The 57,671-nt window shown below is 53.9% G+C and carries 54 protein-coding genes, 1 tRNA gene, 1 other RNA gene and 1 riboswitch (1 of these 57 running past the window's edge); of the genes, 27 read left to right on the top strand and 29 right to left on the bottom strand.

The features are described 5' to 3' along the window. Together HED22_RS03800 and ffs are read right to left on the bottom strand one after the other, a co-directional pair. Nucleotides 1–881, bottom strand: the 5' portion of a protein-coding gene (locus tag HED22_RS03800; RefSeq protein WP_167719217.1) for a DNA polymerase III subunit gamma/tau. It extends 1,018 nt beyond the left edge of the window; 881 of the gene's 1,899 nt are visible here — the first part of the coding sequence; its start codon is at nt 879–881; its stop codon lies beyond the left edge, outside the window. 157 nt (nt 882–1,038) lie between these two features. Continuing rightward, nucleotides 1,039–1,133, bottom strand: an RNA gene (gene ffs, locus HED22_RS03795) — signal recognition particle sRNA small type. Between the two features lie 190 nt (nt 1,134–1,323). Between ffs and nudC the strand changes: the two genes are divergently transcribed. Continuing rightward, nucleotides 1,324–2,250 (top strand): NAD(+) diphosphatase, encoded by a 927-nt coding sequence (nudC, locus tag HED22_RS03790; RefSeq protein WP_167719214.1) that lies wholly within the window; start codon nt 1,324–1,326, stop codon nt 2,248–2,250. Nucleotides 2,251–2,295: 45 nt separating this feature from the next. Further along, nucleotides 2,296–3,129 carry a hypothetical protein gene (locus HED22_RS03785; RefSeq protein WP_167719212.1) on the top strand — a complete coding sequence of 278 codons (834 nt, stop codon included), beginning with the start codon at nt 2,296–2,298 and terminating at the stop codon, nt 3,127–3,129. 13 nt (nt 3,130–3,142) lie between these two features. Here the strand turns inward: HED22_RS03785 and HED22_RS03780 are convergent, their stop codons facing one another. Further along, entirely contained in the window at nt 3,143–3,538 is a 396-nt protein-coding gene (locus tag HED22_RS03780; protein WP_167719208.1) for a DUF1636 domain-containing protein, read from the bottom strand. Nucleotides 3,539–3,567: 29 nt separating this feature from the next. Next, nucleotides 3,568–4,446, bottom strand: a complete 879-nt coding sequence (locus tag HED22_RS03775; RefSeq protein ID WP_167719205.1) for a LysR substrate-binding domain-containing protein — start codon at nt 4,444–4,446, stop codon at nt 3,568–3,570. Nucleotides 4,447–4,603: 157 nt separating this feature from the next. Between HED22_RS03775 and HED22_RS03770 the strand changes: the two genes are divergently transcribed. Then, nucleotides 4,604–5,212 carry a glutathione S-transferase family protein gene (locus tag HED22_RS03770; protein ID WP_167719202.1) on the top strand — a complete coding sequence of 203 codons (609 nt, stop codon included), beginning with the start codon at nt 4,604–4,606 and terminating at the stop codon, nt 5,210–5,212. Between the two features lie 135 nt (nt 5,213–5,347). On the opposite strand, the gene HED22_RS03765 is transcribed toward HED22_RS03770, so the two are convergent. Beyond that, a complete protein-coding gene (locus HED22_RS03765) occupies nt 5,348–6,016 on the bottom strand; it encodes a glutathione S-transferase family protein (protein WP_167719199.1) in 669 nt (222 codons plus the stop codon). Nucleotides 6,017–6,147: 131 nt separating this feature from the next. Here HED22_RS03765 and HED22_RS03760 point away from each other — a divergent pair, with 131 nt between their 5' ends. Further along, entirely contained in the window at nt 6,148–6,822 is a 675-nt protein-coding gene (locus HED22_RS03760; protein WP_167719196.1) for a TetR/AcrR family transcriptional regulator, read from the top strand. Here HED22_RS03760 and dapE read toward each other — a convergent pair whose 3' ends face one another. The 4 genes from dapE to HED22_RS03740 form a co-directional block, all read right to left on the bottom strand. Further along, nucleotides 6,823–7,962: a succinyl-diaminopimelate desuccinylase gene (gene dapE / locus HED22_RS03755; RefSeq protein ID WP_167719193.1), complete on the bottom strand. Its 1,140-nt coding sequence runs from the start codon at nt 7,960–7,962 to the stop codon at nt 6,823–6,825. Between the two features lie 101 nt (nt 7,963–8,063). Next, nucleotides 8,064–8,909, bottom strand: a complete 846-nt coding sequence (gene dapD / locus HED22_RS03750) for a 2,3,4,5-tetrahydropyridine-2,6-dicarboxylate N-succinyltransferase (protein WP_167719190.1) — start codon at nt 8,907–8,909, stop codon at nt 8,064–8,066. Nucleotides 8,910–9,170: 261 nt separating this feature from the next. Beyond that, nucleotides 9,171–9,866: a pyrimidine 5'-nucleotidase gene (locus HED22_RS03745; protein ID WP_167719187.1), complete on the bottom strand. Its 696-nt coding sequence runs from the start codon at nt 9,864–9,866 to the stop codon at nt 9,171–9,173. Nucleotides 9,867–9,927: 61 nt separating this feature from the next. Next, nucleotides 9,928–10,167 carry a hypothetical protein gene (locus HED22_RS03740; RefSeq protein ID WP_167719184.1) on the bottom strand — a complete coding sequence of 80 codons (240 nt, stop codon included), beginning with the start codon at nt 10,165–10,167 and terminating at the stop codon, nt 9,928–9,930. A 131-nt stretch (nt 10,168–10,298) separates the two neighbouring features. Here HED22_RS03740 and HED22_RS03735 point away from each other — a divergent pair, with 131 nt between their 5' ends. Next, nucleotides 10,299–11,981: an EAL domain-containing protein gene (locus HED22_RS03735; protein ID WP_167719182.1), complete on the top strand. Its 1,683-nt coding sequence runs from the start codon at nt 10,299–10,301 to the stop codon at nt 11,979–11,981. 65 nt (nt 11,982–12,046) lie between these two features. Here the strand turns inward: HED22_RS03735 and HED22_RS03730 are convergent, their stop codons facing one another. The 3 genes from HED22_RS03730 to HED22_RS03720 all read right to left on the bottom strand — a co-directional run bounded on the left by HED22_RS03730 (nt 12,047) and on the right by HED22_RS03720 (nt 15,680). Continuing rightward, entirely contained in the window at nt 12,047–12,898 is an 852-nt protein-coding gene (locus HED22_RS03730; protein WP_167719180.1) for an ABC transporter substrate-binding protein, read from the bottom strand. 167 nt (nt 12,899–13,065) lie between these two features. Beyond that, nucleotides 13,066–14,691 carry a phosphoenolpyruvate carboxykinase gene (locus tag HED22_RS03725; RefSeq protein WP_167719177.1) on the bottom strand — a complete coding sequence of 542 codons (1,626 nt, stop codon included), beginning with the start codon at nt 14,689–14,691 and terminating at the stop codon, nt 13,066–13,068. Between the two features lie 218 nt (nt 14,692–14,909). Beyond that, nucleotides 14,910–15,680, bottom strand: coding sequence for a HugZ family protein (locus HED22_RS03720; protein WP_167719174.1), 771 nt, complete (start codon nt 15,678–15,680; stop codon nt 14,910–14,912). Nucleotides 15,681–16,052: 372 nt separating this feature from the next. Between HED22_RS03720 and HED22_RS03715 the strand changes: the two genes are divergently transcribed. Together HED22_RS03715 and HED22_RS03710 are read left to right on the top strand one after the other, a co-directional pair. Continuing rightward, nucleotides 16,053–18,320, top strand: a complete 2,268-nt coding sequence (locus tag HED22_RS03715) for an EAL domain-containing protein (RefSeq protein WP_167719172.1) — start codon at nt 16,053–16,055, stop codon at nt 18,318–18,320. Continuing rightward, nucleotides 18,307–20,268: a sensor histidine kinase gene (locus HED22_RS03710; protein ID WP_167719170.1), complete on the top strand. Its 1,962-nt coding sequence runs from the start codon at nt 18,307–18,309 to the stop codon at nt 20,266–20,268. Before HED22_RS03715 ends, HED22_RS03710 begins: the two co-directional genes overlap by 14 nt. An 11-nt stretch (nt 20,269–20,279) precedes the next feature. Here HED22_RS03710 and HED22_RS03705 read toward each other — a convergent pair whose 3' ends face one another. Beyond that, nucleotides 20,280–20,468, bottom strand: a complete 189-nt coding sequence (locus HED22_RS03705; RefSeq protein WP_167719168.1) for a DUF1289 domain-containing protein — start codon at nt 20,466–20,468, stop codon at nt 20,280–20,282. 148 nt (nt 20,469–20,616) lie between these two features. Then, the gene (locus tag HED22_RS03700; RefSeq protein ID WP_167719165.1) at nt 20,617–20,814 is read right to left on the bottom strand and encodes a CsbD family protein; all 198 of its coding nucleotides are present in this window, start codon (nt 20,812–20,814) and stop codon (nt 20,617–20,619) included. Between the two features lie 250 nt (nt 20,815–21,064). Between HED22_RS03700 and HED22_RS03695 the strand changes: the two genes are divergently transcribed. Continuing rightward, a complete protein-coding gene (locus tag HED22_RS03695) occupies nt 21,065–21,682 on the top strand; it encodes an RNA methyltransferase (protein WP_062953674.1) in 618 nt (205 codons plus the stop codon). 146 nt (nt 21,683–21,828) lie between these two features. On the opposite strand, the gene HED22_RS03690 is transcribed toward HED22_RS03695, so the two are convergent. From HED22_RS03690 to HED22_RS03680, 3 genes are all read right to left on the bottom strand, one after another. After that, entirely contained in the window at nt 21,829–24,075 is a 2,247-nt protein-coding gene (locus HED22_RS03690; RefSeq protein ID WP_167719163.1) for an anthranilate synthase component I, read from the bottom strand. 227 nt (nt 24,076–24,302) lie between these two features. After that, nucleotides 24,303–25,295, bottom strand: coding sequence for an ion transporter (locus HED22_RS03685; protein WP_167719160.1), 993 nt, complete (start codon nt 25,293–25,295; stop codon nt 24,303–24,305). 104 nt (nt 25,296–25,399) lie between these two features. Continuing rightward, nucleotides 25,400–26,044: a phosphoribosylanthranilate isomerase gene (locus HED22_RS03680; protein WP_167719157.1), complete on the bottom strand. Its 645-nt coding sequence runs from the start codon at nt 26,042–26,044 to the stop codon at nt 25,400–25,402. Between the two features lie 156 nt (nt 26,045–26,200). Between HED22_RS03680 and ubiE the strand changes: the two genes are divergently transcribed. From ubiE to HED22_RS03645, 7 genes are all read left to right on the top strand, one after another. Further along, nucleotides 26,201–26,974 carry a bifunctional demethylmenaquinone methyltransferase/2-methoxy-6-polyprenyl-1,4-benzoquinol methylase UbiE gene (gene ubiE, locus HED22_RS03675; protein WP_167719155.1) on the top strand — a complete coding sequence of 258 codons (774 nt, stop codon included), beginning with the start codon at nt 26,201–26,203 and terminating at the stop codon, nt 26,972–26,974. A gap of 13 nt (nt 26,975–26,987) precedes the next feature. Continuing rightward, the gene (gene ubiB, locus HED22_RS03670; RefSeq protein ID WP_167719152.1) at nt 26,988–28,550 is read left to right on the top strand and encodes a 2-polyprenylphenol 6-hydroxylase; all 1,563 of its coding nucleotides are present in this window, start codon (nt 26,988–26,990) and stop codon (nt 28,548–28,550) included. 27 nt (nt 28,551–28,577) lie between these two features. Beyond that, a complete protein-coding gene (locus tag HED22_RS03665) occupies nt 28,578–29,018 on the top strand; it encodes a GNAT family N-acetyltransferase (protein WP_167719149.1) in 441 nt (146 codons plus the stop codon). 241 nt (nt 29,019–29,259) lie between these two features. Then, nucleotides 29,260–30,813: a tetratricopeptide repeat protein gene (locus HED22_RS03660; protein ID WP_167719146.1), complete on the top strand. Its 1,554-nt coding sequence runs from the start codon at nt 29,260–29,262 to the stop codon at nt 30,811–30,813. A 156-nt stretch (nt 30,814–30,969) separates the two neighbouring features. Continuing rightward, nucleotides 30,970–31,449 (top strand): xanthine phosphoribosyltransferase, encoded by a 480-nt coding sequence (gene gpt / locus HED22_RS03655; RefSeq protein WP_167719144.1) that lies wholly within the window; start codon nt 30,970–30,972, stop codon nt 31,447–31,449. 62 nt (nt 31,450–31,511) lie between these two features. Continuing rightward, nucleotides 31,512–32,669 carry a sorbosone dehydrogenase family protein gene (locus tag HED22_RS03650; RefSeq protein WP_167719142.1) on the top strand — a complete coding sequence of 386 codons (1,158 nt, stop codon included), beginning with the start codon at nt 31,512–31,514 and terminating at the stop codon, nt 32,667–32,669. A 95-nt stretch (nt 32,670–32,764) separates the two neighbouring features. Further along, nucleotides 32,765–32,838 (top strand) — tRNA-Gly (locus tag HED22_RS03645). 18 nt (nt 32,839–32,856) lie between these two features. Here HED22_RS03645 and HED22_RS03640 read toward each other — a convergent pair. From HED22_RS03640 to HED22_RS03630, 3 genes are all read right to left on the bottom strand, one after another. Beyond that, on the bottom strand, nt 32,857–33,456 hold the full coding sequence (locus HED22_RS03640; protein ID WP_167719139.1) for a sigma factor: 600 nt from the start codon (nt 33,454–33,456) through the stop codon (nt 32,857–32,859). 6 nt (nt 33,457–33,462) lie between these two features. Then, on the bottom strand, nt 33,463–33,921 hold the full coding sequence (locus HED22_RS03635) for an ArsI/CadI family heavy metal resistance metalloenzyme (protein WP_167719136.1): 459 nt from the start codon (nt 33,919–33,921) through the stop codon (nt 33,463–33,465). Nucleotides 33,922–34,005: 84 nt separating this feature from the next. Next, complete coding sequence (locus HED22_RS03630) at nt 34,006–34,722, bottom strand: thermonuclease family protein (protein ID WP_167719132.1); 717 nt, start codon at nt 34,720–34,722, stop codon at nt 34,006–34,008. Nucleotides 34,723–34,941: 219 nt separating this feature from the next. On the opposite strand from HED22_RS03630, the gene HED22_RS03625 reads away from it, so the two are divergent. The 3 genes from HED22_RS03625 (at nt 34,942) to HED22_RS03615 (ending at nt 38,059) form a co-directional block, all read left to right on the top strand. Next, on the top strand, nt 34,942–36,399 hold the full coding sequence (locus HED22_RS03625; protein ID WP_254869738.1) for a TrkH family potassium uptake protein: 1,458 nt from the start codon (nt 34,942–34,944) through the stop codon (nt 36,397–36,399). Nucleotides 36,400–36,535: 136 nt separating this feature from the next. Next, a complete protein-coding gene (locus tag HED22_RS03620) occupies nt 36,536–36,724 on the top strand; it encodes a DUF3012 domain-containing protein (RefSeq protein ID WP_167719128.1) in 189 nt (62 codons plus the stop codon). A gap of 327 nt (nt 36,725–37,051) precedes the next feature. Next, nucleotides 37,052–38,059, top strand: coding sequence for an aspartate-semialdehyde dehydrogenase (locus HED22_RS03615; RefSeq protein WP_167719125.1), 1,008 nt, complete (start codon nt 37,052–37,054; stop codon nt 38,057–38,059). Nucleotides 38,060–38,139: 80 nt separating this feature from the next. Here the strand turns inward: HED22_RS03615 and HED22_RS03610 are convergent, their stop codons facing one another. Beyond that, entirely contained in the window at nt 38,140–39,576 is a 1,437-nt protein-coding gene (locus HED22_RS03610; protein ID WP_167719123.1) for a sensor domain-containing diguanylate cyclase, read from the bottom strand. 543 nt (nt 39,577–40,119) lie between these two features. On the opposite strand from HED22_RS03610, the gene HED22_RS03605 reads away from it, so the two are divergent. From HED22_RS03605 to HED22_RS03590, 4 genes are all read left to right on the top strand, one after another. After that, the gene (locus HED22_RS03605; protein ID WP_175581113.1) at nt 40,120–41,568 is read left to right on the top strand and encodes a TrkH family potassium uptake protein; all 1,449 of its coding nucleotides are present in this window, start codon (nt 40,120–40,122) and stop codon (nt 41,566–41,568) included. A gap of 155 nt (nt 41,569–41,723) precedes the next feature. Then, nucleotides 41,724–42,320 carry a TetR/AcrR family transcriptional regulator gene (locus HED22_RS03600; RefSeq protein ID WP_167719120.1) on the top strand — a complete coding sequence of 199 codons (597 nt, stop codon included), beginning with the start codon at nt 41,724–41,726 and terminating at the stop codon, nt 42,318–42,320. A 3-nt stretch (nt 42,321–42,323) separates the two neighbouring features. Next, nucleotides 42,324–42,611, top strand: a complete 288-nt coding sequence (locus tag HED22_RS03595; protein ID WP_167719118.1) for a YciI family protein — start codon at nt 42,324–42,326, stop codon at nt 42,609–42,611. Nucleotides 42,612–42,614: 3 nt separating this feature from the next. Then, the gene (locus HED22_RS03590) at nt 42,615–43,223 is read left to right on the top strand and encodes a DNA-3-methyladenine glycosylase I (protein ID WP_167719115.1); all 609 of its coding nucleotides are present in this window, start codon (nt 42,615–42,617) and stop codon (nt 43,221–43,223) included. 373 nt (nt 43,224–43,596) lie between these two features. Here HED22_RS03590 and HED22_RS03585 read toward each other — a convergent pair whose 3' ends face one another. The 3 genes from HED22_RS03585 to HED22_RS03575 form a co-directional block, all read right to left on the bottom strand. Continuing rightward, on the bottom strand, nt 43,597–45,078 hold the full coding sequence (locus HED22_RS03585; protein ID WP_167719111.1) for a HAMP domain-containing sensor histidine kinase: 1,482 nt from the start codon (nt 45,076–45,078) through the stop codon (nt 43,597–43,599). An 80-nt stretch (nt 45,079–45,158) separates the two neighbouring features. After that, nucleotides 45,159–46,586 (bottom strand): NAD(P)/FAD-dependent oxidoreductase, encoded by a 1,428-nt coding sequence (locus tag HED22_RS03580; RefSeq protein WP_167719108.1) that lies wholly within the window; start codon nt 46,584–46,586, stop codon nt 45,159–45,161. After that, nucleotides 46,579–47,373: a TVP38/TMEM64 family protein gene (locus HED22_RS03575; RefSeq protein ID WP_167719106.1), complete on the bottom strand. Its 795-nt coding sequence runs from the start codon at nt 47,371–47,373 to the stop codon at nt 46,579–46,581. Before HED22_RS03575 ends, HED22_RS03580 begins: the two co-directional genes overlap by 8 nt. A gap of 226 nt (nt 47,374–47,599) precedes the next feature. Continuing rightward, a riboswitch (SAM riboswitch) is annotated at nt 47,600–47,674 on the top strand. Nucleotides 47,675–47,751: 77 nt separating this feature from the next. On the opposite strand from HED22_RS03575, the gene metZ reads away from it, so the two are divergent. The 3 genes from metZ to folE all read left to right on the top strand — a co-directional run bounded on the left by metZ (nt 47,752) and on the right by folE (nt 50,226). Next, complete coding sequence (gene metZ, locus HED22_RS03570; protein WP_167719103.1) at nt 47,752–48,954, top strand: O-succinylhomoserine sulfhydrylase; 1,203 nt, start codon at nt 47,752–47,754, stop codon at nt 48,952–48,954. 200 nt (nt 48,955–49,154) lie between these two features. After that, nucleotides 49,155–49,547 carry a Co2+/Mg2+ efflux protein ApaG gene (gene apaG, locus HED22_RS03565; protein ID WP_167719100.1) on the top strand — a complete coding sequence of 131 codons (393 nt, stop codon included), beginning with the start codon at nt 49,155–49,157 and terminating at the stop codon, nt 49,545–49,547. Nucleotides 49,548–49,635: 88 nt separating this feature from the next. Then, nucleotides 49,636–50,226, top strand: coding sequence for a GTP cyclohydrolase I FolE (folE, locus tag HED22_RS03560; protein ID WP_167719097.1), 591 nt, complete (start codon nt 49,636–49,638; stop codon nt 50,224–50,226). Between the two features lie 93 nt (nt 50,227–50,319). On the opposite strand, the gene HED22_RS03555 is transcribed toward folE, so the two are convergent. The 3 genes from HED22_RS03555 to HED22_RS03545 are packed head-to-tail and all read right to left on the bottom strand — an operon-like array spanning nt 50,320 to nt 52,188. Beyond that, nucleotides 50,320–50,769, bottom strand: coding sequence for a cytochrome c (locus HED22_RS03555; protein WP_167719094.1), 450 nt, complete (start codon nt 50,767–50,769; stop codon nt 50,320–50,322). A gap of 56 nt (nt 50,770–50,825) precedes the next feature. Further along, a complete protein-coding gene (locus tag HED22_RS03550) occupies nt 50,826–51,686 on the bottom strand; it encodes a fructosamine kinase family protein (protein WP_167719091.1) in 861 nt (286 codons plus the stop codon). Nucleotides 51,687–51,711: 25 nt separating this feature from the next. Next, nucleotides 51,712–52,188 carry a low molecular weight protein-tyrosine-phosphatase gene (locus HED22_RS03545; protein WP_167719087.1) on the bottom strand — a complete coding sequence of 159 codons (477 nt, stop codon included), beginning with the start codon at nt 52,186–52,188 and terminating at the stop codon, nt 51,712–51,714. 224 nt (nt 52,189–52,412) lie between these two features. Between HED22_RS03545 and HED22_RS03540 the strand changes: the two genes are divergently transcribed. Together HED22_RS03540 and HED22_RS03535 are read left to right on the top strand one after the other, a co-directional pair. Then, a complete protein-coding gene (locus tag HED22_RS03540; protein WP_167719084.1) occupies nt 52,413–53,372 on the top strand; it encodes a helix-turn-helix transcriptional regulator in 960 nt (319 codons plus the stop codon). 137 nt (nt 53,373–53,509) lie between these two features. After that, nucleotides 53,510–54,775: a hypothetical protein gene (locus HED22_RS03535; RefSeq protein WP_167719081.1), complete on the top strand. Its 1,266-nt coding sequence runs from the start codon at nt 53,510–53,512 to the stop codon at nt 54,773–54,775. Nucleotides 54,776–54,854: 79 nt separating this feature from the next. On the opposite strand, the gene HED22_RS03530 is transcribed toward HED22_RS03535, so the two are convergent. Both HED22_RS03530 and HED22_RS03525 read right to left on the bottom strand, forming a co-directional pair. After that, nucleotides 54,855–56,282 carry an MATE family efflux transporter gene (locus HED22_RS03530; RefSeq protein WP_167719078.1) on the bottom strand — a complete coding sequence of 476 codons (1,428 nt, stop codon included), beginning with the start codon at nt 56,280–56,282 and terminating at the stop codon, nt 54,855–54,857. Between the two features lie 90 nt (nt 56,283–56,372). Continuing rightward, entirely contained in the window at nt 56,373–57,125 is a 753-nt protein-coding gene (locus HED22_RS03525) for a glycerophosphodiester phosphodiesterase family protein (protein ID WP_167719075.1), read from the bottom strand. Nucleotides 57,126–57,671: the final 546 nt, after the last annotated feature.

Raw genomic sequence — 57,671 nt, 5'->3', positions numbered from 1 at the left:
TCGAAAATCCGGGATCGGTCCGACAGGCCGAGCATATCACGCACTTGCTGGGTGGTGACCTTGCCACCGCCATGCGAGATCGCCTGATCAAGCAGGCTCATGCCATCACGGACAGAACCATCCGCCGCCCGCGCAATCAGGGTGACGGCTTCTTCTTCGATTTCGGCATTTTCCAGTCCGGCAATGCGAGTGTAGTGCGCAGCCAGCTCGTCGGTCTGTACACGCCGCAGGTCAAAGCGCTGACAACGTGACAGGACGGTGATCGGAATTTTGCGGATTTCGGTGGTGGCAAAGATGAATTTCACATGCTCTGGGGGTTCTTCGAGCGTTTTCAAAAGCGCGTTGAACGCACTTTTCGAGAGCATGTGCACTTCATCGATGATGTAGATCTTGTAGCGCGCCGAGGTCGGGCGATACCGCACGCCTTCGATCAGTTCGCGAATGTCATCAACGCCGGTGCGCGACGCGGCATCCATTTCCAGAACATCAACATGGCGGTCTTCGGCAATCGCGCGGCAATGTTCACAGACACCGCAGGGCTCGATGGTTGGGCCACCATTGCCATCCGGACCAATACAGTTGAGCGCGCGCGCAATGATACGCGCCGTCGTAGTTTTACCAATCCCGCGGACACCGGTCAGGATGAAGGCATGCGCCAGTCGGCCACTTTCAAGCGCGTTTGACAGCGTCTTGACCATCGGCCCATGGCCGATCAACTCGTCAAAGGATTTCGGGCGGTATTTGCGCGCAAGAACTTGATATTCGCTTTTGGCTTCAGGCTCAGCCGTGGCGACGGGTGCGGCTGTCTCCGCAACATTACTGTCTGTCACCGTGTCACCCTCTGGTGCCGTTTCGCTGGCGGTCTCGATCTGCTCGCTCATTCATCCGGTCCGGACTGTTTTAATTCTCATACGGTTTTAGCAGCTTCGAAGCCCTATGGGAAAGGCCAAGTGGGAAATTTCCCATACAAAAACCCGTCTGCCCGTGAATGTCAGGGGCATGGCAAATATCAGCAATTTCAAAGGGAAGATTTTAAGGGTGAGAGACTGAACAGCGACCCGGAAAAACTCGTTACGGCTGCTACCTTCCGGTCCTGACCGGGTTGGCGAGCGGTCCGTCCACTGCCAGCCTCTCGCCCCCTATATCGCGCAAGGTGCGATAAAACGCAAGGGTTGGCTGGGATTTTTTCTATTGTCAGGCAATCGTGGCTTTTGGCCGATCCCGACCCGCGTTAATGTCACCTTCCGTCACCACAAAAAATGCACGGCATCTCATGGGCTTTGCCACTGTTTGCCGTATCAGAATTTTAGGAAACCAACTGCCATGCACAGGCTATTTTATGAATCGGTTGATCTTGATCGCGATGCAGTTTTGCGCAAACGCGATGACTGGCAACAGGTTCTTTTGGCCGAGGAGTCGTTGCGTATCCTGATTTGCCATGCAGGCGATCCGTTATTTGCCTGGCCTGAAGACATGGACGCGCATGAATTGGTGGTGCTGGGGGCCCCGGCTGTGCCGCATCTTGATGTTGATCTTCACGCCGGCCAGTGGATTTATCTGGGTCGTGACGAAGGAGGGCCGGTGATTGCGGTTGATATTGCGCCGGTGGTCGCTGATCGCGAAGAGGCGGTGCGCAAACTGGGCGGCGGTTTTGGCGATATGCGCACCCGTATGGCCAATCTTTCGGTCGATGAAGCGGCCCTTGCCGCACAGGCGCGCGCGATTTTCAACTGGCATCAGGGGCATCAGTTCTGCGGGGCGTGTGGACACCCCAATCTGGTGGCGGAGGCGGGATATCGTCTGCAATGCAGCAATCCCGATTGTGGTAAATCGCATTTCCCGCGCACCGATCCGGCGGTGATCATGTTGATCCATCATCAGGACCACGTGTTGCTGGCGCGATCGCCGCAATTTTTGCCCGGCATGGTATCGGTTCTGGCGGGGTTTGTTGAGCCGGGCGAAACCCTTGAACAGGCCGTGGCGCGTGAGGTTTTTGAAGAAGTCGGTGTCCGGATCAAACGTCCGCAATATGTTGCATCCCAGCCATGGCCTTTCCCCGGGTCGCTGATGCTGGGCTTTGTGGCCGAGGCCGAAACCACCGATCTTGTGCCGGATAATGAGGAAATCGAATTTGCCATGTGGGTGCATCGCGATGATGTGCCAAACCTTCCGGAGAAAGGCATCAACCTGCCGCGCCCGATATCAATTGCACGCTTCCTTCTGGAAAACTGGTGTGCGGGCCACATATAGTTTTACAGAGGCCTTTGCCACCGTCTTGGTGCAACGGCATCGCTATTGTGGGTGATTGTCGAGATTCGGGAAAAAGCATTGGTAGCGATACGTTTTTTACATCACGCAGCTTTAACCGGCTTTGCTGCCATTCTGCCTTTGATGGTGCTTGGCATTCTGCCTGTAAAGGCCAACGAACCTGTGCAGGTCAAGGTTGGCGCCTATGAATATAGTGATATCTTTTTCTATGATAACGACCAGCCAAATGGCGTCGTGCCCAAGCTGATCAAACTTCTGAACGACTTCCAGGAAAACTACGAATTCAGGCTCGCGGAAACGTCATCACGGCGACGTTATGAAGGCCTGATGAATGGAGACTTTGACCTCGTTCTATTCGATAGCCCGAAATGGGAGTGGCATGAACTTGATGTGCAGTTCTCTGATACGCTTTTGGTCGAAAGCGATCTGTATGTCGCCCTTGCCAGTGGAGAGGACCCGGAGGCTCTGTTCTCCGATGTGCTTAGCTATCCAATATTGTGCGTGCTTGGTTTTCATTACAGTTTCGCTGACTTCAATGCCGACCCAGCATTTCTTGAGGCAAACTATGATGTTTTGCTGCGCTATAATGAAGAAGATGTTTTTGACGGATTGTTGGCCGGGGAGGCACCGGTTGGTGTCATCTCTGCTGGGTTCCTGACCACGAAGCTCAATCAACAACCCGAACTGAGTGAAAAGTTGGTGTTCGCGGTAATGCCGCATGCGCGATATGATCTGGTGTCTGTACTGTCCAGCAATTCGGCAATAACGCTTGAACAATTCAATCAGTTGATTGCCAAAGTAAAGGACAGTGGGGTCGCAGATCATCTTTGGCAACACCACCATCCCGATTTGCCCGGCTAGGTTAGCGCTGCTTTTAATCCAGTGGCGGGATGCGTGCGATGACACTGCGCCGCAAAGCGTCGGGGCGTTCGCGCCAGGCAACAATACCCTTTTCGCTTTCGGCATATTTTGACGCCAGTTCGCACAGGTCTTCGACCATGCTTTCTGGATCGACATTGCCATAAACATATCCCCACTTGCCCAACCCGTTCAGCGCAACCGAACAGCCTGAAGTGCAATTGGTCAGGCATTCCACCGGTTTCACGTCAAATGGCAGATCGGCATCGCCACAGCGTTCCTGCAAATTATCAAACAGCTGTTGCCCGTGGCGTGGGTCGGTATGGCTTTCGGCGGTCGATGCCTTGCAGGTGATGCAGATATTCAGGCGGGGTTTGGCGGTCATACGATTGATCTTATCCGGGCTGGTCATGGGTAAAGCGATGCGGGACGCGCATCCAATCAGCTTGCGACCGGTCTGGTCAAGTCATCATCCAGATGATGGGCGACATATTCCTGAATGGCACCGGCAAGCTGGCGATTGACCAATGGATGAGACTCTTCGGCCAGCATGACCGCCACGCCCACTGCAGGCAGCGGCGGAAAGCCATCGCGGGTATCAAGGATACTGAATTCGTCGGTCACACTGGCCGCCGCAAGGGCGGCAACCCCCAGCCCGTCACGCACCAAATGCAACAGCGATGCAGCCTGACGCGAGGTGGCATAAAGCGTAAAGGGCCGATTGGATTTCGAAAAGGCATCAATCGCCCAAGCATGGAACTTGCAATCTTCGGCCGGCAGGACAAGCGGCAGGGGATCAAGAAGATGCTGATCATGGGTCGCCGATGTCACCCAGACGCCGGGCTCATGGCGCAGGAAATATCCTTCTTCGCCTTTTTCTGACCGGCTGATGATCGACAGGTCAAGCTCCCCCTGATCAAGCATCCGGCGTAGCAGGATCGTTGGATTGACCGAGACGAAGAAGCGCGCTTGCGGATGCACGGCACTGATGGCGCGCAGAACAGTTGGCAAAATCTTTTGCGCGTAGTCATCCGGACAACCGATGCGGATCGGACGGGATTCTTCCTGCGAGCGCAGCTGGCCCATGGCCTCGTCCGTCAGGCTGAGGATGCGTCGGGCATAACCGACAAAGGTAATGCCTTCATGCGTCAGTTGCACATTCCGTCCGTCGCGTACAAACAGCTTGTTATCAACCAGTTCTTCAAGGCGCTTCATCTGCATGGAAAAGGCAGAGGGCGTCCGACCGATACGGTCCGCTGCGCGGTTAAAGCTGCCACATTCGGCAAAGGCGACGAAGCTTCTGAGCAGATCGGAATCCATGACCTCTCCTTTGATCAGAAAAACTGATCAGTAATATTGAACAATAGGGTCAAAACTATTCGATTGTTCGATTTCGATCCAGCGGCAAATATCAGACCTGGCCGGCCAATGCTGTAACGCGAATGCTCTTGATGCATAAGCCACAAGGATTATCACGATGATTTTGAACGACTATTTGATGTCGGGTAACGGCTATAAGGTCCGTTTGCTGCTGTCGATGCTGGGTCAACCGTTCGAGTATATTGAACGCGACATCATGAAGGGTGAAACCCGCACGCCGGAGTATCTTGAAAAGGTCAATCCGAACGGCAAGATCCCGGTGCTTGTTCTGGATGACGGTCGGACATTGGCCGAAAGCAACGCAATTCTGACCTATCTGGCAGAGGGGACCAATTTCATCCCCGAGGACGCTTATGAACGGGCCGAAATGATGGGCTGGCTGTTCTTTGAACAGTATGACCATGAGCCCAATGTGGCCGTCCTGATTTCCTGGCATGAGATCAAGGGACTGCCGGACAATGCGGATGTTCTTGAACCAATGAAACAGGCTGGTGCCAGGCGTGCGCTTGATCTGATGGAAAAGCGCCTGTCAGGTCATAACTGGCTGGTGGGTGAGGCGCTCAGCATTGCTGATGTTTCGCTTTATGCCTACACGCACCGGGCCGAGCTTGGCAAAATCAGTCTTGCGCCTTATCCGGGAATTCGTGCCTGGCTTGACCGGATTACAGCCCTTCCGGGTTATGTGCCGATCACCTGGACGCCGTAACATCGAAAAAAAGCAGCCACCACAGACAGGGATCTCGCCCAAGGGGTGGGGAAAGCGGGGGAAATTCGTCCCTGCCCGCGGTGGCTGAGTGCCCTGACGCGACTAAGGGGAAACGTCAGGGCGGCGGTAAGCCGTTTAGGCAGACTTCAACAGCTTTTCGGGCAAAAGCGGATCAGTTTGCGCAGCAGAGCTTCGTGCCTTGAAGCGTGTGAAGGCGTCTTCGACATTTGGGGCATCGGCGAGCATTCCCGGCCCGCCGGGCATGGCATGCAGGTAATGGATCATCGGCATGATCATCATGTCCGGGATGGTGAAGCGATCCCCGCAGATCCAGCCATCGGCATAGGGCGCATCAAGCACAGAAAGGTCATGCCGGATAATATCGGCCATCCGGTTCATCTGATTGGCAAAACCGGGATCGTGACGCTGTGCGTCATCAGTCAAGACCATCGGAATGACGAAGTTTCGGATGATGTTCTGATCAAGCCTTGTCATGGCCAGACTGATCCACTGGTTCATTCTGGCAACTTTGCTTGCATCAACCGGACGCAGCAACGGCCCGGGGAAATTGTCATCGACATAGCGGCAGATCGCCGATGTCTCGTAGAGTATGAACGACCCATGCTTCAGGACCGGAACTTTGCCAAACGGGTTGCTGTGCAAGACTTCCGGGGTGGCGGGTTGCCCCGGAAGTTGCACATTCCGGCTGCTGAACTCAAAGGCGATTTCCTTTTCAAGGCAGGCGATACGCACAGTACGGGTAAGGCTACTGCGCGGCATTCCGATGATCGTGACATCCGACATGGCAAGATCCCTTTTTTCCAAGTGAACTTGAAGACAGGATTACGCGACTCATAATATGTTCAAGAACATATTATCGGGATGTGTCATGGTAACCATGTGCCAATCATCCAGAACACGTGGCGGAGTTCGAAATGCCCTATGCCCCAACTCATAAACCCAAGACACGCATTCGCATCGTTAATGCGGCGACGGCATTGTTCAAGAAGAACGGGTTTGAAAACGTCACGATTGATCAGGTGATGGCGGCGGCCGGACTGACGCGCGGCGGGTTTTATGCGCATTTCAAGAACAAGGAAGACTTGTTCGTTGCGTGCGTTGAAAATGGCATGTCGCTTTTGTCATCACCAGTTCTGGCGCAATTGCGCAAGGCCGAGATGTCAGGAAGTGACTGGGTGACATCCTTTGCCGAATTGTATCTGTCGCGCTTGCATATCGATAACCCGGATCTTGGATGTGCTTTGCCGACCTTGTCTACAGAGGTATCGCGATCTGGTGATAAGGCGCGCGGCGCGTTTTCGAAATTGATTGATCAGGCATCCGGCAAGCTTGCCTGGAAACTGGCAAAGGAAGATGGCGTTCCTGGCATGGACAAGCCCGTCCCGGTAGAAGGAAAGACAGAACTGCCAGATGTCCCGGAAGACTACCGCACTGAAGCCACATCGATGTTGGCGATGATGGTCGGCGCAGTTGTTCTGAGCCGTGCGGTTGATGAAAAAACCGCCGAGACCATCCTTGCATCGACGCGCAATACGATCATGCAATCGCGAGATCGCCTACCGGCTAAGACCGGTCAGAAGGCCGGTTGATCAGTCGTAGAAACCGGACAGGATTTCGGCATAGATTTTCACAAGGTTTTCGATGTCATCGACCATCGCGTGTTCGTCGACCTTGTGCATGCTTTGCCCGACCAGACCGAACTCGGCCACTTCGGTATATTTCTGAATGAAGCGGGCATCGGAAGTGCCGCCGGTGGTGCTCATTTCCGGGCGCTTTCCGGTGACCTTTTCCGAGGCATCGGCAATCAGGTTGGCAAGTTTGCCGGGATCGGACAGGAACGCTTCGCCAGAAATCTTGACCTTGAGGTCATGTGCACCGGCATGTTCAGCGCAGACATCCTCGATCCATTTTTTTAAATCGCTGCCTGTGTGCTGATCGTTAAAGCGGATATTGAATGCCGCACTGACCTTGGCGGGCACCACATTGGTTGCGGTATTTCCGGCATCAACCGTGGTGATTTCAAGGTTACTGGGCTGGAAATGGTCGGTGCCCTGATCGAGTTCGCGCGAATTGAGCACATCCAAAGTCTTGAGCATGCGTGGCACAGGGTTGTCTGCCAGATGCGGATAGGCGACGTGACCTTGTGCGCCATACACCGTCAGCCAGCCGGTCACCGAGCCACGGCGACCGACTTTCATCATCTCGCCAAGGTATTTCGGGTTGGTCGGTTCGCCCACCAGACAGGTATCAAATTTCTCGCCCTGCTGATTGCACCATTCGACCAGTTTTACCGTGCCATTAATGGCATCGGCTTCTTCATCGCCGGTGATCAGGAACGAGATCGACTCATCGAAATCCGGATTGGCGGCCAGGAAGACGTCAACCGCACCGACAAAGCAGGCAATGCCGGTTTTCATATCCACAGCACCGCGGCCAAACAGGCGACCATCTTTGATTTCGCCGCCAAACGGGTCGATGGTCCATGCGGCACTGTCGCCAGCCGGGACAACATCAGTATGACCGGCAAAGCAGAAATTGCGGCCCTTGGTGCCAAGACGTGCGTAGAGATTGTCAATTGCGTCACTGCCATCGCCTTCAAAGACCTTGCGCGTGCAATCAAAGCCGCGTGCCTCAAGGGCCTGTTGCAACACATCAAGCGCGCCTTCATCGGAGGGGGTCACCGACGGGCAGCGGATCAGGGATTGTGCAAGTTCAAGCGCGGTGGACATTGGCAGTCTCATCTTTGTGGGCGGTCGATAAGTGTGGAAAAGGGCAAAACGGACTGGCCGTTTTGCCCCTTATAATTCATTGCGAAGTGCGGTGACAGAAATCAGTCACGCAGCAGTTCGTTGATCGAGGTTTTCGAGCGGGTCTTTTCATCAACACGTTTGATGATGACCGCGCAATACAGGCTCGGACCCGGGGTGCCATCGGGAAGCGGCTTGCCCGGAATGCTGCCCGGCACGACGACGGAGTATGCCGGAACTCGACCGACAAAGGTTTCGCCAGTGGTGCGGTCGATGATTTTGGTCGATGCGCCGATAAAGACACCCATCGAAATGACGGCCCCTTCTTCGACGATGACACCTTCGACGATTTCCGAACGTGCGCCGATGAAAGCGTTGTCTTCGATGATGACCGGGCCAGCCTGAAGTGGCTCAAGCACGCCACCGATGCCCGCACCGCCGGAAAGGTGAACGTTCTTGCCGATCTGCGCGCACGAACCAACCGTTGCCCAGGTGTCGACCATCACGCCGGTATCAACATAGGCGCCAAGGTTCACAAAGGACGGCATCAAAACGGTGCCCGGTGCGACATAGGCCGAACGGCGCACGATGCTGCCCGGAACGGCACGGAAACCGGCCTGTTTGAATTCGGCTTCGCCCCAGCCTTCGAACTTGGACGGGACCTTGTCCCACCAGTTGGTTTTTTCGCCCGGGCCACCTGCGATGGTGGTCATGTCATTGAGGCGGAAGGACAGCAGAACCGCCTTCTTGGCCCACTGATTGACGACCCATTTGCCATCGGTTTTTTCGGCAACACGCAGTTCGCCGGAATCCATGGCGACAAGCGCCTGTTCAACAGCCTTGCGGATTTCGTCCTGGGTGGCGGAATTGATCTCGTCGCGGTTTTCCCAGGCGACGTTGATCACGCCTTCAAGCTCGGTTTTGTTCATTTTTCGAAGGTCCTTGCGGTCAGCCAAAATTGCGTCGGCGGAGAATGGTCAATGCGCGCGCGCAAGTCAACTCCGCCAGTTTACGTAGAAACGCCTGTTTCAGGCAGATTTCCGTTCCTGATCCCGATTTTATCCTGTGCGCGATAGGCATACCCGATCATACCGCCAAGCTCAATCCTGGAACGATGACAAATCGGCCAAACCCGGCAGTTGATCCGACTTTGGTGCGTTACAATATCGCGCGCTAAAGCGCCAGCAGGTTTACGACCCGTCTGAAAGGCCGCGCAAGAAATCGACAAGGTTGTCGGTCTGATGATCAATGCGCGGATCGTCACGGCCATCACGCGCCCATTCGAGATCGGTGTGCACCCAGACGGTGGTCATGCCCATGTCCTTGGCCGGAAGGAGATTTTTGGCCATATCTTCGAAATACAAAGCACGGGTCGGGTCAATACGATCGCGCGCCAGCAGCAGGTCATAGGGTTGCTGCTTGGGCTTGGGGATGTAATCGGCATCGACAATGTCAAAGATGGTTTCGAAATGATCGGCAATGCCGAGGCGATCCATTACCCGTTCGGCATGACCGCGCGACGCATTGGTAAAGATCAGTTTGCGGCCGGGAAGGTCATCAAGCGCACGTGCAAGATCCGGTGCCGGGTCTACCACGGAAAGATCAATGTCATGGACCTTGGCCAGGTAATCGGCCGGGTCGATTTCATGTTCTGTCATCAGGCCACGCAGGGTGGTGCCATAACGGTGGAAGTAATCCTTTTGCACCCGATAGGCTTCACCGGCTTCAAGCTTAAGCGCATCGCGGACATATTGACCAATCAGGTCGGACACCTGTGAAAACAGATTGCAGGCCGCCGGATAGAGCGTGTTGTCGAGATCAAAGATCAGCACGCTGTCATCGTCAACGCGGGGAAGTGCGGTTTTACGTTTCGGGGCGGTCGTCATGATCAGGGCCTTCCGGGATGTGCATTGGTTGGGCGGTGCACGGACATGGCTGATGCGCATGTCAGGCAGCCGACATTTGTAAGCGATCCATACGGACTTGCATACCATCAGGATCAATCATCCTTGTCCGGACGGTCATTTCGATTTTGCTGCAAATACCCGATTGCCGGTGAAAAGCGGGCAGGGGTTTAAAAATTTCAACAAGACCAAACATATATGAGGTTTTCCTGGTGCCGCGGCGCAAAAGGATACGCGCGGTCGGCCTTGAACGTCTGGTGAGGATATTATTATCCGTCTGCATAGGAATTTCCGGTTCTGTAAAACCCTTGTTAAGCAGAAACGGCGAAAATGACCAAAAGCCATTAAGGCAATCGGGACGGTTTTCCACGTTCGGGGGAAGAGGAAACCGCCTTTAGGCTCGGAGAGGATGCATTGGATAAACTATTAAAAGCTCGAACAACCGAACTGCGCAATGAGAGGAACCGTTTCGCGGCATTGGCCTTCGTCTGGGGGGATCTTCTTCTTGAGCTGGATGGGGACTTGCGGATTGTTTTTGCCTCTGGTGCATCCGACGGGATTCTGGGACGCCTGCCGCAGGATTTGTCTGGCAAACCGTTTACCGGGTTTCTGGCCAAGCAGTTTCGTCCCCTTGTGACCGAGATGTTGCAGGTTGCCCGCCGTCGGGGACGCATGGACAATATCCGGGTCCGGTTTGACCATCAGGACGATATGCTAAGCCCGCCGGTTTCCATGAGCGGCTATTTCCTGCCGGATCTTGGCGATCATTTTTTTGTCGCCCTGCGTGTGGCGATCAATGCGCTTTCACCCGATGTTGCTGCGACGATTCAGCGCGACAATGCGACGGGTCTTCTGGATGAAGAAAGCTTGTCGAAGGTCGTGACTGAACGACTGATGGCGCAACGCGAAACCGGTGCAGAACATAAATTCACGTTGATGACACTCAATGCCTTTGATCCGCTGTGTGCGCGCATGAAGCAGGTTGAAAAGGCCGAACTGATGGCCAGTGTCGGTGCATTTTTGCGCGCCCATTCGGTCGCGGGGGATACGGCTGGGCGGCTCGGTGCAGAGCAGTTTGGTATGTTGCACAGACCAGATGTGCCAATTGGCGAACTTGAAAAGCGTATTGGGGAATGCGTTCGCGATGCTGACCCGGCCGGGGTTGGGATCGAGGTCAGTTCAACTGTGACCGATTTTACAGCCGAAGTCATTCCGCCGGGCGATCTGGCGCGCGGGGTCTTGTATTCCATCCGTCGGTTCTGTGAGCGTCAGGAACACAGCTTTACGTTTTCGCGTCTGATCGGGCAGGCCGATAATCTGGTCAACAACACCTTTTCTGCCATGCAGGATTTCGGCATGCGCGTTGATCAGCTGAATTTTGATACCGTCTACCAACCGATCGTGCGCCTGCCGACAGCCGAAATCCATCATTTCGAAGTGCTTGTGCGGTTCTACGATGATGAGGGGAAGTTGATCCCAACCGAAGAACTGATCACTTTTGCTGAACAGGTGAATATGGTCCATCGCCTTGATCTGGCGATGCTGCGCCGAAACATCAAATGGATCAGATCGCAACTTGATCAGGGGATAACTGCCCGGGTTGCCGTGAATATATCCGGTCATTCACTTGAAAATCCGGATTTCTGCCGGTCTGTTGTCGCGCTATTTGAACGTAATCAGGATGCTCTTGGCCAATTGATGCTCGAGGTCACCGAAACGGCGGAAATCAGCGATATTGATACGGCTGCCAAATGGGTTGGTCGGTTCCGGGAATTCGGTGTCGAGATTTGCCTTGATGACTTTGGAACCGGTGCATCCAACTTCCGCTATTTGAGTGCGATGGATATCGATTATGTCAAGATTGACGGGGAATCGATCCGCCAATCCACCAAGACCAGCAAGGGATTGGCGTTTTTGCGCTCCTTGGTCGACCTCTGCCACGAGATCGATGTCGAGGTGGTCGCGGAGATGATCGAGACTGACAAGATGCGCGAACTTGTTACCAAGGCCGGGTTTGACTATGCGCAGGGGTATCTTTTCGGAAAACCGGAAGCCGATATCAGTCTTTACTGGCGCGATGCCGTTGCCAAAAGATGAATGCCAAACGCGTTACCAAGGCCGTGGGGTGATTGATCCTGTCAGTCTTGCTGTGGGTTATTGTCTTATTTGAAAAAGCCGTATTTTGTGAGGATCTTGTCATAAAGGCCATTTTCCCGGATGGCAGCGAGGCCAGTATTGAGTTCCTTCAGCAATGCCTCTGGATTTTTGGCATTGCGTGAGATGCAGGAAAAGTAAGGATTGTTGGAAATCACTTTGGACTCGATCGTATTGATCTCGGTGATGTCATGGTCTGCGGCGTGCATTTGATAATCCATTGGTGCCTTGTAGGACAGCGCGACATCCAGACGCCGTGACAACAGCATATGAAGCAAGGTGGTCTCGCTATTGACCAGCAGAACATCCAGTCCGGCTTTGCGGGCAGATGCCTCAAGGCTATAGCCGCTGACGACGCCAACCGTCATGTTCTTGGCGTCCTTGATTTCATTGATCGTGTCGAGTGCCGTGTTTCCAATAGCGTAGATTGCCACACGGACATGCCCCAGCAGATAGGAATAGAAAAAGTCCTCTTCGCGTTCGGACAGGTAGCTGCACGAGCACAAACCGTCGACCTTTCCAGTACGGGCCAGAAAATAGGCGCGGCGCCAAGGATAAAACGGCGTGATCAGGGTGATGTTGCGTGAGGCAAATGCTGCACGCAGGACTTCAACATCGTAGCCCGGCAAAGCGGCATCGGAGGCAATTTTCGATGGCGGGAACGGATTGCAGGCAAGTGTAACGGTTTGCTGGGCGCCGGGTGGGTAAATCAGGCTGTTCTGAGCATGGGCGCCCCCGGCAAGGCAGAGATATAAAAACAGCGTCAGAAAACCGGATGCGAGATCAAAGCGGACAAACCCGCATATGCTGTCCACGCAGCGCAACACAAAGTGGTATGGGGTGACAACGGCCCTGTTCATCGCAACTACGTTTAAAACAATTCAAATTGTGCAACGGTATCAAGATACTATCAGATATATCGCCTGATGTGCGAACAGAATTGTTGCGCCGCAATCAGAAGGTGTGTTGCGCCAAACAAAAAAGGCCGGTGTTTAACACCGGCCTTTTCTAAAGGTTGCATCCGATCTTACTCGGCGGCTTTGACTTCTGCGCTGTTGCGGATGGCTGCTTCGCGCACATCGTCGGTCACATGTTCTTCGAACTTCGCGAAGTTCTTTTCGAACAGACCGGTCAGGTTGGCGGCAGCCTTGTCATAGGCAGCCTTGTCATTCCAGCTTTCACGCGGGTTAAGAACGCTTGCCGGGATGTCGCCGCAGGCCGTCGGATATGCCAGACCGAAGAACGGATCGGTTGCGAAGTCGGCATTTTCCAGATCGCCATTGAGCGCCGCGTTCAGCAGACCACGGGTGTAGGCAATCTTCATGCGCGAACCAACGCCATAACCGCCACCGGACCAGCCGGTATTGACCAGCCAGCAATTGGCTTCGTGTTTTTCCATCATTTCACCAAGCAGCTTGGCGTAAACCGACGGATGACGCGGCATGAACGGCGCACCAAAGCAGGCAGAGAATGCCGCAGTCGGTTCCTTGACACCTTTTTCGGTGCCAGCAACTTTTGCGGTGTAGCCCGACAGGAAGTGATACATCGCCTGTGCCGAGGAAAGTTTTGCGATCGGCGGCAGAACGCCAAACGCATCACAGGTCAGCATGATGATGTTTTTCGGGTGACCACCACGACCGCTGTCCGATGCATTCGGAATGAATTCGATCGGATAGGAAGAACGGGTGTTCTCGGTGTGACGGGCGTCGTCGAGGTCAAGCTCGCGCGATTGCTTGTTCATCACAACGTTTTCAAGAACCGTACCGAAACGCTCGGTGGTGGCGTGAATTTCCGGCTCGGCTTCCTTGGAAAGCTTGATGACCTTGGCGTAGCAGCCGCCTTCGAAGTTGAAGACGCCGTCTTCGCCCCAGCCGTGCTCGTCATCACCGATGAGCGTGCGTGACGCGTCAGCCGAAAGGGTGGTTTTACCGGTACCCGACAGGCCAAAGAAGACGGCGGTGTCGCCATCCTTGCCCATATTGGCCGAGCAATGCATCGGCATAACGCCTTTGGCCGGCAGGATGTGGTTGAGAACCGAGAAGATCGATTTCTTCATTTCGCCGGCATACCAAGTGCCGCCGATGATAACCATTTTGCGCTCGAAGCTGACCATCACGAAGACGTCGGAGCGGGTACCGTCGACTTCCGGGTCTGCCTGAAGGCCCGGTGCATGCAGAATGGTGAATTCCGGCGCGAAGTCGCGCAGTTCTTCTTTCTGCGGCTGGATGAACATGTTGCGGGCAAACAGGTTATGCCATGCATTTTCGTTGATGACGCGGACCGGCAGGCGGAAACGCGGATCGGAACCGGCAAAGCAATCCTGAACGAACAGTTCGGTGCCCTGGAAATATGCGCGCACTTTCTGATACAGGCGCTCAAATACGTCCGGGCTGACCGGGCGGTTTACATCGCCCCAATCAATATCTGCCTTGGTGCTTTCTTCTTCGACGATGAAACGGTCAAGCGGGGAACGGCCGGTATGTTCGCCTGTCAGGGCGACAAAGGCACCGCCTTTGGCGATTTTACCTTCGTTGCGACGGATCGCATGTTCATAAAGGCCGGCAGCGTCAAGATTCCAGTGAACGGCGCCAAGGTTTTTGAGGCCATGGGTTTCAAGGCCTACACGGCTGACAACGGGTCCTGATTGCAGCACGAAACTCTCCTGGTGGGATTAAAATCTGGGGGTTAATGTCCTAATTCTACACTGCCAATTGTGGGTAATCGACGGCGTTGAGACATATTGTTACAAAGGTGTCTTAAAAGCAACCGCTCCTTTTGCCTAATACCTAGGAAAACGTAGCGATTTTTGCGTTTTTGAAAATTCGGTTTTCAGGGTCGCGGGTTTAATGTTCGGAATACAAATAGTACGATTTATGCGCGCGATTTTTTGCACATTTCGACCAAAATTTCACGCGCCTCAGCCGGAGTCCCGATCGGCCGCGGGAAGTCGATTCTGAGCGCTGCGATATCCGCCGAATTCGGGGTCAGAACGATACCATCGCAATCAATCGATTGCATCTGCCACCCAGCTTCGGGGTCAGCAGTGGTGTAGTGACCAACAATGTCGGAAAGGGCGTCCAGATGATCGGCATTCATATGGGCAACGATATCGTCATGCCCGTTAACCAGAGCGGTGACATCGGTGGGAATGAACTTGTCGCCCCCCAGTCGGCGTTGTTTGCCAAATCCGCCGACCCAATAGGCCGCCTCGACATCCAGCCTGTAAAAACCGAAATCAGCAAAATCGGCATATTGGGCGGCGTCCGGATGGGCCTGCAGATAGCGCTGACGGATCCAACTAAGATCTTCGGGCTCGTTAACCAGACGTGCGCGGCCAAAAACGGTCAGTCTGGCGGTATCAGTCTGGATGCCGGTATCCGGGGTGGCAGAGGCAATCAGGTCGGCCTCGGTCACCAGAAGAGAAACACGGCTGTCGGCCTTGATGTGGCGGGTGTGATCAGCAAGATCGGAAATCAGCAAGATCGGGCAGCCATCGATATCGCAGGTCGGGACCACCATCGAGGCAGCGGGCCAGCCGTTACCGATCTGCTTATGGCCGTGTGCGATGGTTGCAAGCGCACCACGCACAGCACGACGCAGCATTTGGCGCAGGGCGGATGAGGATGGCGGTGTGTCAGACATCGGTTTGTTCATCCATTTTGTTTCTCAACAGATATCGCCAACCGCGCAGTGACGCAACCGAACGCCGACCAACTATTTTTATACGTGCAAATTCAATGCAATCATTAATCCAAAGGTTGAAAATTGGCGCGTCGTTCGCACCTGTAACGAAGGTAGATGTCCAAAGGTCACTTTGCGTCAGGAAAAGCTACAAAATTTGCGTGATGACGGTCTGGAACGCCGGCTCAACCGATCCCATATCGAAAATTAGCAAGTGATATATGAACGTATAGTTTTCATGGTGGGAAGTTCGTTTCGTGCCTGCGCAAGGGTGTTTTCTGTCCACGCCCCAATAACAATAAGCTTTTGGCCGAACGATTTTTCGGGAGTGCCATGACGCATGAACAAGGGAAGAAACATTTGGTAGATCCGGCAACAATCGAAACCTGGCTGTCCAAGACAGGTTCATACATCGAAGATGTGCCCAAGACAGATGCAAAGTGGCGCATTCTGGTTGTTGATGATGACACAGATGTGCATGAGGCAACTGATTACGCGTTATCTCGCGTCAAAATCCTTGGGCGGTCACTTGAACTGATCCATGCGTATTCTGCAGGCGAAGGCTTAGAAATCCTGCATCAGGAAACCGATATTGCGGTGATCCTTCTTGATGTCGTGATGGAACGTCCCGATAGCGGATTGCGGCTGGTCGAGGAAATCCGTGCCGAAGGGTATCGGGAGCAACGCATTATCCTGCGCACGGGGTACCCCGGGGATGCGCCGGAGAAAGAAGTTATTCGCAATTATGAAGTTGATGATTACTGGTCAAAGGACGAGTTGACGCGAACGCGTCTTGTCACCTCGCTTACCACAGCAATCAGAGCCGTTGACTATATCCGTGCGCTCAAGGGAACGCGCGCCGGACTGGAAATGGTGATCGAAGGCACACAGCATCTATACCAGAACAAGAACCTTGATCTCTTTGCTGAAGGTGTCCTGACACAGCTTGCCGCGATCTTGCGTGTCAGTCCTGCTGGCGGGATTTGTGCATTGGCCGAATTGCCCGACAGTGAAGACGAACTGGTTGTTCTTTCAGGGACAGGCCGGTTTGCCCCGCATGTCGGAAGCAAGTTGTTCGAGGTCGATGAAATCGACAAGGATCTGATTCACAAGAGTTTGAGAAATGGTCAGGGACCAGTGGTTTCCGGCGACAAGATGGTATTTAGCCATCAAAGCGATACCGGTCGACGTTTGCTGATCTATTTTGTACATGAGCAGAGCCTGAGCCGGCAAGACATCGTTCTGACGGAGCTTTTTGTTACAAATCTGGCGATCTGTTTCGACAACCTCGCGTTGATCACCGAGCTGGGCGAATTGGCATTTGTTGATCAGCGCGTTGGGATTCCCAACCAAAACGCCTTTGATCGGGAACTGATGAATGTCACGCGCGGTGACAGTAATCATACGTTGGTCGCAATGGTTGCGATTGAGGATGCCGCCGAACTTGTTGTTGCGTTTGGCGTCAATTACTTCGAAGAAATCATGAACGCGGTGTATCAGCGTTTGCACAGGATCGCCGGTAACACAGTGCTGGTAGCCCGGGTAGCAGAATACACATTGGGACTTGTTGACAGTACCGGAAAATTCGAAGTTTCTGCTGCGGAAAACATCTTTGATGAACCGTTCGAGGTTGCCGGAAGCCCGGTGGTTGTTCGGGCCACCATTGGCGTGGTGCGTGGTAATCCGCAGGGGCGGCGTTCAAGCGACATTCAGCGTGCCGCACGGCTGACTCTGTTAAAACAAAAACAGAAAGGTCCGGGCGGTACGGCAGAATTCGAATCGTCAATGGCTGATGACGTGCAGGACTCGTTGCGTCTGATTGGCAAATTGCGTCAGGCCGTTCAGGATCGTGTCCTGACCTTTGTCTTCCAGCCCAAGATCCGATTGGCCAGCGAACGTGTCGTCGGATACGAAGTTCTTTGCCGTTGGACAGATGACGGCGTGCCGGTTTCGCCCGGTCGGTTTATCCCGCTTGCCGAGCGTGCCGGACTAAGTGACGATATCACCTTCCAGTGTCTTGAGGCCGTCAGCGATTTGAACCGGTCCTTGCAACAGGAAAACCTTCCTGCCCTTAAGGCGGCGGTAAATCTTGCTGCGCACGATATCGGTAATATGGACTTTGTCGAACAGTTGCTTGAAGCCTGTCACCGGCTTGGACTTGGTCCGGAACTGATATGTTTTGAAATCACCGAGACCCAGCATTTTACCAATGACGGTGATGCTACAGCATGTGTGCAGAAACTGGCCGAGGAAGGGTTTGAGCTTTGGCTTGATGATTTTGGCACCGGATACTCGTCCCTGACGCATCTTGATATTCTGCCGGTGTGTGGCATCAAGATCGACAAATCCTTTATTAGCGTGCTGTCGGCGGAAAATCATGCAACCCATGTTGCCGAAACGGCAGCAGGGATTGCACAGACGCTTGGAATTGACTGCGTTGCAGAGGGCATTGAAACTCGCGAACAGCACAAATTCTGCCAAAGCCTTGGTGTCGAGTTTGCCCAAGGGTTCCTTTATAGCGCCGGACTTGCACCCGACAAGTTTGTCGCGTGGTTGAAAGACTGGAACCTGAACGGACGAACAAACGATGACAGAAACTGATCCGTTGTCCATGACCGATCAAAATGTAGCAATCCCCCTTGTTGACGGGCGGGAATCCCGATGGTTTCAGAATGGCTATTTCTGGCGTGTCACGGGTGTTTTGGCGTTGACCGGGGCGCTGCTTTTCTTTGGTCTTATAGCTGTCTGGATTGAGGTCGAAAGTAGTCGCGAAGACGAACAGACCGTTCGCAGTCTCGTGGTCGATGTGACACATCGTTCTGCTGACATTCGTCAGTGGTACGAGACGTCCATTCAGACCTTGCATACCTCGATGTTGAACCCGGCAATTCAAAACTTTGAGGCCCGACCAGACGAAGTAATTAACTACTTTCGCAAGCTTGCCATGGAAGTTCAGCGGTTCAGTCAGCTTCGGGTCCTGTTGCCAAGTGGCATGGAAGCGGTAAGGGTTGATGCTCGTGGGCAGGATGTACTTGTGATGTCCCAAGAAGAACTTCAGGACAAGTCGGACAGGTATTATTTTGAGGCGGCAGAAACCCTGCGTCCGGGTCAGGTATATGTCAGCAAGCTCGATCTGAATGTTGAAAATGGAGAGATAGAACAGCCCCTGCGACCGACCGCTCGGCTTGTCGCGCCGATTACAACAGCCGACCAATCGATTGTCGGATATCTCGTCGTCAATCTGGATATGGCCACACCCCTTGCAACATTTGGTGCTGCAAGGGGGACCGATTCCCGAACGGAGCTTTTCAACCCCGAAGGCTATTGGCTTGCCGGTGAGCAGAACGGTCTTAATTGGGGCTTCATGCTTGAAGCCGGGACGACGATCGCCAGTTCATACCCCGATCTTTGGCATCGTATCGCGTCGGTCGAGGCACAGGCCGGTTTCGAATTTGAAGACCGTCTTTATGAGGTTGAAACCTTACCGGTTGAAAAGCTGCTTTCGAGCGTTTCCGGGGGAATTGTACTGGCCGAAGAGCCGCGCTTGCACTTGGTTTCAAGTGCGCCATCTTACCAAGCCTGGTCGGGGAACATAACGATCATGCTTGTTTTTGTGGCCTTCATGCTGGCGCTGATTTTCGTGGTATCGGGCGGGATCGGTTACCTGATGTTGCGGCGCCGACAGGCCGTAAAGCTTCAGGCCCTGCTGACAAGAGACCTGATGGTGCAGGGTCGCCATGCGGCCCTTGGCCGGATTGTTGCCGGTGTTTCACATGAAATGCGCACACCGCTTGGCAATGCGCTGACGGTCAGCACAACCATGTCTGAGGACCTTGAAGAGCTGCAGCAATGCCTGATGAAGGCAGGTGAAGTTGATCAGGAACGCATGGAGATGATTGAAGCCTTGTTGGATGGTAACAGGATCCTTCAAAAGAACATCCAGCGCACCAGAAATCTTTTGAAGCATTTCAATCAGACAGCGACTGATCAAACTGTGCATACGCAGCGTGTTTTTGATCTGGCCGAGGTCATCACCGATCTGGTTAAAACGCTGCGCAATCAGCTTGCAAAAACCGGTGTACAGCTGAGCACGACTTTGCCCCAAACCGCGCAAATGAACAGTTATAGCGATGCGGTGGATCAGGTGATCCTCAGTCTGATCATGAATGCCCATCAGCATGCGTTTGTCGGGCGTGAAAAAGGTGTGATCAGTATCCGGGTCAGCGCGCGTGACGCGGATTATTACCTTGTGGAAGTCGCCGATGACGGGATTGGCATTTCTTCGGAAAATCAGGACAGGATTTTCGAGCCGTTCTATTCGCTTGAAGCGTCAAGCAGTGGCACGGGTCTGGGGCTGGCAATCGTGATGAATGTTGTGCAAAACACGTTGGGTGGGCAGATCAAGGTCTCTTCTATGCCAGGGGCGGGGACGGTTTTCCAGATTACCTTGCCAAGAACAGCTCCGACACGGGTGGCAAAACAGGAAAGTTCGTTTGCAGTCGAAGACGAGCCGGCCTTGGCATCACCAAATCCGAGCGGGACGGTTTGATCCGTCATTGATCAGGCGGCGGGAACTTCTTTTTTGCCTGAGACGCGGCGTTGCTTTGCCTTGGCGATTACACGCTTTTTGCTTCCGTCGCTCATGCCCATCCAGGCGCCAATTTCATCACCGGTACGATAACATCCCATGCAATAGCCTGATTTCGGGTCGAGCACGCAGGTGCCGATGCAGGGGGATTTGACGGGCATGAAAAAAGGTCTCCAAAACGCAAATGGCAGGGAGCGATGAAGCTCCCTGCCATAAAAAGCAGTTTCACGCGCAGCAATCAAGGGGAGGAAGTTGATGCTGCATGCGAAACGAACCTGTAATGGCCTGTTATGGCCAAAATCACATCTTTTAAAGGCTATTGAACCATTCGCGGACCTGACGGTCAGCTTCTTCACGTTCAATGCCGTAAGCTTCCTGAATTCGTCCGACCAGTTTGTCTTGCTGGCCATCAATGGCATCGACATCATCGTCGGTGAGGCGACCCCACTGTTTTTTGACGTCACCGGTAAGCTGTTTCCAACGTCCTTCGATTTGGTCCCAATTCATGATCGTCTCCTGCTTTGGTTGACGGTTTGCTCGATCAAGGGATGTTTTGCCCTTTGTCTTAGTCAACGAAACAGCCGCATTCATGTTCCAAATTGTTTTGGCCTGATTGCTCATTGCTCGGGAAGCAGCATTGCCGGTGGTGTGCTTGCCTTATCGCGCGCAGGGGGGTATAGCCCGTTGCAGTTTCTTTTTATGGAGATGTTTTCGCATCAGCTTGGCCAGTGCCAAGTGGTGCGGCACGGAGGAAGATATGCGCGGCTATTTCGGGATTGGAATTGAAGGGGCAAGCAAGCCTTTGAATGTGGGCACCCTGTTTCGTTCCGCCCATGCCTTTGGCGCGAGCTTTGCGTTCACGGTGGATGCGGCTTTTCGCCAGGAACGCTCCAACATTACCGACACGTCAAAGTCGGGCGAACAGATGCCCTACTACCATTTCCCGGATCACGACAACATGTTGCTGCCATCGGGATGCCGGTTGGTGGGCATTGAACTGACACCCGATGCAATTGAACTGCCAAGCTTCAAGCACCCGTCGCAGGCAGCCTATATCCTTGGGCCAGAGCGTGGAAATCTGTCGGATGAAATGCAGGAAAAATGCGATTTCATCATCAAGATCCCGATGAGCTTCTGTGTGAATGTGGCGATTGCCGCCAATATCGTGATGTATGACCGGCTGATCAATCTGGGTCGGTTTGCGCCACGTCCGGTGCGTGCGGGCGGCCCGACCGAACCCAAGCCGGAAGGTCAGTATGGCGGATGGATTTCGCGCACGCGCGAAAAACGCAAAGGCGATCCGGAAAAATTCCGTCAGGCCCCGCCGCCTGATTATTCCGTCATTGATGGTTCCCTTGATGACGACGACGCCTGATTACGCCATCGTTTTGTCCTGAACAAAAAGAAGCAACGGCCGCGAGGGAGGAGCACGGCCGTTGCTGTGTGTGATCCGCGCCATGCTTGTGCCTTTGACAGGGGGGGCTTGGCACAAAGCCGCAGATCAGGGTGCGGTGATGGTCATCAGGCGGCTTTGTTGTCGGGTGCGGCCTTGTCCTTGTCTGTTTCGTCGGTTTCTTCTTCCGGGCGTTCGCCATGCGGGTTGCGCAGAAGGTTTGCGATCATGCGCATGCCAACATCGCCCTGAAGGGTCAGAAGGCTTTCGGGGTGGAACTGCACGGCACTGATCGGAAGGGACTTATGGCGGATGCCCATAATCACCCCGTCGTCACTGCGCGCCGTTACCTCAAGGTCGGCCGGCATTTCAGCGGCCTTGGCAAACAGGGAATGATAGCGTCCGACAACGATGTCTTCGGGCAGGTCCTCAAACAGCGGATCAGTTGTATCGAGTTTCACCTTTGACGGTTTGCCATGCATCGGTGTGACAAGTTGACCCAGTGATCCGCCAAAGAATTCGACAATCCCCTGCAGACCAAGGCAAACCCCGAACACCGGCAAGCCCGCAGCAAGGGCACGTTCGATGCTGTCGCGCAGGTGATAGTCATCCGGCCGCCCGGGACCGGGTGACAGGAACACCAGATCAGGTTTGAAATCCTCAAACGCCTGATCGGGGAAGCCCGGCCGCAGGGTCAGGGTTTCTGCCCCCGTCGCGCGGATGTAGCTGGCAAGGTTTTGCACAAAGCTGTCTTCGTGATCGATCAGAAGCACGCGTTTGCCGACGCCAGATACTGCCGGGTCAAGGGCGACATCGTCCTTTGCATCGCGGGTGACAGCATCAATCATCGCCGACGCCTTCAGCACGGTTTCGGCTTCTTCGGCATCGGGTTCGCTATCAAACAAAAGTGTCGCGCCAGCGCGGACTTCGGCAACACCCTGTTTGAGCCGCACGGTCCGCAGCGTCAGGCCGGTATTGAGATCGCCATTGCACAGAACCGCCCCAATCGCCCCGCCATACCATGCACGTGCACTGCGTTCGACGGCTTCGATATGTTGCATGGCGGCCCGTTTGGGCGCACCCGTGACGGTTACCGCCCAGCAATGTGTCAGGAAGGCATCAAGCGCATCAAACCCATCACGCAAACGGCCTTCGACATGGTCAACCGTATGGATCAGGCGGGAATACATTTCGATCTGACGACGACCCAGAATGCGGATGCTGCCCGGTTTGCAGACGCGTGCCTTGTCATTGCGATCGACATCGGTGCACATGGTGAGTTCCGATTCTTCCTTGGTCGAATTCAGCAATGTGCGGATGTTTTCGGCATCTTCAATCGCGTCACGTCCGCGGGCAATGGTGCCGGAAATCGGGCAGGTTTCGATGCGCTGTCCCTTGACCCGGACATACATTTCCGGTGACGCGCCAATCAGATGTTCGCCGTCACCGAGATTGATCAGGAAGCCATAGGGGGCTGGGTTGCGGCGTTTGAGACGGCGGAAAATTTCCGAGGGTTTGGTGTCGCAAGGGGTGCGGAAAACGCGGCTGGGAACAACTTCGAACAATTCGCCACGGGCAAAGCGTTGCTTGGCATCGTCAACAATGGCGGCATATTCGCCCTGTTTCATGTCGTTTTCGATGGCGGCGTTGTTGCCGCGCGATGGCGGATGGGGTTGTGAGATGCGCTCAAGCCCTGCGGTGCTGCGGCCATCGGGGACAATGAATTCATAGTCAAATCGGGTGGCCACGCGTGAGGCATGGTCAACCGTGACCAGCTGATCGGGCAGGAACAGATGGATGTCCTTGTGGTCGGCCGGGCGGTCTTGCGCCAGATTGATCTGTTCGAAATGAAGGGCGATGTCATAGCCAAACGCCCCATAAAGCCCAAGGCGTTCATCCCCCTTGTGACCGAACAGATCACGAAGGGCGCGGACCACCGAAAACAGGCTGGGCTGCTGGCTGCGTTCTTCTTCAGGGAACCAGGAGGCTGGCGTTTTGACCACACCATAAAGCCCGTCGTCGCCATTGGTCAGGCTTTCGACATGCGGGTGGTTTTCAAGAGCCCCAGAAATGACATCCAGCAAAACGCGACCGCGATCATTCAGGGCATGGACGGCAAAGCCGCGTTCACGCCCGACGATTTCAAGTGGCGGGGCATCAAAGCCCATATCCCAACGCGAATAGCGCCCCGGAAACTCGTAGCTTGACGACAGCAACACGCCCTTGGTGCCATCAAGGGCATCAATCAGGCCTTCGGTTGCGTTTTCGTAAGGCATTTCGATCATGCGGCGGATCACCGAAACGCCGCCATCGGTCGTGTAGCGATATTCGCTGCTGTCCTGGGAAATGCCAGTTTGGTCGGTCGGGGTCGTCACGTTTGTTACTCCTGTTTGGTGCCAGGCACTGCAGGAGCTGTGTGATCGTCAGAGAAGTAGAAAGGTCTGAAAACACAAAGCCGCCTGCAAGAATGAGGCGGCCGGTATGTTTAGGGCATGAGTTTTGGCCGCCCGCTTAAGCGAGCCACCACCAACGATTTGCAATAAGGGTCGGGTTCATGCCGTGTGTTTTCATGCCTCAACCATGTGCCCAAAAAACACGGGCGTCAAGACTTTTGCGGCGGGGGAGTTGTTTCGGCATCGCGCAGCTCAAGATGAAGCGGCTGATGGCAGTGCGGACAGGTCAGGATTTCATCGCTTTCATTGCGGTGGACGTCACGGATGTCCTCGATGATCCATTGGGCCTGTTCTTCGCTGATGCCAAGTTCTTCCTGATGGGAACGCAGCTTGTGACGGACCCGTTCGGTCAGGCGTTTGCCAAGGAGCTGGCGGGTGGCCTGATGGCGATATTCACTTTCGCGGCGGCGTAGTTCGGCGTTAAAGGCCGAGGCCAGAATACCGGCCGGAACAGCCACAATCCCGATACCGGTCAGCGAGATGACGCTGGCAAGAAACTTGCCAAATGGCGTGACCGGGACAACATCGCCATAACCCACGGTGGCAAGGGTGATGACACTCCAATACAGCGAATCAAGCAGATTGCCGAAATCTTCAGGTTGGGCACGGTGTTCGGCGATATAGATCGCCCCGGCGCTAAAGACCAGCATGCAGGCAAGTGCCGCACTGGCAGCACCGAAAATGCCAAGCTGCTGACGAAAGACCAGCAACATCAATTCAAGCCCGGTGGAATAACGGGTGAATTTCAACAAACGCAGCAAACGGACAATGCGGATAAAGCGCAAATCAATGCTGGTAAAGAACCACAGGAAGATCGGCAGGATCGCAACAAGATCAATCAGCGCCATCGGAGTCAGCATATAGCGCAGGCGCGCAAAGCGGCCATTAAAGCGCGGGTTATCAGGTGCTGACCAAACACGCAGGCCGTATTCGAGGGCAAAAATCAGCGTACAGATGATCTCGATGGCAGCAAACAGGAAGAAGTAGCGCTCGGCAAAGGCTTCGACCGAATCAAAGATCACTGAGATGACGTTGATGATAATTGCACTGGCCAGAACCAGATGCACAAAAAGCGAAAAGCGCGACTCCCGGTCAACACCGTGCAGAAGTTTTTGTGTTCGAGATCGAAGAGTCGGTTTCATGGCGCGCGCATTCGGTCCGGGCAGTGGGGTGCACTATTGCACTGTTGCCCGGTGAGTTTTGCGCCAATCATTTCAGAAATGGTTAAACCACCTGAATGATCCGGTCAGTACCCTTTTGCCGCATGGATGAAATCAGCAATCTTGCGGGCATCCTTGACACCCTTGGTGCGTTCCACACCTGATGAAACATCAACCCACGGGGCGCCGGAAATTTTGACGGCCTCTGCGACGTTGCTTGGATCAAGGCCACCGGCCAGCATCCAGTTGCTTTTGAAATTCTGACCGGTCAGAAGCGTCCAGTCGAACGAAACCGCATTGCCGCCGGGAAGGACGCTGTCCTTGGGCGGTTTGGCATCAAACAGCAGGAAATCGGCAACGCCGTCATAGTTTTTCTTGGCGTTTTCGATGTCATTCGCGGTGCTGACGGAAATGGCTTTCATGACCTTAAGCCCAAAGCGTTCCTTTACCTTGGCGACGCGTTCCGGGCTCTCCTTGCCATGAAGCTGAATGACATCAAGGTTGCCAGCCTGGATCGCGTTTTCCAGTGCTTCATCGCCGGCTTCGACAAACAGGCCGACCTTGTAAATGCTGTTGGGGACGCGTTCAGTCAGCGTCTTGGCGCCTTTAAGCGAGATATGGCGTGGGCTTGGCGGGAAGAAGACATATCCAAGGGCATCTGCCCCGGCACTCATGGCTGCAATCGCGGCATCTTCGCTGTTAATTCCACAGATTTTTACCATGCAGGTCATCGGGGCATCCTGTTCTTGTCTTCACTCTAATCTTGGCAACAAAGGGTTGTTGCGTCTGATTGACTTAACAGAAACCATCGCCTTCCAACAGGATATTTGCGTTTTGTCGTGGCTTTCCACTGGCAGGATAATCATTGCTGCGCTATTTTCCCGGCCATGAGCAAGAACACAGACCCTGCCGCGGGCGAAACCGGCGAAAACACAACCCATTTTGGTTTTCGTGATGTTCCCGAGAGCCAGAAGGCATCCATGGTGCGCGAGGTTTTCGACACTGTTGCGTCGAAATATGACCTGATGAACGATCTGATGAGCGGTGGGGTGCATCGCTTGTGGAAAGACAGCTTCATCAACGAGCTCAAGCCGCGTCCGGGCATGAAGTTGCTCGACGTTGCCGGGGGCACCGGGGATATTGCGTTTCGCTTCCTGAAAAACGGTGGTGGCTCTGTCACTGTATGTGACATCAATTACGAGATGCTCCATGTCGGACGCGACCGCGCGGTCGACCACGGGCTTCTTAAAAATATCAACTGGACCGTTGGTGATGCGCAGAAATTGCCGCTGCCTGATCAGTCTGTTGATGCCTATACCATCGCCTTTGGCATTCGCAACGTGACCCGCATCGACGAAGCCCTTTCGGAAGCGTATCGCGTGCTGCGTCCGGGTGGAAAATTCCAGTGTCTTGAATTTTCCAAGGTCGTCGTGCCGGGGTTCGATAAGCTGTATGATACCTACTCGTTCAAGCTTCTGCCTGAAATTGGCCGCTTCATCGCGGGCAATCGCGAAGCGTATCAGTATCTCGCAGAAAGCATTCGAAAGTTCCCAGATCAGGAAACTTTTGCATCCATGATCCGTGCTGCCGGGTTCGAGCGGGTGAAATACCGCAACCTGTCTGGCGGGATTGCAGCCATTCATTCCGGTTGGCGGATTTGAGGGCGTTTGACGCATGATCCGTTTTGTTCGTAACAGCTTTCGCCTGCTTGCCATGGCGCGCACATTGGCACGCTATGATGCGTTGTTTCCGCTGGCCCTTGTGCCGGGCGGGAAGCTTGTGGCGTTTCTGGCCCGCCTGACAGCACCGTTTTCACGCCGATCCGACCTGCCGCCCGGTAAACGACTTGCCCGTGCGCTTGAGGAACTTGGTCCCGCTTTCATCAAGCTCGGCCAGACCTTGGCGACCCGATCCGATCTGATCGGCGATGATGTTGCGGCGGATCTTTCATCGCTTCAGGATCGCTTGCCGCCGTTTTCGGCCAAGGTTGCCAAACGCATCATCACCGAACAGCTGGCCGAACCGTTTGACATGCTGTTTGCCGAATTTGATGAAGAGCCGGTGGCAGCGGCATCCATCGCGCAGGTGCATTTTGCGACCACGACCGATGGGCGCGAAGTCGCGGTCAAGGTGCTGCGCCCGGATATCAGATACCGCTTTGCGCGCGATATGGATCTGTTTTACTGGATCGCCGAACTTGTCGAGCTGACCCAGCCGCGTCTGCGTCGTCTTAAACCGATTGAAACGGTCAAGGCGCTTGAAGACAGTGTTCATCTTGAGATGGACCTGCGTTTCGAGGCCGCGGCGGCATCGGAGTTCCGTGACAATTTCGAAGACGACCCGACCTATTATATCCCGCAGATTGACTGGGAACGTACCGCCGAACACGTGATGACCATGGAACGGGTCAAGGGTGTGCGGATTGATAATGTCGAGGCCCTTGATCGCATGGGTGTTGATCGTTCCGATCTGCTGGCCAAGGCTGCTGGTGCGTTCTTCCAGCAGGTTTTCCGCGACGGGTTTTTCCATGCGGATATGCACCCGGGCAACCTGTTTGTTGATGAAAACGGCCGGGTCAGTCTGGTTGATTTCGGCATCATGGGTCGGGTGGACAAACAGACCCGTCTTTATCTTGCCGAGATGCTTCTGGGCTTTTTGACCCGCGATTACCATCGCGTTGCCGAGGTCCATTTTGAAGCGGGTTATGTTCCGCGTAACCAGTCGCTTGAGAACTTCCAGCAGGCCTGCCGGTCGATTGGCGAGCCGATCCTTGGCAAGGAACTGGCCGATATTTCTGTTGGTCGACTTTTGGGGCAGCTTTTCCAGATCACAGAACAGTTTGGCATGGAAACCCAGCCGCAGCTTTTGATGCTGCAAAAAACCATGATCGTTGCCGAGGGGCTTTCGCGCATTCTTAGCCCGAATGAGAACATGTGGGAATTGTCGCGTCCGCTGATCGAAGAGTGGATGCGTGAAAACCTTGGTCCGGAAGCCAAGATCAAGGAAGCGAGCCTTCAGGCAGGCACAATGTTGCGCCGTCTTCCGCGCGTTTTGGAAGCGGCCGAACAGGCGTCTTCTGTGTTCACAGAACAGGGCCTTCGCCTGCATCCCGAAACGGTTTCTGCCATGCGCGGGAAACAAAGCAACGGTCAGGGGAAATCCCGCGGCTTTTCGCGCCAGTCACTTGTGATGTGGGTAGCGATTGCGGCACTGGCCGTTGCGGTTTACCTGAAATAATCAAATTATCTTTGCGAGACGACCATCATGGCAGATGGCAGTAAAACCATTGAAATCAGTCTGGATCGATCACGGATTGATCTTGCCTATTGCTATGATTTTATCGCCGCGTCCTATTGGTCGGCCGGGCGAACACGCGGTGAATTCGACCGATCTGTCGAGATGTCATTTCCCGTCGGGGCCTATTGCGATGGGCGTCAGGTTGGCTTTGCGCGTGTGGTCAGTGATCAGATCGCCATTGCCTATGTTGCCGATGTATTTGTTGATCCCGGATATCGCCGCATGGGCATTGCCGCCAAAATGTTGGATGCGTTGCATGCCCATCCGGAATTACAGCGTGTGAAACGCTGGCTTTTGGCGACGGCGGACATGCAGCCGCTGTATCGCCAGCATGGATATGCCGATCTGGATGACATGATGATGATGCGCCTTGATGAAAACGCGCGGAAACGCGATCCACTGCGCTAGGGCAATTCACCCAAATACAGGAACGCCGACAAGAATAATTGGTTGGCGTGGTGAATATTCCATTTCCATAACCCAAATGAAGAAATCCACTTATTGGTAAGGCTTTTTTGCTAATTTAGGTTTTTTGCTAATAGGGCAGCACCGTGCACGCAGCGTGCGGTGAGGGTATAGTCCGTCTAATGAAATGCCTGTAAGGGCAATTGCTTCTGCCTGATGCAAGCGGAAGCACAGGGGAACGCGCATGGCGAAAGCGGCAACAACACGTAAGAAACGACCGGCAAAGAAGGCGTCGAAAGCTTCGGCAAGAAGCAAAACAGCCAAGCAGGATGACGCGGTTGTGGACCCCGGTGAAGCGACCCCCAATAGAGATGATGTTGCGGCATCGACAAACAGTGCAGCTGCACAGCAAAGTGCCGACGTCGCCGTGCAACGGCGGCAAGTGATCAGCGATCTGTTTCAGCGCGGGCTTGCCGCCCATCAGGCGGGGCAGATTGATGATGCTATTCGCCTGTACAGCACAGCCCTTCGTCAGAACCCCAATCAACCGGATGTCTGGAACAACCTTGGCGTCGCCTTGCGCCGAAGCAAGAAATTCGATGCTGCGCTGATCGCGTATCGCCGTGCTGCGGATATTCGCCCGCAAAATGCAGGCATGTGGTCGAACATGGGGAACTGCCTACGTGAAATGATGCGCTTTGACGAGGCACTTGTCGCGCACAACAAGGCACTTGAACTTGATGACACGATCAAGTCACACACTTTTAATGCTGGCCTTGTTTATCGCGACATGAACCGCTTCGAAGAGGCGCTCGACTATTTCGAGCGCGCCCTTACGATTGATCCGGATTACGTCGATGCCAATTGGGACAGGGCGCTGGCTCATCTTGCGCTTGGTAACTACGGCGAAGGCTGGGCGGGGTATGAAACGCGCCGCAAACTTGCCGACAATCCGATCCGACCGCTTGAAAGTGCCCCGGAATGGGATGGCAAGCTGGATTTGCGTGGCAAACGGATTTTGCTGCGCGCCGAGCAGGGCTTTGGCGACATGATCCAGTTTGCCCGCTTTGTGCCGTTGGTGGCGAAAAAGGCCGGGCATGTGATCCTGGAATGTCGCAAGGAACTGATCCCGATCATGAAGACAGTACCCGGTGTTGGCACTGTGGTTGAAAAGGGCCGCGCCCTTCCGGAATTTGATGTGCATGTGCCGCTTCTCAGCCTGCCGCATGTGATGGGCATCGGGGAAAACGACCTTCAGAAAATCTCGACAGATAGCTATCTGTCGCCACCGCAAGGCAAACGCGCCCGACTGGCACCGCCACCGGGAACGGCCCTTAAGGTCGGTTTGATCTGGGCGGGCAAGCTGAACCCGCGGGATCGATCCTGCCCGCTTGAAACCCTTCTGCCGATCCTCTCGGCCAAAGGGGCTGCGTTTTACAGCTTCCAGGTTGATGAGCGACGGGGCGATATCGACAAGCTTGGCCTGCATGCCTTTGTCACGGATCTGGGCGATCACATTAACGATTTTGGCGATAGTGCAGCGCTGATGCGCGAGATGGATCTGGTGATCACAATCGACAGCTCACCGGCTCATCTTGCTGGCGCGCTTGGTATTCCGGTCTGGATGCTGCAGCTTTATACAACCGACTGGCGTTGGATGGTTGATCGCTCCGACAGCCCCTGGTACCCGACCATGCGCATCTACCGTCAGGAACAGCCGGGTGACTGGTCAAAGCCCGTCGAAAAACTTGGCAGAGATTTTTCCACATTGCTCCAAGCGCGGATGAATTCGCAGTAACAAACGTCAAACGAGCCAGCGAGGACTTGCCTTCGTGCCCAACTCGGCGTAGTTAAGCGGCTTGATTTTGTGGAATGCGGGTCTGGATGACGACGTCCTTGTGGGGGTGTCCGGGCACATTCATTTAGCGAACCGATCTGGCGCAGGAGAATTCTTGTGAGCGAAGCTGCTTATAACAAAGGTTTCCCGGTTTCCTGGGAACAGATGCATCGCGACGCCCGTGCACTGGCATGGCGACTTTTGGAAAAAGGCCCGTACAAGGGAATCGTGGCAATCACCCGTGGCGGTCTTGTCCCGGCGGCGATTATTGCACGCGAACTTGATATTCGCCTGATTGATACGGTGTGTATTCGCAGCTACTCTGACAAGACGCGCGGCGATCTGGAATGGCTGAAAGACATCGAAGGTGACGGCACCGATATGCTGATCATTGATGATCTGGTCGATACCGGCAAAACAGCCAAGGCGGTGCGCGAAAAACTGCCAAAGGCGCATTTCGCCACGGTCTATGCCAAGCCGCTTGGCCGCGAAATCGTCGATAGCTTCGTGACCGAAGTATCCCAGGACACCTGGATTTACTTCCCGTGGGATATGGAATTGTCGGTCAACGCCCCGATCTCTGAACGCGCTCGTTAATCGGCAAGGGAAAAACATCCGTATCCCTTGTAAGGCCGATTGCCAGACAAGGAGAATTCAGGATGACCCAATATTTACGCCCGGACTTCCGTCGCAAGTTGCACACCGCACGCCGATGGGCCGGGCGTTTGTGTTTGGGGTTCGGTTTTGCCATGGTCTTGTCGGCGGTAAACCTTTCGGCCGAGGCCCAACAGGTTTCCGAGCGGGTGGCGCGCATTCAATCAATGCTGAGTGCAGAAAGCGGCTATCGCCTGACGGTGTTTGCCGAAGTCCGCAATGCCCGAACGATTGCGGTTGCCCCGGAACTGGGTGGCATTTTTGTCGGCACGCGCGGACCCAACCTTTATTTCGTAAGTGATGAAGATGGCGATGGCGTTACTGAAAACGTCAATCTGATTGCTGATGACTTCAAGCTGGCCAACGGGATTGCCTATCAGCCCGGCACCCTGTTTGTGGCCGATCAGCATCGCATTGTATCTTATGACCTTACCAATTTTGACGGCAAAACCCTTGGTCAACCGCGTGTCCTGTTTACCAATCTGCCTGATGAGCGCCATCATGGTTGGCGCTATGCCGCACTTTCGCCAGATGGCAACCGCTTGTTCGTTGCGGTCGGGGCCCCTTGCAATATCTGCAAGGTAAGCGGCCTTGAAGGCACGATCATCTCGATTCCCGTCAATGGTGGCGCACCACAGATTTATGCCAGTGGCATTCGCAATTCGGTGGGACTGACGTTCCATCCCGAAACCAAAGAGCTTTGGTTTACCGATAACGGCGGAGATATGCTGGGCGATAATATTCCGCGTGAGGAACTTAATCGTGCCAGCCAGCCCGGCCAGTTCTTTGGTTATCCGTGGTATGCTGGGAGCGACACCAGAAGCCCGCAATTTTCCGATGAGATGGTGCCAGAAACGGTCACTTTCCCGGAATTTACCTTTAATGCCCATAATGCACCGCTTGGTTTCACCTTTGACGGCGAGGATGCACTGGTTGCCCTGCATGGATCCTGGAACCGCACGATCCCGGATGGGTACAAGGTGGTCAGGGTGGAATTCATCAATGATAAGCCGGTCGCAGAGAACGCGTTTCTCGATGGATTTTTGCGCAGCAATGGTGCAGTGATCGGACGTCCGGTCGATGTGAAACACTATATCGACGGATCGATCCTGATTTCCGATGACCATGCCAGTGTGATCTGGCGCATGGTGCCGGAAGGCTAAACTTTTTCTGGTTTCCAGGCAGACAATTAATTGCATGGATCGGTATGTCATCGGCTTGCGTTGATCGAAAAAGCGGGCTATAAATCGCGCGCTTCGCGGGTGTAGTTCAATGGTAGAACAGCAGCTTCCCAAGCTGCATACGAGGGTTCGATTCCCTTCACCCGCTCCAAGCTTTCCCCGAACATCATCATATCCGGCCCGGTACACATGACGTCGTGTTATCGCACGCGCCTTTGCATGTTGTGGCATCGCCGCTGTTGTCTTCGCCGTCGTCTTCACTGCCAGTTGGGCAGCAGGCAATCAATCGATCACGCAAACGATTTCGGGCGCGTTGGATGCGTGCTTTGACTGTTGGAAGTGCAATGGCATTTTGGTTGGCAAAGTCTGTTTGCCGTGTGCCGTTGATGTCGATTTCTTCAAGGATGGTTTGATCGGTTTCACTCAATCGACCAATGAACCCCATCACGCAGTCATCCAAGCCGTGGGTGTCACCCTTTTTATCGTGCGGTAACAGGGTCGGGTCATTATTAAGCGCCTGAAGTGCTGTGCGCTCGCGACCTTGTTTTCGATAAAAGTCCGAGACCTTGTTGCGCGCAACGGCATAAATCCATGCCGAAGGGTTGGACGCCGAACGCAGATCCGATTTCCTGCGGATAATCGTTTCGAGGATATCAGCGACCACATCGTCAACCGCTTCTTGGGGCAGGCGACGAAAGACAAAACGGTGCAGGCCTTTTTGCAAGGCCTGCCAGTCCGAATTTGTGTGATGTGTTGATGCAAACTTCATGGTTCTTTAAGCGCAGCACACCTGATCGGGGTTCGTTGTCTTGTCGGGTTGTTGGCCACAACAGGTTGCACCGGGCGAAGTCTGATCGGTGGTCTGTTCATGTGGCGCATCGTCAAGAATACGATACCACTCCCAGGCAAGTCCATCTGGCCCTGTTGCCCAGAATTTGGACTGTTTTGCGTGACAGCAGCCGGTTTCGGCAGTGTCACTGGTGACAAGATTGCTTTGATGCAACCGGTCAGAAGCGGTATCAAACGCTTGTTCAGTGAGACATTCGATCCCGATATGGTTCAGGTTTTCAGTTGCTGTCGGGTGTTCGAACAAAACCAGTTTAAGCGGCGGGTTTTCAATTTCGAAATTGGCATATCCCGGCCGTTGTTTGTGTACCGGACTTGCAAACATTTCGCTGTAAAAGGCGATGGCGTGATCAAGATTTTTGACATTCAGGGCAAGTTGCAGGCGCATTTGGTTCTCCTGTGTGATCGAAGTGATGAACAGGAAGACGCGCGAAGACGACAAAAGATGCACCTGCCGGTGAAAATTAGTCGATTACAATGATGATGGAAGATATTTCAGGTTCATCTGGCGTGCTTCTTCGTCACTGCAAATTTTGACTTCGGCGCCGAACTCAGCAAAACGCGGATCAAGGGTGCTGAGGTAATTTCCGTTGCCGTCGGCAATGAACAGACAGCGTCCGTCTTCGCCATCAAGACGTTTTCCTGCGCGCCAATCTGCGGGCGCCATCATCTCACCCCCATGAATGCCGATACCTGCATTATCGGCATCGCGTGACAGGCGATCATAGCGATGGGAATAGCCTGCAATCGGGATGGCTTCGCCGTCGCTGATCATCGCGGCCGCAACATCGCGTTCGCCGATGCCACATTCCATGACCGGGAAATCATCAGCCTTGCCTGCGCGTTCCTGATCGCCGGGCCAGCAATGAACATTGAACGGGGCCATGGCGAAATATTTACGCAGTTGCATGGCTGAAGACATACCACAATCCCAGAAACTGCCATTATGCAGGCATTGCTGACCCAGTTCTGGGGCATCCATTCCGGCGATATCAACCACCTGTCCGGCAATCATGATGGTGTCGCCATCAATCACCTGAACATCGCGCCCCTTGGCTTCAAGCCCGGTCGGCTCCGCGAGTTCAGCCACATTGCCTGCAGCATTTACGGGGCCGCTTTGCCAGTGCAGGCCAGCAGCAATCAGAACCGGGACGGCAAGAAGGACGATCAGGCGGATAACGCGTTTCACATGGGCCTCTAGGATCAGCGGAATAAGGGTCTTTAAGGAATGACACTACGGTCGAGGCGCAAGAACAAGCAAAAAGAACGGCAAAATGATGACACCGTTTTCTGACGCCGGGCCTGCCAAGGATAATTGCCTCGGATGTGCCATGCACAATAAACCGGATGCATCGGCTTTCATTTGGAGCTACAAGCGGTTTTGTCTTTTGCTGTCAGGGAAGCTTGTTTGTTTCGTCTGCAACCCATCTTTTTCGTCGTCGGGGTTATGGTCATTATCATCGGTATATCGATGATGGTGCCTGCTGCCGTTGATCTTGCATATGGCAACCCGGACTGGAAAATTTTTGCACAGGCCTCGATCACGACCATCGGGCTTGGTGGCATGGCATGTCTGGCCTGTCGATCCGATATCGGCCCGCGCGTGACCGCGCGCCAGGGCTATGTCCTGACAGTGGTGTCGTGGATTGCCATCAGCCTGACCGGGTCCTTGCCGCTTTGGTATTCCTCGCTTGAAATCAGCTTCTGTGATGCGGTGTTTGAAACCGTATCGGGCCTGACAACGACGGGCTCCACGATTCTGTCAGGACTGGATCATTTGCCACCGGGCTTGCTGATCTGGCGATCCATCATGCAGTGGCTTGGCGGGATCGGGATCATTGTGACCGCGCTTGCCCTGTTGCCGATGATGCGGGTTGGCGGGATGCAGCTTTTCCAGATGGAAAGTTCGGATCGGTCTGAAAAACTCAGCGGGCGCATGCGCGATATGTGCCTGCAGATTGTTGCAATCTATTCCGCACTGACCCTGGTTTGCGTTGTGTTGTATCGCATTTTTGGCATGCAATGGTTTGATGCGATCAATTACGGCATGACGACGCTATCGACCGGGGGATATGCGACATCGGACCTGTCCTTTGCCAAGTTTGATACCAGTCTGTCGCTGCACTGGATTGCCATTCTGTTCATGTTCTTTGGGGGCCTGCCATTTACGGCCTATGCGGTTTTCTTGCGCAAACGTGCGCTCAAGGCTGTGATTGGTAATCAGCAGATCAGATTGTTCTGCCTGATCATTGCGGGCTTTACGCTGTTGCTGACCGTGCGACTGATACAGATATCGGATGACAGCATTCTCAGGTCCCTGACAATGGCGGCGTTCAACCTTGTATCGGTGATTACGACCACCGGCTTTGCATCGGGTGATTACCTTTTGTGGGGCCCGGCAGCGGTGATGCTGTTTTTCTTTGCGACGTTTATTGGTGGTTGTTCCGGCTCTACGTCGGGTGGCTTCAAGATGTTTCGCCTGTATGTGGTTTTCACCGGACTACGCACCCACTTCATGCGGCTGCGTAGCCCGTCTGCGGTGGTGGTCAGTCGCATCGACCGCCATGAAATCACATCTGATATCTATAACGCGGTCACGGTTTATGTCTTCCTTCTGACCATCAGCTATATCGCGGTGACGATCGCTCTTGGCCTGACGGGGCTTGACCTGATTACCTCGATGAGCGCGGCGGCAACATCGCTTGCCAATGTCGGGCCGGGACTTGGCAACATCATCGGGCCTGCGGGCAATTTCCAATCCCTGCCGGATTCCGCAAAATGGATTTTGGATGTTGCGATGGTGTTGGGGCGGCTGGAGTTCGAGACGCTACTGGTTCTTTTGATGCCATCCTTCTGGCGCGACTAATTTTTCTTTTCATTTTCAGTGTCGTCTTTGAGCGGTTGTGACGGTTGCCACAGACCGCAGGATTTCTTTGCGTCATTTTTGCGCAGAAGATAAGTTCGTACCTGTAAAAACGAACAATCAAACATTGGACACGGACATGAAACTGCAAAAGAAAATCGCGACCAGAACAGCCGGTGCCCTTGCGGTACTTTTCCTGACGGCAGCTGTTTCGGCCTGCTCACCGGAGGTGGGTAGCGAGGAATGGTGCAATGACCTCAAGGAAAAACCGAAAGGCGACTGGAGCGCAAACGAAGCGGCAGACTTTACCAAGCATTGCCTGCTTTGATCTGCGTGATCGCGTCACTTGGCGCTAAGCGATAAATCGATTCTTTTCATTGTCTGGATATGCCGTCTTCATGGCGGTTAAATCCGCCCTTCGACACCTGCTTGGCGGTGGTACTGTTGGAGGGCGGATTTTTACATATGTCTTGCCAAAAACCCGTCGTGGAACAATCCATTGCGTATCACGTTCTTTACAAGACAACTGCGTGCATAAGTGCGATGCAGCAAGGTGGATTTGCCTTGTTCAGATAAATCCCTATAATGCGCGGCCCGCGAATGATCGCGGCAGTCGAATATGACAACAATTTTATTGCGAGGTTAGACAACTATTATGAGTGCCGAAAATCTCCATGTCGGTGTGATCGGCGCAACCGGTGCGGTTGGCGTCGAGCTGATCAACGTTATGTTTGATCGCAAGTTCCCTGTGGGTGAACTCACCCTGTTCGCTTCCGAGCGTTCAGCGGGCAAGACCGTGGAGACTAAATTCGGCACTAAGACCGTCGCGCTGTTTTCTGTTGAAGAAGCCAAGCAGTGCGACATTGTCTTCCTTGCTGTTTCCGGTGATTTCGCCAAGGAATATGCGCCCAAGATTGCTGAAGGCGCACTGGTGATTGATAACTCCTCGGCGTTCCGTCTGAATGACGATGTTCCGCTGATCGTGCCGGAAATCAATGGTGACCTTGCCAAAACGGCAAAACTGATCGCCAACCCGAACTGCACCACGGCGATTGCTGCCGTTGCGCTTTGGCCGTTGCATCAGGCTTTTGGTCTGAAAAAAGTAATCGTTTCGACCTATCAGGCGGCATCAGGTGCCGGTCAGCCGGGCATGAACGAACTGCGCGAAGGTCTGGCAGCTGGTCTTGAAGGCAAGCCGATCCCGGCAGAGGTATTCTCGTCCCCGCTGGCATTTAACGTGATCCCGCATATCGATACCTTCCAGGATAACGGTTACACCCGTGAAGAAATGAAGGTGACATGGGAAACGCGCAAAATCTTTGGTGCGCCGGATCTGCCGGTATCGTGCACCGCGGTTCGTATTCCGACCGAACGCACGCATTCCGAGGCAATCGTGGTTGAAACCGAAAAGGTTGTTACCCCGGATGCCGCACGTGAAGTTCTGTCAAAGGCCAAGGGCGTGAAGCTTGTCGATGATCCGGCAAACAACAAATACCCGATGCCGATGACCGCAACCGAACAGTATGACGTCGAAGTCGGACGTATCCGGACCAACCTCATCTTTGGCGATCATGGTCTGGAACTGTTTGTTGCCGGCGACCAGTTGCTGAAAGGTGCGGCACTTAATGCCGTGCAGATCGCAGAGGCATCTATCGCCGACTGATTGAAATCCATCCGGATTGAATAACAAACACCCCCGGCAGCTTGTTCTGCCGGGGGTGTTTTGCTTTGCTTATGGCGTGATCAGGATAGTGAGATGTGGTCGTGTCCGGATGCCTTTGCAGTATAAAGCGCGTTGTCGACACGTGCCATCAGGGTATCAAGGTCCTCGCCATCGCGATATTCCGTGACGCCCGCACTGATGGTGACCGGAATATGATCGCGTCCGAAGCGAACCGGAGTATTTCGGATACTGTCGGCAAGGTCTCTTGCCTTGGTCAGTGCTTCCTTGCGGTCCTTGTTCGGTAGCAGGACAACAAATTCATCACCGCCCCACCGGCAGATCAAATCCGTTTCCTGCACGTTCTGGCGGATCGTGGTGAGGACTTCACGTAGCGCCGCATCACCGCCCGGATGACCATAACCATCATTGATTTCCTTGAAACCATCCACGTCAAAACACATCACTGACAGGGGTGTTTTATGTCGTTTTGAATTCTGGGCGGCCTGATCAAAGATCATGTCAAAGACCTGCCGGTTGAAGGTCCCTGTCAGCTTGTCTCGCGATGCCAGTTCCTCGAGCCGTTTTTGATAGTTGCGTACGGTCAGGAAGGCGATCAGCCCGACGATAACCGTGATCAGAAGCGAAATCGCGATATTGATGAATAATGTGTTCTGAAGACGGGCATCGGACGAATAGTCGCTTTGTTCAACAATCAGAAGCCAGCCGAACTCTGGCACAAGGCGGCTATTGACGAAATAGGTGTGTCCGCCTTCTTCGTAACTGATTGAAGCGCCAGGCGAGGTCAGGATTTTCATCGCCTGATTACGCATCCCCGGGCGTTCCTGAAGGCTGTGGGCATTACCGAACCCGCTTCCACGCAAGGTGACGTGGCCTTCTGTATCGATGAAATAGATCGTGCGGCCATAGCGCGCCTGATAGGTCTCGATCAAGTTGGTCACAGCGCTGACCGAAAGGCCCACACCGGTAATGCCGATGACATTGCCGTTATAGTCGCGAACTTGATAATTGACGAAGATCGACATGCGCGACCTGTCGACCGTGTCCTGATCAAGATTGATTTGATAGGGCTGCTTGCTGTCGCGTGCCTCGAAGTACCATCCATCTGCCGGGTCATCCTTGCTCACCTTTTTGATCACGCCCGTCGGGTGATAGTAATTCCGGGTCTGATCAGAAATGAAATAGGACGTGATGGTGTCGTAGCGTGACTGGATCTCGGCAAGATACTTGATGATCCGTTCATGATCCTTCTCGCCGGACAGGGCCCAGTCGCGAAAGAAGGTGTCATGCGCCATCAATGAAGAAATAAAGATCGGCTGCAAAAGGTCGCGTTGAATTTCCGAATAGATGTTGTCACTGGTAAGTGGGAGCGTGCTTTCGGAAATCTGTTCTTCCAGAGAATCCCGAGCGACATAGAAGCTTACAAAACTCGTGGTCAGAAACCCGACCGCAAGCAGAACGCACAGAATGATTGCGAAGTATAATTTCTTTCCCCGCACAGGAAGCTCCCCAAGGACAGTCAAAGGTCGGCACAGATGATTAAACTCATCGTTTTTGATCCCGCTAATCTAAGGGAAAGTGGACCATGTTGCACCACACAAAATCAAATATACCCAGTTTCACTTCCTGTGGGTGAAGTATGGGGAGTAAAAAGAAACCTTTGATTAAACTGGAATCATTCTGGTGAGCAAGGCAATGAGCCAACAAAAAGGGAATTTCCTGGCAAAGTGATACGGATCCAATGGCCCGGATCTGAGACGTTGGAAATCGTAGCAAAGATGACGTGCGGTCAGTAATTCGGGGGTGGGCGTGCGCAGGTCTTTTGGATAATCGGGAAATTCTGAAGGCAAGACACCCTGCAACAGCTTAAAAGGACTGGACATTGTGGCCCCATATGCCAAGAATTTCGCTGCTCGTGATGAATGGGGTACATACAGACCGATTTTTCGGGTATGCAGTGCCTTCCTAAAACAGAACATCAGACGCACCATATGCCGTTTGTCCGGGGGGATTGCGCGGTGTATGTGCCAAGAGGCGTTTCATTGATCGATTTCCGTCCCATTCTTTTCATCGTCGGCATTTTGCTCTGTACGTTGTCGATTGGCATGTTTATCCCGGCGTTGGTCGACCTTTATTACGGGCAACGTGACTGGATCGTGTTTTCGGCTGCGTCCTTTGTGTCGCTGTTTGTTGGCGGTGCATTGATCATGATGAACCGCATGGACAATCTTAAGATCAATTCGCGCCAGGCCTTTATCCTGACGACGCTAAGCTGGCTGGTTCTGACGGCAGCATCGGCGCTGCCATTTGCTTTCTCCGATCTTGATATGTCCTATACCGACGCGTTTTTCGAAGCGATGTCAGGCATTTCCACCACCGGATCGACAGTTATTGTCGGCCTTGATACGGCGCCAGAAGGGATATTGCTTTGGCGTGCGCTTTTGCAGTGGCTTGGCGGGATCGGGATCATTGTGATGGCGATTGCCGTCATGCCGATGCTGCGTGTTGGTGGTATGCAGCTTTTCCGCATGGAAAACTCGGACAAATCCGATAAGGCCTTTCCGCGTGCGACCCAGATCGCGATGGGGATCGCGATGCTTTATCTTGGCTTTACAGCCCTTTGGGCAATCATGTTGTGGTCAGCAGGTATGACGCCATTTGATGCGATTGCCCATGCGATGACAACCATTGCGACCGGTGGTTTTTCGACCAAGGATGCCTCGATTGGGCATTATGACAGCGCGACAATTGACGTGATCATAACGTTGGGGATGGCGACCGGTGCCCTGCCGTTCATCTTGTATCTGCAGATGCTGCGTGGGCAGGGCAAGCCGCTGTTTCGCGACAGTCAGGTGCGCTGGTTCATTACAATTGCAGTTACGATCATTGTCGGTCTGGCATTTTGGCATTCGGAAACCAATGGTGTCGACTTCCTGTATGCGCTGCGCTTTACCTCATTTAACATCATGTCGGTCATGACCGGTACTGGGTATGCCACCACCGATTATGGTCTTTGGGGACCGTTTGCGGTGACAGTGTTCTTCTTTGTGATGTTTATTGGTGGCTGTGCGGGATCGACGACTTGTGGGGTGAAGATCTTCCGTCTTCAGGTTCTGTATGAAATCGCCAAGATCCAGCTTTCGCACATGCTGCGCCCGCATGGCGTTTTCATTGCCTATTACAATCGCAAACCGTTGTCTGAAGACGTGACCGAATCGGTTCTGAGCTTCTTCTTCCTGTTTGTCTTTTGCTTTGTGGTTCTGGCCGCAGGCCTTGGCGCGATGGGCCTTGATTTCATCACCGCGGTGTCGAGTGCCGGTACGGCGATTGCCAATGTTGGACCGGGTTTGGGGCCGATTGTTGGACCATCCGGAAACTTCGCAACCTTGCCCGATGGTGCGAAGTGGCTGATGTCGATCGGGATGCTGATCGGCCGTCTTGAAGTCTTTACGGTCCTTGTTCTGCTGTTCCCGGCCTTTTGGCGCGATTGAACGAAACCCAAGATATTTAGCCCAGAACTTTCAGGCATCCGCAGACCAGGCTTGCGGATGCCTTGTCATGTTATTGACAATCTAGGACGATTGACCTAATTTCTGAATTGGGACAATTGTCCTAGTTCTGGTGCAATCGGGCGTTATATCGGAAAATGGCAGTAGAAACACGAGACCGGATTATCGAGGCAGCGGACCTGCTGTTTTATCAGCACGGGTTTGAGGCAACTTCCTTTGCCGATATCGCCGCCAGTGTCGGCATATCGCGCGGCAACTTTTATCACCACTTCAAGACAAAGGATGACATCCTTGATGGTGTGATCAACCGCCGTCTTGCGAATACCGAGCAGATGCTGGATCGCTGGGAAATTGCCGGATCAGACCCGGCAGAGCGCGTTCGCAGTTTCATCCATATCCTGATCGTAAATGGCGAGAAAATCCGAAAGTTCGGCTGCCCTGTGGGTACCTTGTCGTCAGAGCTGGCGAAACTGAACCATGCGGCGAAAAGTGATGCCACGGCGCTGTTTACCTTGTTTCGCAGTTGGCTTTGTCGCCAGTTTGAAAGGTTAGGCTTTGGCGACAGATCAGACGAACTGGCCATGCATATTCTTGGTCGAAGTCAGGGGGTGGCGACCCTTGCCAATGCGTTTGATGATGACAGGTTCCTGCATCACGAAGTCGATCTGATGTGCACCTGGCTTGATGATCAGATTGCCGAACTTTCCACCGAAAATCATTCAGTCAGGGAGTAGATAATGTTCGCAATCTTTTTGAAGTTTGCCGAAAACCGCGCAAAAGCCCCGGAATTCATGGAGGCGCACAAAGCATGGATCAAGCAGGGCTTTGATGATGGTGTGTTTTTGATGGTCGGCAGCTTGCAGCCCAATATGGGCGGTGCGGTTCTGGCGCATGGTGTGTCGTATGATGAGATTGAAACCCGTGTGAATGACGATCCGTTTGTTGTTGAGGGTGTCGTTACGGCGGAAATTCTGGAAATCTCGCCCGCACGTGCCGATCAACGTCTTGATTTTCTGATGGCCTGATCCATGAGCAAAACAACGATTGGAACGGATGGAAAATGTCGATGCGCGTGGTGTGATGCTGCACCGGAATTTAACGCCTATCACGATACGGAATGGGGCTTTCCGGTTACCGACGACATCCGGCTGTTTGAGAAAATCTGCCTTGAAGGGTTTCAGTCGGGTTTAAGCTGGCGCACGATCCTGACCAAACGCGAGAACTTCCGCAAAGCCTTTGCCGGTTTTGATTTTTATCGGGTTGCGCAGTTTGATGATGCGGATGTTGAGCGCTTGCTTGGCGATGCCGGAATCATCCGCCATCGCGGCAAAATCGAAGCATCCATCAACAATGCCAAGCGGGCCTGCGAGTTGGTCGCGGAAGAAGGGTCGCTTGCGGCATATTTCTGGCGCTATGAGCCGAAATCAGGCGAAGTTGCTACACCACAGTCAATGTCAACGTCGCCGACGTCAATTTTACTTTCCAAGGATCTCAAGAAACGGGGCTGGAAGTTTGTCGGACCGACCACTGTGTTTGCGTTCATGCAGGCGATGGGCCTGATTAATGATCACGCGGAAGGTTGTTTCTTACGCCAAAAGATCGACGACATGCGGGCGCACTTGATTCGCCCGTTCTGATAGCCCCAGAAAAAAAAACACCCCTTGTCCGGATTTGGACAAGGGGTTTTGAGGGCAGGGAACAGTTCAGATCCCCTGATGATAATCCGGCAAGGATTACGGGGTCTCAAATATCCAGTATCACTTGAGGTGCGACGCCAAGGGAGGGTGCAACAGGGGGATAGGAAGGCTTCAAAAGAAGCACGAAACACGCTCAAGTGAGTTAGGCGATACCGAACCTTGGGTCAGGAGCGGATCGGGGATCGGGATCAGGTCCGGCATCGCCATAACCAAAGGTCGCAAATACCGATCAAAAGATAAAATCGAATATAAAATAAAAATTGATAGAAAAAATCTATTTAATGGGATCTTTCGCCGATGCGGTGCAATCCAGTCAGCTGGAGATAGGTAATTTGACGGTAAAAACAGCGCCGTCCGGTCCCGTTGCAGTGAGGCGAAGTTCCCCATTATGCGTGCTGATCAGTTCGCGCGCGATGGCAAGACCAAGTCCGGTACCGCCTTCGCGCCCGCTGCCGGCAAATGGTACAAAAAGGTTTTTGATCGCTTTTTCCGGTAATCCCGGGCCGTTATCCGTAATCACCACGTCAATGAAACTGCGGGATTTGTTTGACCCGTCCCCATTTGCAGGTTCGCTGTGAATATTATGGGTAATGCTCACCAGATTGGCCCCGGCTTCGAGCGGGTTGCGCATCAGGTTGCTGAAGGCGCGAAACAGCATGTCATAGTCGGCTTCGAGCATGACGTCGTCCGGCAGATCAATCTCGATGCGGGCCAAGCAGGGGTTATCGGCATCGAGTGTGTCGCCCATGCTGCCATCAAGCAGTGGCTCGGATTTTTGCAGCAGAATCTGATCTCGGATTTCTTCGATCAGTTCAATGAGTGTAAAGGTTGCAAGATCGCGCGGTGGCGGGGTTTCACGTGCAAATGACAGGGTTTGTTCACTGATATAAACCGCGCGTTCCATCGACGATAACAGGCGTGGGACAACAGCACGGACTTCATCGTCCTGACTTTTTGCAAGCTGTTCGGTCATCAGCATGGACGTGGCAAGCGCATTGCGCAGATCATGGCTGATCTTGGTTGCCGCTGTGCCAAGGGCCGCAAGGCGGCGACGCTGATTAAGCATCGCCTGAAGGTCTTGTTGCATCATGGCCAGTTCCTGGCGTGCGACACCGATTTCATCGTCACGGTCGCCCGGTGTGATCAGGGATGATTTATCCTGTGGGTCTTCGCGAAAACGAATCATGTCATGGGTCAGAGTGCGCATCGGGCGCACCAGCAACCGGTTGAGCGCGAAATAGACCAGGCCCGCAGTAAAGAACGAAATCATCAGCGACAGGCCAAATACCCGCCAGCCAAAATTGCGCATGGCTTCTGTCAGGCGATCTTCATGGACCAGAACTTCGATCTCGAAATCCGGTGCCATGGACGGCATGCCGACCACGCGTAACACCCGATTGCCGGTTTGGCTCAGGGTCGATAGCCCCTCCATCAAGGCCATCGGGATCGAGAAGTCGTTCAGGTAGACGTCCTTGTCGACCTTTGCGGGCATGTCATCACGTTGCAGCAGTAGCTTGCGATCTTCGCGACGCAGAATGACGGCCTCAATTCCGGCGTTGGAAAGCAGTTCGCGTTCAAGATCATCGGGGATCATCTGATCCGGGGTGGCTTCAAGGGCAAGGGCTGCGAGATAGCCGGAATCAAGATGCGCCTTGAGCCAGTCGATCCGAAAGCGTGCGACAGAGGGCGCAAAGACGAATATTTCGGCAAGCATCACGAAGCTGACCGTCAGCACCAGAAGGCGCGCGGATAGCGATTTGGCCCAAGGGGGCAATTTCAGATGCCTGTTGTTCATCACACGATGTTAGGCCAAGAAGACGAAAAAAGTACAGCAATACAGGTGCTTGATTTCATGCATTGGTCAAACAAAACCGATTATCCGAACTTGAGCAGGAAGCGGACCAGTTTGCGTGTTTTCTCGCTAAACAGGCTTGGCGTATACCAGGCCCCTGCAACGCGTTTGGAAAGCTCCCCAAGGGTTGGATATGGCGCGATCATTCCGGCAATGGCACCGATCTTCATCTTCTTGCTGATGGCAAGCGACCAGACACCAATCAGTTCACCCGCCTGCCGCCCGACAATGGCAGCCCCTAGTATCCGGCCCTTGGGCGTCGTGACGACTTTGATGAAGCCTTCGGTTTCGGCTTCTGCGCGGGCACGATCGTTTTCTGCATAGTCCCATTTGACCACACGCATATCATCGCCGAATTTTTCACGTGCGGCTGTTTCTGTCAGGCCAACCTGTGCCAGTTCCGGAGTGGTGTAGGTGACCCAAGGCACGGCACTATGATCGACTTTGGCCGGAAGACGGAAAAGCACATTGCGGATGACGATGCCTGCGTCATAGCCCGCCATGTGGGTAAATTGCAGTCCGCCTGTGACATCACCAATGGCAAAGACTTTTTTGTTTGAGGTACGCAGACGCGCATCGACCGAAATACCGCGTTCGCTGTGATCAATCCCTGCATCTGACAGGCCCAGATTCTCCACATTGGGTTTGCGTCCGGTGGCCAGCAAAAGGTGGCTGCCTTCGAGGGTGATTTCGATGCCTTCGTGTTCGATCACGACTCTGATCTGATCATTCACATCAAGGACTTCTTTGGTCTTGGCCCCTTCATACAGGCTGATGCCATCGGCCTTGATCCGGTCGCGGACGACAGACACCAGATCGGGGTCATCCTTGGGCAGGATGGTTCCCAGTTCGATCACCGTGACCTTTGCGCCCAGTTGCTGATGAGCCTGCGCCATTTCCAACCCGATGGGACCACCACCAACAATGATCAGATGATCCGGGCAGATGCGGTTTTCAAAAATGGTTTCATTGGTGAAATAGCAAACGCTTTCAAGTCCGGGAATCGGCGGGATGGCGGCACGTGAACCGGTGGCAATAACAAACCGTTTGGCCTTGATTGTGCGATCACCGGCCACGACTTCGGCGGGACCCGTAAAGCGGGCTTCGGCCTGAATGACGGTGCAGCCCAGCTCTTCGAAGCGTTCAACCGAGTCATGTGGGGCAATGCCCGAGATCACCGAATGGACATGATCGATTGCGCGGCCAAAATCGACTTCGACTTGACCGGTCGATACACCAAAGCGCGATGCGCGGCGCGCATTTTCCGCAGCGTGGCCTGCTGCCAACAGGGCCTTGGACGGAACACAGCCTGTATTAAGGCAATCACCACCCATCTTACCCTTTTCAATCAGGACAACTTTTGCACCCATCTGAACTGCGCCGGCTGCCACCGACAGACCGCCGGAGCCAGCACCAATGACGCAAACATCGGTATTAATGACCTTATTCATTTGCATCGCTCCCGCTTTTACGTTGGCGCAGTTTTTTGTAGGCAACCGGCAACAGCGCCAGCACGGCCAACCCGATAATCGGGGTCAGAATACGGGGTTCGAAAATGATGCCAAGATCAGGTGTCTTGCCCTGATCGAACAGGGCGCCCAAACCATCACCAATCGAGGCATATACAAAGGTGCCCGGAATGATGCCGATCATTGTGCCCAGAATGAAGGAGCGTAATTTTACACCGAGAAGTGCAGGGACAAGATTGACCAGCCAGAACGGGAAGATCGGGATCAGGCGCAGAACCATCAGATAGCTAAACGCATTCTCGGAAAAGCCCGCTTCCATTTTGCGGATGGCGTTGCCAGCTTTGGCCTGCATCAGATCGTAAAATGCATAACGCGCCGCAAGATAAACGATCGTGGCACCGATGGTTGCAGCCAGCACGACGTAAGTGGTGGCAAGGAAAGATCCGAAAAGGAAGCCACCGGTGATTGTCAGAATCGAGCCAATCGGCAAGGACAGTGCAACCGATACGACGTAAAGCCCCATAAAGACCAAGATGCTCGACACTGGATTATCGGCTACGAAGCCCTGCAGCAGATCGCGATTTTCACGCAGCGTTTCAAATGAAAGCAAATCAAGTACGCCACTGGCCCACACCAGCACCAGCCCGCAAATCAGGAGCATTACCGGCAGGAGCTTGCGCCAAAGCGGCTTGGGAGCGCTTGAGATTTCCGCAGGAATGTCTGGTTTCTGGTCGGACAAGTTTGACACCATTGAACTGGTTTTGGTCATTGATTTCAGGCTCTTGCAAGTCGTTCATTCGGGACGAGGTGCAAATCCCAAAAAACAGGATCGCATCATTTGCCCCAACATTAGAGAGAAATTTCAAAACTTGCTTATGAACTGCTTTCACCATTCCGTGAGGCGGAATTGTAAAAAGCAACGCCTGTGCAGACCTCGATATGCGCAAAAATCCTGAGGGAGTGGCGCTTGACGTAGGGGAAAACTGGACGTATCGTCTGCGCATCGTGGGATTTGTCGACCGGCTTGCGGCCACGTAAAAAATCGCTAAAGAGGGGTGCTATGGCTTCGGCCCTGACCCATTCATGCCGGTCAGGGTTTTTTTGTGTCCGGATGAAACCGCATTTCCGGGCACGTAGGAGCAAGAAGATGACGACCGACAAAAAGGCTTCAGATAACTGGCGCGCGGCGACCCGTTCTGTTCGTGGCGGCACAGCACGCAGCGGCTTTTGCGAGACTTCCGAAGCCATCTTCATGAATTCGGGCTATGTTTATGAAACCGCAGCCGAGGCAGAGGCCTCCTTTGATGGCAGCGGCCCGGAACGTTATGTCTATTCCCGTTTCGCTAATCCGACCGTCGGTATGTTTGAGGAGCGTCTTGCCCTGATTGAGGGCGCGCAATACTGCCGTGCGACGGCGTCGGGCATGTCGGCCGTTTGGAATGCATTGGCAGCCAGCACCAAGGCCGGTGGTCGTGTGGTTGGGTCGCGCGCACTGTTCGGTTCGTGTGAATTTATTCTGACCACCCTTTTGCCGCGGTTCGGTGTTGAAACCGAGCTGGTTGATGGCACCGACAAGGACGCCTGGGAAAAGGCACTTTCCAAACCGGCAGATGCGGTATTTCTTGAAACCCCGTCCAACCCGACGCTTGAAGTTCTGGATATCGCCTTTGTCTCCGAACTCGCCCACAAGGCCGGTGCAAAGGTGATTGTTGATAACGTCTTTGCCACGCCGATCCTGCAAAAGCCGATGGAACTGGGCGCGGATATCGTTGTCTATTCCGCGACCAAGCATATTGATGGACAGGGACGTTGTCTTGGCGGGGCAATCCTGTTCAATGACAAGGAATGGCATGACGATCACCTGACCACCTTCCTGCGTCATACCGGGCCGAGCATGAGCCCATTCAATGCATGGGTTCTTCTTAAAGGTCTCGAAACCTTGAGTCTGCGGGTGGATCAGCATATTCGCAATGCCACGGCACTGGCAGAATTCCTGTCGGAACAGCCGCAGGTGTCGCGCGTTCTGTATCCGGGGCTGAAAAGTCACCCGCAGCATGAATTGGCAATGAAACAGATGTCTGGCCGTGGTGGTGGATTGATTGCGATCGAGCTTGCCGGGGGTAAGACAGCGGCCTTCTCGCTGCTCGATAACCTCAAGCTGATTGATATTTCCAATAACCTTGGCGATGCAAAAAGTCTGGCAACCCATCCCTGGACCACGACCCACCAGCGTGTTCCCGCCGAGGACAAGGTGACGATGGGCATTACCGAGGGCATGCTGCGTCTATCTGTCGGTCTGGAAGATATTGATGACCTAAAGGAAGACCTGTTGGCCGCCCTTGCCGTTTAAAAGCTTGGAACAACAGTAATCCTGACATCGATCCGGCCCGTACATTGTGCGGGCCCTTTCGTATCCGCCCCGGTGCATGATGCTGGTTTGTTTTGATTGGCGACTGGTAGTTTCGGGACGGATTGTCTACATAAAGGTCCATCTATCGCAATCTAGGCTGATGCAAAATTGACTGGAACACACTTGGCCCGGAGACATGCATGTATTCGACCGTAACCCACGATATCAAGGTATCGGTAAATCCGATGTTCCTCGAGGACGAATCAGATCCGGACACCCATCGTTATGTTTGGGCCTATCGCATCGAGATCGAAAACCTTGGCTCAAAAACCGTTCAATTGCTCAACCGTCATTGGCGAATTACAGATTCACGCGGTGAAACCCAGGAAGTCAAAGGGCCGGGTGTTGTCGGTGAACAACCGGTTCTGGCGTGCGGTGAAAGTTTCAATTACACAAGTGGCGCACCGTTGACGACGCCAAGCGGATTTATGGTCGGAACTTTCGAGATGACCGATATGGATGGCAATCATTTTGATATTGCGATTCCCGCCTTTTCGCTCGACAGTCCGCATGGGCAACATACTGTGAACTGATTGGGTCAGCCGACAGTATCAGTTAAGGCGGGTCAGGAGCCCCACCAAGGCAGGTTCTATCCTGTAATAAAATGACAAAGGATTTGGTATGTGCAGCGAACATAACCCGGTGAAGCGTCCGACACGCGAAGAAGCCGAAGAAGCGGTCCGGACACTTCTGCGGTGGGCCGGGGATGATCCCGACCGCGAAGGTTTGCGTGGAACGCCTGATCGTGTGGCGCGTTCTTATGGTGAATTCTTTGCCGGTTATCAGCAGGACCCGGCAGAAATTCTGCGCCGGACGTTTGAAGAAACCGACGGCTATGACGAAATGGTCGTGCTGCGGGATATCCGCGTCGAATCCTATTGCGAACATCACATGGTGCCAATTATTGGTGTGGCCCATGTCGCCTATCTGCCGCGCCACCGTGTTGTTGGCATTTCCAAGCTGGCCCGCGTGGTCGAGGTTTATGCCAAACGTCTGCAGATTCAGGAAAAGATGACGGCACAGGTTGCCAACACCATTCAGGAAGAACTTGATCCGCTTGGTGTTGCAGTGGTGATTGACGCCAATCATCAATGCATGAGCACACGCGGTGTGCACAAGACCGGTGTTTCCATGGTTACAAGCCGCATGCTGGGCGCGTTCCGCGATGACCCGATCACGCGCCGCGAATTCTTTGCCATGATCGGGCGCTAACAACAATCCGATTCAGAGATTAAAAAAGGCCGCAGCGGATGCTGCGGCCTTTTTAATTTTCGACGCCGTTTGAGTGCGTTCTAGATTCTGACCCTAGTCTTTGAAGTCGCTATGACAGGACTTGCAGGTCCGCATCATCTGACCCAGCGCGGCTTTGAATTCGTCTTCGGATTGGCCATTGGTTGCAACGGCTTTGAGAGCACCGGCCTTGGCATTCAGTTCATTGGCAAGCCCGGTAAATGTCGACCAGTCGTCCCAGATGTCAGAAAGTGCTTCGGACGGGTGTTCGTTACTGCCTTCGGGGAAAAGGGCGGTAAAGGTTTCGCCAGAATGGCCTTCAATAATGGCGGCCGATTTTGCAACCTGTTCAGGGTCGTAGGGCAGCGCACCCTTCATCATCGGCACCATGATTTTGACCTGCTGGCCGATGGCCTTCATGCCATCCATGCGTTCCTTCACCACGCCGGTTGCCCCTTCATGGGCGATGGCCGCAATGCTGACCGTCATGCTCAGCGCGACGGCAGCTCCAACTAGAATTTTCAACTCTCTTATCCCCTTTTGTGTATTTCTCTCATCGGATTTCACGCAGATATCGGACGTTATTGACCAAATCGGGCAAGGATGTGGTCAACGGAACGCACATAATGTCCGCCAAACAGGCAAACATGAACCAATAACGGGTAAAGATTATACAAATCCCGGCGTTCTTCAAAGAAACCCGGTGAAATCGGCAATATCTCGCTGTATCGCTCAAAGAATTCCGGTGTCAGGTCGCCAAACAAGGTGCCAAATGCCAATTCGATTTCGCGATCGCCGTAATAAATCGCCGGATCAATCAGGCCAGCAAGCTTGCCGGACTGGCTCGGAATATTGCCTCCCCACAAATCACCATGCAGCAAGGACGCCTCGCTATTCTTTGGCAAATAGCGATCAAGACGATCGATCAACCGATCAATGCGTCCGGCCATGGTATCGGGCAGTTTGCCGTCGTGCAGGGCCCTTTGCGCCATATGGCGCAAGCGGTGTTCGGCAAAGAAGGTGATCCAGTCGGTTTCGGATGTATTGGGTTGCGGCAGACCGCCAATCAGGGTGTCAAAATCAAGCCCGAACGTATGTGAGGTAATTTGATGCTGGGCGGCAAGTTGCTCTGCAAGGTCAAGCTGCACAGATTGGCTCATGCGATTGTCATTGGCGATATAGGTCATCACCAGACAGCTTTCATCCGCATAGACGACGTCCGGGCAGTTAATTGGCGAATGTGCCTTGAAATAGCGCAGCATAGTCGCCTCAATCGACAGGCTGGCATCGCCGGTATTGCTTTGTTTGATCACCAGTTGCCGACCATCATCAAAATCGGCGCGCATAACATCCGCAACGCATCCGCCAGAAAGCGGGGAAATGGATTTTGGGGTCGCCCCGGTTTGGGTCGTGATCAGATCGACGAGCGCGCTTTTATCCATGAAGATCCCTGAAAATAGGAGCTGCTTAAACGCCGTGCTTTTCGCGGATGTCGGCCAGCAGCTTGCTTGAGGCTTCCTCAATCATGTCAAACACATCAACAAACCCGTTGGAACCGCCATAATACGGGTCAGGCACGCTTTGTCCTGCCAGTGTGGGATGGTAATCGAGAAACAGTTCAATACGATTCTGGTGGGTGTTTGGCGCCTGACGGCGCATGTCGTGTAGATGTCCGTGATCCATCGCCAGCACATAATCAAATTGCAGATAATCATCCGGTTTGATCTTGCGTGATCGAATGTCGCTCAGGTCAATGCCACGGCTTTTGGCCATTTCGCGTGACCGAGGATCGGGCAATTCGCCAACGTGATAGGCCGACAGACCGCAGCTATCAACACTGATGTGATCTTCAAGCCCCGCTTCGCGGACCAGTTTGCGAAAAACACCATCGGCGGTGGGGGAGCGACAGATATTGCCGGTGCAGACGAAAAGAACCTTGATCACGTTATCAATCCGTATTGTCTGGGAAATGCCATAAGCGACTTTTTAACAGTGACATGGCGGCACCTTTCGGGCAATGCCCCGTCATGCCAGTTGTGTGAACCAAGTTACGAACTCTTGGAAAATCAGGTAAATGTAACAGCTCCGTGACATTTTGGATCTGGCACTGACAGTCGGATCAATAGTTTGTATGATCGCGCCAAGATTGATCCTTTTGGCGCGTTTTGATGCAGGAATTTGTTTCTTTTGGTTTGCATGTTGCCCTGATCCGGCAACTGGCTTGGTTGCCGCGGGGCTATGACCTTGTTCCGGCTGGGACAGTTGTGACTTCGGCCAAGTTGCGCAGCATCATGCTGGCCCTTGAAGAGGCCAATGGCCCGGCGGTTCTGGTGCGCCTCGGGCGTTATCTGGCCGCCAAGGAACAGGAACCGATCCTGACCATGTTGCGTCATTCGGCAACACCTTCGATGATTGCGGACCGCTGGCGCAGGCTGGAAGGCTACTCGCATGCCCGCGCGCGCAGCGAGTTTTCCGTCACCGGAAAATCCATGACCATCCATCGGGGTGTTGTCCGTGGCCAGCCGCCTGCAAGGGTTGAAAACCTGTTGCTCCTTGGGTTTCTGATTGGCTTGCTTGAGGCTGCCGGGGCCGAGGATATTGATGCCACCATTCTGCCCAGCCACGGTTCGTCGGTGCGTGTCCTGCGCAAGGGGCGAATCAATGACAAACTGGCATTTTCTGGACGCGGTTTGCGGTTCCGGATCAACTGGAGCAGTTTCGAGCAAGTGTCGTCTTCCTATCCGTTCATGGCCAATATGCCGGGAACCGCACCGTCAATCCGTGCGCAGCGCCCGGTGGTGCAGCAACTTTGCACCGTGCTTGAACATGATATCGGGCGTAGCTGGACGATTGACGAAGTTGCCAGCGCACTGGAAACATCCGGGCGCACTTTGCAGCGCCGCCTGCAACAGGCCAACAGCCGGTTCTCCGACCTCTTGCGTCTGGTGCGCGTGCGTGAGGCCTGTCGACTTTTATATGGAACCACCCTGTCTGTCGGAGAGATCGGGTTTTGGTGCGGCTTTACCGATAACGCCCATTTCTCTCGTGATTTCAGACGGTTGCTTTCCATGCCGCCCTCGGTCTATCGCGAAGCCAGCATCGGCCATGCCGGTCTGACGCGGGCCTGATACAGCTGAGCTGTTCAAGCAGTATGTGCGCAGACTGTTTGCCACATGATTGACCTGCCTGGTTTCCTTGGGTATCAGCAGCGCGACGCATGATGTCATCGTGATCATCATGCCCCCTTCGCATCCATGAGGCTGCCATGACCGATTCCAATCAACCTGCAAACGAGTATTCCGGTTTTCTGCCGCCGCGTTTTCGCAATCGGCCAGATGCAGATGATGTCATGGTTAAAACCTGGACGGTGGGTGAAGCACTCGCCGATCACACCGTTCCGGACATGCCAGCAGCGCTATCGCTGTTTTTTGATCTGGTTGCGCCTGCCGCAGGCCGGGCCAATGCCTCCGGCTTTGCCATGCTGTGGCTGGATCGCCATCCACACGAAGAACCGGGTTGGCGTTTATCCATTGCGCATGTTGGATCAGAGGATGATCTTGAACTGGCGGTGGCCAAACCTTTGGCGCGCCTGGTTGATGCCATGCCGATGGCCAATTTTGAATGTGAAAACTGGCATCTGACGCGCCCGCTTTGGCGCAAACGCGCAGAGCCGGTGAAGCTTGTTTTATGGGGTGATTTTGCCAAGCATGCGCGTGCCATTCTGGGCCATAGCGACGGCGCGTCGTTTTATCAGCCACTGGGGGCAGGGCTGCGATCAGATGATGTCGCAAGTATGCTGCCCCTGCTTGAAGACATGCTTGGCGATCCGTTCTTGCAAAATGGCATGGGTTTCGAAGATGCCTTGCGCCTTGGGGTTGCTCTGGGGCGCGCCCATCTGATCGAAAGCTGGATTGAAGCTGGCGGCGCTGAAAAAGAACCTTACTTCCGGCCGATGAAAATCTGGCATCAGGCATGGCTTGCCAACGCGTTGATGGATCCGGCCGTGGCAAGTCTTGCGATGTCGGGCAAGCCACCGATGCCTGCCCTTGATTTTGCAAGTGACAGCAGCCCGGAAACCCGCCGGGCGGGTCTTGATGATCTGTCCCCATGGCTGACGACGGTGTTCTTTACCGATGAATATCCCGCCCTTCGCAACGCCTTTGTCGCCGGGGTGCAAAATGCGGTTTGGCTTGATAGCGATCTGCAACAATATCTGCAGCCGCAACAACGAGATGAAATCTTGCAAGGGCTGATGCCCTATTGCCGATGGTTCCTTGCAATGGCGCTTTATAACCATCTGGGCAATCTGGCGGCGGGGTCTGCGCGTGACGATCAGGTTGCATTTTATGCAGCCGTGGTGGATGCTTTGCCGGAACTGGCACCGCTTGGGGAATTTGCCACCCAGCGTGATATCGAACAGCATATCATCCGCATTGATGCCGCGCGTGCCGCATCGGCATTTGACACACTGGTCCTGCCATTCTGTGATCTTCTGATGCCGCGTCGCCAGTTTGATGCGACGCGTTCCTGATCCGAACAAGAGAACACAAAATAAAAGCGCCAACGGAACGAACCCGTTGGCGCTTTTTTAGTTCGATATCCAGCGTGTCTTATAGCTGCTCGGGATGTTCCGGAATGTCGCGCGATGATACGATCAGGAACCGGATCGCAAGACCACTGACCGCGACAAGGCTTGCAATCGCAATCCCCCAAAACAGGCCGCGTACCCCCATCTCAAGAACGAAAGACAGGTAATAACCGATGGGAACCATAACAAAGATATAGGACACCAGATGCAAGGTCGTTGGTGCCCACTTGTCGCCTGCACCGCGAAGTGCGCTGATTGCGGCATTCTGCCCGCCATCGGTCGGGAAAATGATCGGCATCAGGACCAGAACAGATACGGTGGTGGCAATTACCGCGACATCCTTGGTGAACAGATGGGCAACCGCATCGGGAAACAGATAAAGCGGAATGCTAAGCGCAAACATCACGATCATCGTGGTCAAAAGACCAATCCAGCCGGCTAGTGCCATGTCAGGTCGATCCCGCCGGCCATAGGCAATACCCACCCGAACAGATGTTGCCGAGGCCAGACCCAAGGCGACCATGAACATCAGTGCCAGAAGCGTCATGCTTATGCCATAGCTGGCGGCGGCAATCACGCCAAGACGCCCGGCAAAAAGCTGCATGGCGGCAAAGGCGCCGGTTTCCATGCCCTGACTGGCGCCAGCGGCATAGCCCAAGTGACGGGCATCACGGGATCCGCGCCACCAACCGGCAAAGCCATTGCGAATGCCATAAAGGTGATGGCTTTTCATCAGGAGGATGTAGGCCAGCAGGCTCAAAGCCATGAACCAGCGCATGACACTTGATGTCCATGCAGCACCCGCGGCCCCTAGCTCGGGTAAACCAAAGGCGCCGTAAACCAGTCCGTAGTCGAGGACAAGGTTGATCAGGTTGGCGACAATCATCATCACCATGCCCGGCAATGGTCGCTGCAAACCTTCAAGGAAAAAGGCGCAGGTAATATAAATAAGGGCGGCCGGCATTCCGATCGACAGGATTACGGCCAAATCGCCTGCATTGTCTGTGATTTCGCCGGGCTGACCGGTAATGGCAAACAGCCACTCCGATTGAATGGTCAGAATGGTAAACAGGATACTGATCAAGATGGCGTAGGGCATGGCATTGCGCCATACAGCACCCGCCGCCATCAGATTGTCGCGGCCATTGGCGTGCGATGTCATGATCATGACCCCGGTCAGCAGGCCGATGCCGGTGACCATCAAGGATGTAAAGGGCGCGTGTGCGATATTAAGATACGCCAGTGCCGCACTGTCATAGTTGCCAACCACAATTGTATCGACAACTGACATAATCAACATGCCCAGCCTGGCAATCGTGACCGGCAATGCTAGGCGGAACAGTTCGCTCAGATGCCGCTTTACCCTGTTATTGGGATAAAGCGGGGTTGGCGATGCTGCCGGATCAAGTGGCGGTGGTGCTGGCGGACCATCTTGTGGGGCAATGGACATTGGACTGTTTCCTGCATTTTTATCTGGCAATCAGAAGTCGGGATTTTGGTGGCGCCCCGACCCTTTTGCCGTGTTGCCCCGTTAAGGGGTCTATCTGTTGGCAGCGAATGGGCGCCTTGGAATTGCCATCAGTAACTTTGCCGGATCATCGGTAATCACTGATGTTGCTCCCCAGGAAAACAACTCTTTGGCGCGTTCGACATCGTTAATGGTATAGCAAACCAATGGTACTCCGGCATCGACAATCTCCGCCGCACTCACGGGTGTCAGGGCCTTGTGGTCGATATGGATGGCCGATGCACCTAGGCGCTCATACTCGGCCTTCCAGTTTTCCGGCAGGGTTTCAAGCAACCAGCCACACGGCAGGTCGGGCATATGTTTGCGCATATGTGCGACAGCGCTGTCGTCAAAACTTGAAATCAAAATTGGCGGTAGGGTTTTTGACGTGCTGAGTTCCCTGATGACCTCTTCACATAGCCGCACCGGATCACAGCCCGATGGCTTGATTTCGAGGTTGGCGCCCATTTCCATGAAATACAGAGTTTCGAGCGTATCTTTCAGGCTCGGGATTCGTTCGCCTTTATATATGTCTGAAAACCATCCCCCGGCATCAAGACTGCGCAGGGTCTCGAAATCGCTGTGATGAATCGGGCCGGTGCCATTGGTCGTGCGTTCCAGTGTGTCGTCATGAATCAGAACGCACTTGTCATCAGAACTTAGCGTGACATCGCATTCAATCCATTTTGCGCCGCGCGCGCCGGCGACCCGAAAGGCGGCAATGGTATTTTCCGGGGCTTCAATCGAAGCGCCGCGATGGGCGACAATATGCGGGATCTCGATCACGGGTGTTGGCCTTATTATATGTGTGGGGCATCAATGCCGAAAACTGGGGATGGATCAGGCCATCTCCTGTTCCGGCGTTGCAAGAACATCAATGGGATTCTCTTACGCGACTTGGATTGTGTGAAAAAGCGAAAATCTTGTTGCGATTTGAACGTTTTCTTTTTCGTTTTTGCTGCGAAGTCATTGGACTCCATATTGTAATTATTCACGCAGGGTCCGTTTCTCCATTGGTTTTGGGTGTTATGCGCCGATGTGGGTCGAGCTATGCACATATCCGATTTCTACGTGAAACCCCCGAAAGCCAAGGGTTTGTGCGGACCGTTTCGGGGGTGAAAAAAACAATCGCCGAAAATCTCCATAAATCTCGAAAAAAGGTGTTTACAGGTCTGATTTGGGGCCCTATAACCCGCCTCCACCGACGGGGTGCGGCGCTCATGAGTGGGCGACGCGAACCGGACGGTTTGAGGCTTCGGCCTTTGAGTTCTTTGACATTGTAGATCAGAAGGAAGGGATGCGCGGGCAGCGTTATGGCGCTAAAGTCTGTGC

Source organism: Thalassospira sp. HF15, assembly GCF_011806525.1.
Taxonomy (GTDB): domain Bacteria; phylum Pseudomonadota; class Alphaproteobacteria; order Rhodospirillales; family Thalassospiraceae; genus Thalassospira.
Note: the sequence above shows the minus strand (reverse complement) of the source record. Positions and strands in the feature narration are given on the sequence as shown.

Coding starts and splice junctions, on each gene's coding strand:
- HED22_RS03720 (WP_167719174.1), bottom strand. CDS start 15,680: ATGTCTGACACACCGCCATCCTCATCCGCCCTGCGCCAAATGCTGCGT.
- HED22_RS03680 (WP_167719157.1), bottom strand. CDS start 26,044: ATGACCTGCATGGTAAAAATCTGTGGAATTAACAGCGAAGATGCCGCG.
- HED22_RS03765 (WP_167719199.1), bottom strand. CDS start 6,016: ATGTCGGATGTCACGATCATCGGAATGCCGCGCAGTAGCCTTACCCGT.
- HED22_RS03550 (WP_167719091.1), bottom strand. CDS start 51,686: ATGGATAAAAGCGCGCTCGTCGATCTGATCACGACCCAAACCGGGGCG.
- dapD (WP_167719190.1), bottom strand. CDS start 8,909: ATGAACAAAACCGAGCTTGAAGGCGTGATCAACGTCGCCTGGGAAAAC.
- HED22_RS03760 (WP_167719196.1), top strand. CDS start 6,148: ATGCCCTATGCCCCAACTCATAAACCCAAGACACGCATTCGCATCGTT.
- HED22_RS03705 (WP_167719168.1), bottom strand. CDS start 20,468: ATGCCCGTCAAATCCCCCTGCATCGGCACCTGCGTGCTCGACCCGAAA.
- apaG (WP_167719100.1), top strand. CDS start 49,155: ATGTATTCGACCGTAACCCACGATATCAAGGTATCGGTAAATCCGATG.
- HED22_RS03745 (WP_167719187.1), bottom strand. CDS start 9,866: ATGACGACCGCCCCGAAACGTAAAACCGCACTTCCCCGCGTTGACGAT.
- HED22_RS03620 (WP_167719128.1), top strand. CDS start 36,536: ATGAAACTGCAAAAGAAAATCGCGACCAGAACAGCCGGTGCCCTTGCG.
- HED22_RS03715 (WP_167719172.1), top strand. CDS start 16,053: ATGACGCATGAACAAGGGAAGAAACATTTGGTAGATCCGGCAACAATC.
- HED22_RS03775 (WP_167719205.1), bottom strand. CDS start 4,446: ATGGATTCCGATCTGCTCAGAAGCTTCGTCGCCTTTGCCGAATGTGGC.
- metZ (WP_167719103.1), top strand. CDS start 47,752: ATGACGACCGACAAAAAGGCTTCAGATAACTGGCGCGCGGCGACCCGT.
- HED22_RS03700 (WP_167719165.1), bottom strand. CDS start 20,814: ATGAATTGGGACCAAATCGAAGGACGTTGGAAACAGCTTACCGGTGAC.
- HED22_RS03650 (WP_167719142.1), top strand. CDS start 31,512: ATGACCCAATATTTACGCCCGGACTTCCGTCGCAAGTTGCACACCGCA.
- HED22_RS03695 (WP_062953674.1), top strand. CDS start 21,065: ATGCGCGGCTATTTCGGGATTGGAATTGAAGGGGCAAGCAAGCCTTTG.
- HED22_RS03740 (WP_167719184.1), bottom strand. CDS start 10,167: ATGCAGACGGATAATAATATCCTCACCAGACGTTCAAGGCCGACCGCG.
- ubiB (WP_167719152.1), top strand. CDS start 26,988: ATGATCCGTTTTGTTCGTAACAGCTTTCGCCTGCTTGCCATGGCGCGC.
- HED22_RS03585 (WP_167719111.1), bottom strand. CDS start 45,078: ATGAACAACAGGCATCTGAAATTGCCCCCTTGGGCCAAATCGCTATCC.
- HED22_RS03615 (WP_167719125.1), top strand. CDS start 37,052: ATGAGTGCCGAAAATCTCCATGTCGGTGTGATCGGCGCAACCGGTGCG.
- dapE (WP_167719193.1), bottom strand. CDS start 7,962: ATGTCCACCGCGCTTGAACTTGCACAATCCCTGATCCGCTGCCCGTCG.
- HED22_RS03730 (WP_167719180.1), bottom strand. CDS start 12,898: ATGAACAGGGCCGTTGTCACCCCATACCACTTTGTGTTGCGCTGCGTG.
- nudC (WP_167719214.1), top strand. CDS start 1,324: ATGCACAGGCTATTTTATGAATCGGTTGATCTTGATCGCGATGCAGTT.
- HED22_RS03590 (WP_167719115.1), top strand. CDS start 42,615: ATGAGCAAAACAACGATTGGAACGGATGGAAAATGTCGATGCGCGTGG.
- HED22_RS03540 (WP_167719084.1), top strand. CDS start 52,413: ATGCAGGAATTTGTTTCTTTTGGTTTGCATGTTGCCCTGATCCGGCAA.
- HED22_RS03595 (WP_167719118.1), top strand. CDS start 42,324: ATGTTCGCAATCTTTTTGAAGTTTGCCGAAAACCGCGCAAAAGCCCCG.
- HED22_RS03580 (WP_167719108.1), bottom strand. CDS start 46,586: ATGAATAAGGTCATTAATACCGATGTTTGCGTCATTGGTGCTGGCTCC.
- HED22_RS03575 (WP_167719106.1), bottom strand. CDS start 47,373: ATGACCAAAACCAGTTCAATGGTGTCAAACTTGTCCGACCAGAAACCA.
- HED22_RS03535 (WP_167719081.1), top strand. CDS start 53,510: ATGACCGATTCCAATCAACCTGCAAACGAGTATTCCGGTTTTCTGCCG.
- HED22_RS03530 (WP_167719078.1), bottom strand. CDS start 56,282: ATGTCCATTGCCCCACAAGATGGTCCGCCAGCACCACCGCCACTTGAT.
- HED22_RS03685 (WP_167719160.1), bottom strand. CDS start 25,295: ATGAAACCGACTCTTCGATCTCGAACACAAAAACTTCTGCACGGTGTT.
- HED22_RS03770 (WP_167719202.1), top strand. CDS start 4,604: ATGATTTTGAACGACTATTTGATGTCGGGTAACGGCTATAAGGTCCGT.
- folE (WP_167719097.1), top strand. CDS start 49,636: ATGTGCAGCGAACATAACCCGGTGAAGCGTCCGACACGCGAAGAAGCC.
- HED22_RS03640 (WP_167719139.1), bottom strand. CDS start 33,456: ATGAAGTTTGCATCAACACATCACACAAATTCGGACTGGCAGGCCTTG.
- ubiE (WP_167719155.1), top strand. CDS start 26,201: ATGAGCAAGAACACAGACCCTGCCGCGGGCGAAACCGGCGAAAACACA.
- HED22_RS03635 (WP_167719136.1), bottom strand. CDS start 33,921: ATGCGCCTGCAACTTGCCCTGAATGTCAAAAATCTTGATCACGCCATC.
- HED22_RS03665 (WP_167719149.1), top strand. CDS start 28,578: ATGGCAGATGGCAGTAAAACCATTGAAATCAGTCTGGATCGATCACGG.
- HED22_RS03780 (WP_167719208.1), bottom strand. CDS start 3,538: ATGACCAGCCCGGATAAGATCAATCGTATGACCGCCAAACCCCGCCTG.
- HED22_RS03710 (WP_167719170.1), top strand. CDS start 18,307: ATGACAGAAACTGATCCGTTGTCCATGACCGATCAAAATGTAGCAATC.
- HED22_RS03600 (WP_167719120.1), top strand. CDS start 41,724: ATGGCAGTAGAAACACGAGACCGGATTATCGAGGCAGCGGACCTGCTG.
- HED22_RS03660 (WP_167719146.1), top strand. CDS start 29,260: ATGGCGAAAGCGGCAACAACACGTAAGAAACGACCGGCAAAGAAGGCG.